The 57,671-nt window shown below is 40.8% G+C and carries 45 protein-coding genes (2 of these 45 running past the window's edge); 31 read left to right on the top strand and 14 right to left on the bottom strand.

Features of this window, described 5'->3' with window-relative positions:
* On the top strand, positions 1 to 109 hold the 3' portion of the coding sequence (locus tag K1Y79_RS04465) for a hypothetical protein (protein WP_220248794.1). The gene continues 1,493 nt to the left of window position 1, outside the view; 109 of the gene's 1,602 nt are visible here — the last part of the coding sequence; the start codon falls outside the window, past its left edge; the stop codon is at positions 107 to 109.
* A gap of 113 nt (positions 110 to 222) precedes the next feature.
* Here the strand turns inward: K1Y79_RS04465 and K1Y79_RS04460 are convergent, their stop codons facing one another.
* Both K1Y79_RS04460 and K1Y79_RS04455 read right to left on the bottom strand, forming a co-directional pair.
* Positions 223 to 5,109, bottom strand: a complete 4,887-nt coding sequence (locus tag K1Y79_RS04460; RefSeq protein ID WP_220248793.1) for a PKD domain-containing protein — start codon at positions 5,107 to 5,109, stop codon at positions 223 to 225.
* 358 nt (positions 5,110 to 5,467) lie between these two features.
* Positions 5,468 to 6,373: a hypothetical protein gene (locus tag K1Y79_RS04455; protein ID WP_220248792.1), complete on the bottom strand. Its 906-nt coding sequence runs from the start codon at positions 6,371 to 6,373 to the stop codon at positions 5,468 to 5,470.
* Between the two features lie 196 nt (positions 6,374 to 6,569).
* On the opposite strand from K1Y79_RS04455, the gene K1Y79_RS04450 reads away from it, so the two are divergent.
* The gene (locus K1Y79_RS04450) at positions 6,570 to 8,945 is read left to right on the top strand and encodes a fibronectin type III domain-containing protein (protein ID WP_220248791.1); all 2,376 of its coding nucleotides are present in this window, start codon (positions 6,570 to 6,572) and stop codon (positions 8,943 to 8,945) included.
* 131 nt (positions 8,946 to 9,076) lie between these two features.
* On the opposite strand, the gene K1Y79_RS04445 is transcribed toward K1Y79_RS04450, so the two are convergent.
* Positions 9,077 to 9,397 carry a DUF2200 domain-containing protein gene (locus K1Y79_RS04445; protein WP_236059488.1) on the bottom strand — a complete coding sequence of 107 codons (321 nt, stop codon included), beginning with the start codon at positions 9,395 to 9,397 and terminating at the stop codon, positions 9,077 to 9,079.
* A 214-nt stretch (positions 9,398 to 9,611) separates the two neighbouring features.
* On the opposite strand from K1Y79_RS04445, the gene K1Y79_RS04440 reads away from it, so the two are divergent.
* Together K1Y79_RS04440 and K1Y79_RS04435 are read left to right on the top strand one after the other, a co-directional pair.
* Positions 9,612 to 10,511 (top strand): hypothetical protein, encoded by a 900-nt coding sequence (locus K1Y79_RS04440; RefSeq protein WP_220248790.1) that lies wholly within the window; start codon positions 9,612 to 9,614, stop codon positions 10,509 to 10,511.
* 30 nt (positions 10,512 to 10,541) lie between these two features.
* Positions 10,542 to 10,751, top strand: a complete 210-nt coding sequence (locus K1Y79_RS04435; RefSeq protein WP_220248789.1) for a hypothetical protein — start codon at positions 10,542 to 10,544, stop codon at positions 10,749 to 10,751.
* Positions 10,752 to 10,916: 165 nt separating this feature from the next.
* Here the strand turns inward: K1Y79_RS04435 and K1Y79_RS04430 are convergent, their stop codons facing one another.
* Positions 10,917 to 11,162 (bottom strand): hypothetical protein, encoded by a 246-nt coding sequence (locus tag K1Y79_RS04430; RefSeq protein WP_220248788.1) that lies wholly within the window; start codon positions 11,160 to 11,162, stop codon positions 10,917 to 10,919.
* A 360-nt stretch (positions 11,163 to 11,522) separates the two neighbouring features.
* On the opposite strand from K1Y79_RS04430, the gene K1Y79_RS04425 reads away from it, so the two are divergent.
* Positions 11,523 to 12,416, top strand: coding sequence for a manganese catalase family protein (locus K1Y79_RS04425; RefSeq protein WP_220248787.1), 894 nt, complete (start codon positions 11,523 to 11,525; stop codon positions 12,414 to 12,416).
* An 85-nt stretch (positions 12,417 to 12,501) separates the two neighbouring features.
* Here the strand turns inward: K1Y79_RS04425 and K1Y79_RS04420 are convergent, their stop codons facing one another.
* The 3 genes from K1Y79_RS04420 to K1Y79_RS04410 form a co-directional block, all read right to left on the bottom strand.
* Positions 12,502 to 12,993, bottom strand: a complete 492-nt coding sequence (locus K1Y79_RS04420) for a hypothetical protein (protein ID WP_220248786.1) — start codon at positions 12,991 to 12,993, stop codon at positions 12,502 to 12,504.
* Between the two features lie 10 nt (positions 12,994 to 13,003).
* Positions 13,004 to 14,158 (bottom strand): zinc-dependent alcohol dehydrogenase, encoded by a 1,155-nt coding sequence (locus K1Y79_RS04415; RefSeq protein ID WP_220248785.1) that lies wholly within the window; start codon positions 14,156 to 14,158, stop codon positions 13,004 to 13,006.
* 344 nt (positions 14,159 to 14,502) lie between these two features.
* Positions 14,503 to 15,102: a 5'-methylthioadenosine/S-adenosylhomocysteine nucleosidase family protein gene (locus K1Y79_RS04410; RefSeq protein WP_220248784.1), complete on the bottom strand. Its 600-nt coding sequence runs from the start codon at positions 15,100 to 15,102 to the stop codon at positions 14,503 to 14,505.
* Positions 15,103 to 15,571: 469 nt separating this feature from the next.
* On the opposite strand from K1Y79_RS04410, the gene K1Y79_RS04405 reads away from it, so the two are divergent.
* The 4 genes from K1Y79_RS04405 (at position 15,572) to K1Y79_RS04390 (ending at position 19,042) form a co-directional block, all read left to right on the top strand.
* Positions 15,572 to 16,963 carry a right-handed parallel beta-helix repeat-containing protein gene (locus K1Y79_RS04405; RefSeq protein WP_220248783.1) on the top strand — a complete coding sequence of 464 codons (1,392 nt, stop codon included), beginning with the start codon at positions 15,572 to 15,574 and terminating at the stop codon, positions 16,961 to 16,963.
* 302 nt (positions 16,964 to 17,265) lie between these two features.
* The gene (locus tag K1Y79_RS04400; protein ID WP_220248782.1) at positions 17,266 to 17,463 is read left to right on the top strand and encodes a hypothetical protein; all 198 of its coding nucleotides are present in this window, start codon (positions 17,266 to 17,268) and stop codon (positions 17,461 to 17,463) included.
* Between the two features lie 59 nt (positions 17,464 to 17,522).
* Positions 17,523 to 18,566 (top strand): DUF1573 domain-containing protein, encoded by a 1,044-nt coding sequence (locus K1Y79_RS04395; RefSeq protein WP_220248781.1) that lies wholly within the window; start codon positions 17,523 to 17,525, stop codon positions 18,564 to 18,566.
* 155 nt (positions 18,567 to 18,721) lie between these two features.
* Positions 18,722 to 19,042, top strand: a complete 321-nt coding sequence (locus K1Y79_RS04390) for a LytR/AlgR family response regulator transcription factor (protein WP_220248780.1) — start codon at positions 18,722 to 18,724, stop codon at positions 19,040 to 19,042.
* 31 nt (positions 19,043 to 19,073) lie between these two features.
* Here K1Y79_RS04390 and K1Y79_RS04385 read toward each other — a convergent pair whose 3' ends face one another.
* Positions 19,074 to 19,217 (bottom strand): hypothetical protein, encoded by a 144-nt coding sequence (locus tag K1Y79_RS04385; RefSeq protein ID WP_220248779.1) that lies wholly within the window; start codon positions 19,215 to 19,217, stop codon positions 19,074 to 19,076.
* 263 nt (positions 19,218 to 19,480) lie between these two features.
* Here K1Y79_RS04385 and K1Y79_RS04380 point away from each other — a divergent pair, with 263 nt between their 5' ends.
* Both K1Y79_RS04380 and K1Y79_RS04375 read left to right on the top strand, forming a co-directional pair.
* Positions 19,481 to 21,901: an ABC transporter permease gene (locus K1Y79_RS04380; protein ID WP_220248778.1), complete on the top strand. Its 2,421-nt coding sequence runs from the start codon at positions 19,481 to 19,483 to the stop codon at positions 21,899 to 21,901.
* A gap of 380 nt (positions 21,902 to 22,281) precedes the next feature.
* Complete coding sequence (locus K1Y79_RS04375; RefSeq protein WP_220248777.1) at positions 22,282 to 22,644, top strand: hypothetical protein; 363 nt, start codon at positions 22,282 to 22,284, stop codon at positions 22,642 to 22,644.
* A 172-nt stretch (positions 22,645 to 22,816) separates the two neighbouring features.
* Here K1Y79_RS04375 and K1Y79_RS04370 read toward each other — a convergent pair whose 3' ends face one another.
* Positions 22,817 to 23,167 (bottom strand): EthD domain-containing protein, encoded by a 351-nt coding sequence (locus K1Y79_RS04370; protein ID WP_220248776.1) that lies wholly within the window; start codon positions 23,165 to 23,167, stop codon positions 22,817 to 22,819.
* 107 nt (positions 23,168 to 23,274) lie between these two features.
* Between K1Y79_RS04370 and K1Y79_RS04365 the strand changes: the two genes are divergently transcribed.
* The 4 genes from K1Y79_RS04365 (at position 23,275) to K1Y79_RS04350 (ending at position 30,570) form a co-directional block, all read left to right on the top strand.
* Entirely contained in the window at positions 23,275 to 23,646 is a 372-nt protein-coding gene (locus K1Y79_RS04365; protein ID WP_220248775.1) for a winged helix-turn-helix transcriptional regulator, read from the top strand.
* A 780-nt stretch (positions 23,647 to 24,426) separates the two neighbouring features.
* Entirely contained in the window at positions 24,427 to 25,149 is a 723-nt protein-coding gene (locus K1Y79_RS04360; protein WP_220248774.1) for a carboxylesterase family protein, read from the top strand.
* Positions 25,150 to 25,693: 544 nt separating this feature from the next.
* Complete coding sequence (locus K1Y79_RS04355) at positions 25,694 to 29,965, top strand: DUF6443 domain-containing protein (RefSeq protein ID WP_236059486.1); 4,272 nt, start codon at positions 25,694 to 25,696, stop codon at positions 29,963 to 29,965.
* Between the two features lie 11 nt (positions 29,966 to 29,976).
* On the top strand, positions 29,977 to 30,570 hold the full coding sequence (locus K1Y79_RS04350) for a hypothetical protein (RefSeq protein WP_220248773.1): 594 nt from the start codon (positions 29,977 to 29,979) through the stop codon (positions 30,568 to 30,570).
* A gap of 103 nt (positions 30,571 to 30,673) precedes the next feature.
* Here the strand turns inward: K1Y79_RS04350 and K1Y79_RS04345 are convergent, their stop codons facing one another.
* The 4 genes from K1Y79_RS04345 to K1Y79_RS04330 all read right to left on the bottom strand — a co-directional run bounded on the left by K1Y79_RS04345 (position 30,674) and on the right by K1Y79_RS04330 (position 34,399).
* Entirely contained in the window at positions 30,674 to 31,657 is a 984-nt protein-coding gene (locus tag K1Y79_RS04345) for an ISAon1 family transposase (RefSeq protein ID WP_236059484.1), read from the bottom strand.
* Positions 31,650 to 32,003 carry an ISAon1 family transposase N-terminal region protein gene (locus K1Y79_RS04340; protein WP_236059482.1) on the bottom strand — a complete coding sequence of 118 codons (354 nt, stop codon included), beginning with the start codon at positions 32,001 to 32,003 and terminating at the stop codon, positions 31,650 to 31,652. The genes K1Y79_RS04345 and K1Y79_RS04340 overlap by 8 nt, the downstream gene beginning before the upstream one ends.
* Positions 32,004 to 32,423: 420 nt before the next feature.
* A complete protein-coding gene (locus K1Y79_RS04335; protein WP_220248772.1) occupies positions 32,424 to 33,203 on the bottom strand; it encodes a RusA family crossover junction endodeoxyribonuclease in 780 nt (259 codons plus the stop codon).
* A gap of 200 nt (positions 33,204 to 33,403) precedes the next feature.
* The gene (locus tag K1Y79_RS04330; RefSeq protein ID WP_220248771.1) at positions 33,404 to 34,399 is read right to left on the bottom strand and encodes a YaaC family protein; all 996 of its coding nucleotides are present in this window, start codon (positions 34,397 to 34,399) and stop codon (positions 33,404 to 33,406) included.
* Between the two features lie 259 nt (positions 34,400 to 34,658).
* Here K1Y79_RS04330 and K1Y79_RS04325 point away from each other — a divergent pair, with 259 nt between their 5' ends.
* The 7 genes from K1Y79_RS04325 to K1Y79_RS04295 all read left to right on the top strand — a co-directional run bounded on the left by K1Y79_RS04325 (position 34,659) and on the right by K1Y79_RS04295 (position 45,766).
* On the top strand, positions 34,659 to 35,279 hold the full coding sequence (locus K1Y79_RS04325) for a hypothetical protein (protein ID WP_220248770.1): 621 nt from the start codon (positions 34,659 to 34,661) through the stop codon (positions 35,277 to 35,279).
* 1,123 nt (positions 35,280 to 36,402) lie between these two features.
* A complete protein-coding gene (locus K1Y79_RS04320) occupies positions 36,403 to 37,317 on the top strand; it encodes a HamA C-terminal domain-containing protein (RefSeq protein ID WP_220248769.1) in 915 nt (304 codons plus the stop codon).
* Between the two features lie 4 nt (positions 37,318 to 37,321).
* The gene (locus tag K1Y79_RS04315) at positions 37,322 to 39,847 is read left to right on the top strand and encodes a DEAD/DEAH box helicase (RefSeq protein ID WP_220248768.1); all 2,526 of its coding nucleotides are present in this window, start codon (positions 37,322 to 37,324) and stop codon (positions 39,845 to 39,847) included.
* 1,259 nt (positions 39,848 to 41,106) lie between these two features.
* A complete protein-coding gene (locus K1Y79_RS04310) occupies positions 41,107 to 41,574 on the top strand; it encodes a hypothetical protein (protein WP_220248767.1) in 468 nt (155 codons plus the stop codon).
* A gap of 81 nt (positions 41,575 to 41,655) precedes the next feature.
* Complete coding sequence (locus K1Y79_RS04305; RefSeq protein WP_220248766.1) at positions 41,656 to 42,687, top strand: hypothetical protein; 1,032 nt, start codon at positions 41,656 to 41,658, stop codon at positions 42,685 to 42,687.
* Positions 42,688 to 42,983: 296 nt separating this feature from the next.
* The gene (locus tag K1Y79_RS29490; RefSeq protein WP_394370763.1) at positions 42,984 to 43,103 is read left to right on the top strand and encodes an HNH endonuclease signature motif containing protein; all 120 of its coding nucleotides are present in this window, start codon (positions 42,984 to 42,986) and stop codon (positions 43,101 to 43,103) included.
* Positions 43,104 to 43,198: 95 nt separating this feature from the next.
* Positions 43,199 to 45,766 (top strand): SIR2 family NAD-dependent protein deacylase, encoded by a 2,568-nt coding sequence (locus K1Y79_RS04295; RefSeq protein WP_220248764.1) that lies wholly within the window; start codon positions 43,199 to 43,201, stop codon positions 45,764 to 45,766.
* 535 nt (positions 45,767 to 46,301) lie between these two features.
* On the opposite strand, the gene K1Y79_RS04290 is transcribed toward K1Y79_RS04295, so the two are convergent.
* The gene (locus tag K1Y79_RS04290; protein WP_220248763.1) at positions 46,302 to 46,532 is read right to left on the bottom strand and encodes a hypothetical protein; all 231 of its coding nucleotides are present in this window, start codon (positions 46,530 to 46,532) and stop codon (positions 46,302 to 46,304) included.
* A gap of 472 nt (positions 46,533 to 47,004) precedes the next feature.
* Here K1Y79_RS04290 and K1Y79_RS04285 point away from each other — a divergent pair, with 472 nt between their 5' ends.
* The 9 genes from K1Y79_RS04285 to K1Y79_RS04245 form a co-directional block, all read left to right on the top strand.
* Complete coding sequence (locus K1Y79_RS04285; RefSeq protein ID WP_236059480.1) at positions 47,005 to 47,946, top strand: ATP-binding protein; 942 nt, start codon at positions 47,005 to 47,007, stop codon at positions 47,944 to 47,946.
* 144 nt (positions 47,947 to 48,090) lie between these two features.
* Positions 48,091 to 48,510 carry a response regulator gene (locus K1Y79_RS04280; RefSeq protein WP_220248762.1) on the top strand — a complete coding sequence of 140 codons (420 nt, stop codon included), beginning with the start codon at positions 48,091 to 48,093 and terminating at the stop codon, positions 48,508 to 48,510.
* 1,314 nt (positions 48,511 to 49,824) lie between these two features.
* Positions 49,825 to 50,082 (top strand): hypothetical protein, encoded by a 258-nt coding sequence (locus tag K1Y79_RS04275; RefSeq protein WP_220248761.1) that lies wholly within the window; start codon positions 49,825 to 49,827, stop codon positions 50,080 to 50,082.
* Entirely contained in the window at positions 50,024 to 51,136 is a 1,113-nt protein-coding gene (locus K1Y79_RS04270; protein ID WP_236059478.1) for a recombinase family protein, read from the top strand. The genes K1Y79_RS04275 and K1Y79_RS04270 overlap by 59 nt, the downstream gene beginning before the upstream one ends.
* Before the next feature lie 882 nt (positions 51,137 to 52,018).
* Positions 52,019 to 52,840, top strand: coding sequence for a type IV toxin-antitoxin system AbiEi family antitoxin domain-containing protein (locus K1Y79_RS04265; RefSeq protein ID WP_220248760.1), 822 nt, complete (start codon positions 52,019 to 52,021; stop codon positions 52,838 to 52,840).
* Complete coding sequence (locus K1Y79_RS04260; protein ID WP_220248759.1) at positions 52,837 to 53,640, top strand: nucleotidyl transferase AbiEii/AbiGii toxin family protein; 804 nt, start codon at positions 52,837 to 52,839, stop codon at positions 53,638 to 53,640. The genes K1Y79_RS04265 and K1Y79_RS04260 overlap by 4 nt, the downstream gene beginning before the upstream one ends.
* A 7-nt stretch (positions 53,641 to 53,647) precedes the next feature.
* Complete coding sequence (gene hsdR / locus K1Y79_RS04255) at positions 53,648 to 56,041, top strand: EcoAI/FtnUII family type I restriction enzme subunit R (RefSeq protein WP_220248758.1); 2,394 nt, start codon at positions 53,648 to 53,650, stop codon at positions 56,039 to 56,041.
* A gap of 3 nt (positions 56,042 to 56,044) precedes the next feature.
* Positions 56,045 to 57,469 carry a class I SAM-dependent DNA methyltransferase gene (locus tag K1Y79_RS04250; RefSeq protein WP_220248757.1) on the top strand — a complete coding sequence of 475 codons (1,425 nt, stop codon included), beginning with the start codon at positions 56,045 to 56,047 and terminating at the stop codon, positions 57,467 to 57,469.
* On the top strand, positions 57,466 to 57,671 hold the 5' end (the start) of the coding sequence (locus K1Y79_RS04245; protein ID WP_220248756.1) for a restriction endonuclease subunit S. The gene runs 1,786 nt beyond the window's last position; only the first 206 of its 1,992 coding nucleotides appear in the window; it begins with the start codon at positions 57,466 to 57,468; the stop codon falls past the right edge of the window. Before K1Y79_RS04250 ends, K1Y79_RS04245 begins: the two co-directional genes overlap by 4 nt.

The raw sequence follows: 57,671 nt of genomic DNA, 5'->3' as shown, positions 1-57,671 counted from the left end.
TAACCCATCCGGTCCAAATCAGTTCAGATACTATACTTTCTACAACTTCTATACTTACAAGTCTAACAGAACATTATTGAGCATGTTCGAGAAGGCTGCTTGTAATTAAGCTGTAGATGATGCTGACAGGGCATTACAAATATCCCCTCTAAGTGCAACCGCTGTCGGCAACTAAAACTCATAATGTCCTGTATCCGGTATGGGGATACAGGACATTATTTTTTATCTTATAATAGTTACAGCGCCGGTGAACATAAACTTACCGCCATCCTCGCACATCGTCTCAACAGCATATACATAACTTCCTATTGGCGCTATCTCATTTTTCCATGTACCATCCCATCCGGCTGTAGCCGTATTGATCTGGAAATGTGCCCGCTCAAATACCAGACTTCCCCATCTGTCAAATATTCGCATACTCACGACTTCTTTTACACCACGGCCTTTGGGATAAAACCATTCATTCTTCCCATCTCTGTTCGGTGAAAAGGCTGTTGGCAGAAATATAGCACCTTGATCGCAGGTAATTTTGACAAATACTTCATCAGTTGCTTTACAGCCGTAAATATTCTCTGCTTCAACTGTGAATGTCGTAGACAGGTTAGGCAATGCCTCCGGCGACGGACAAGTAGCACAATTCAGATATTGTGATGGTGACCAGTTCCATTTTACAATATCCGTACTGCTGTTGCCTCCAAGTATAACTGGTTTGCCTGCCATCACCACCTGATCAGATCCCGCATCAACAACAGGTGGAGCATGGACTGTCACTGTAAGTGATGTGTCTACAGTAAAGCAACCATCTGCATCCTGTCCGGACACATTATAGATGTATTTACCTGCAGCAGTAATGGTCGCATAAGGCATAGCGCTACTGTAATTATCCAACCCCTGGCCATTCCAGACGTATTTATCTGCGCCAGATACCCACAACTGCAATTGTTCTCCCAGGCAGATGGCGGTGTCCTTTGACGCTGTCATATTAAAAGGTTGTACGACCCGGATGCTTACTTCATCTGTGTTCACACAACCATTGGCGTCTGTAACGATAACATTATATGTTGTATTCCTGGACGGTTTTACTTGTAGTGTGGCAGACGTTGTATCACTTAGTTTATCTGAAGAAGACCATCTGTAAGTAACACCACCGCTTGCATTTAATGTCGTACCAGCGCCAAGACATAACATATTGGATCCTGCACTTGCGTTTATTACTGGTATAGGCAGAATTTGAATGTTGTGATACGCCGTATCAATGCAGCCGTTTTCGCTTTTAACTATCAGACGAGTTTCAGAGGTCCCCGTCTGATTATAAACCTGCTCAGCTGGTTGCTGTAAGTTTGCCGTATTATTATTGCTAAAGCTCCAGTTCCATGTGACCACTTCTGACTGATTAATTTGACCTTCAAAGCTGACAGGTACATTCAGACATGCCTGTGACGGGCCAATGATTGTTGCTGCAGGTTTTGGACGAACAAATACGCTATCGCTTACGGTCTGTGTACAACCATAAGCAGTAGTTGTAGTAAATGTAAATTGGTATGTCTGGGTTTTGTCAACGTAAAAACGAGCATTAGGAGTACGTTCATTTTCCGCTTTCACGCCTTTATCATATGTCCATTCATATTTTGCTTCTTTTTTCAGTTCATCGACAGAAAAGCTGTTCAATTTCGGCTGAAAGGATACCCATCCTTCATCACATACCAATTGGGTAGATGGAGTCATAGACACATCCAGTTTGTCTATAACAATAGGATCGTCCAGGAAGGCGCTGCCTTTACACCCTGCTTCGTCTGAAAGTATTAACCTCGGTTTGTATATACCGGGGTTTCGGAAAGTATGTTTAATCGTAGAGTCGGTCGTTTCAGTAACAATGCCATCTGTAAAGTCCCAGGCAAAATTAACAGCAGCTACTGCGGACACTTTAAATTCAATCTCCTTCGTCATACATCCTCCATTGGATGAAGTAGTAATAGTACCGTAAGGGCCTTTGACTTCGACATTCTGTTCAAAGATATCCTCGTTACCGGCTTCGCCTGTCACTTTAAGTTTCACTTTGTAAATTCCTGCATAAGTGTAGGTATGTGAAGGATTACTTATCGTAGAGAAACTGCCGTCGCCAAAATCCCAATAGGCACTTGCGTAATTAATAGACTTATTAGTAAACCGCGCAATCACTGGTGGGCATCCACTGTTATTGACAAAAGCAGTAGTAACTGTGAAGTCAGCGCTGACTGTAGATACTTTAATCTGTTTCTTCGCACTGTCTGAGCATCCGTTATTGTCTTTTACAAGCAGCTTTATTGTATAAAGACCTTTATTCGGAAAATTCTGTTTGGGACTATATTCAGTTGATGTGGCCTGATTTCCAAAATCCCAATGATATGATGGCGTACCACCTGTTACTGTTGTATAGTTGAAGAATTGTATATCTCCTCCCGGAGGTATAAGAGACAGGTTAGGCACGAAGTCGGCATTCGGACCATTCACCTGCAAGTGTGGGCCAGAAGCTGTACTCATACAGCCATCCTGATCAGTTACTGTTAATTTAGGATAAAACACTCCTGACCTCTCGTAGGTATATCGAAAAGGAGGAGCGGTGTATTCTCTGGCTGGCGTACCATCTCCAAACTCCCATAACCATGTCTTGATAGGCTTACCTTTTGTAACATCCGTCTTATCTGTAAAGGTCAGTTCACTACCCCGGCATTCGGGAACAGTAGGAAGTGCAAATTTCGCCACCGGACCATGCACTTTAACAATGACCCTATTGCTGGTATCAGGACATCCCTGAAGGTTATATGCTATAAAGCGGATCGTATCAACGCCAGGTTGCAGGTTGGTAAAGGTAATGTTCCGGTAGTTATTGCCATACCAGTTTGCCGGTGTTCCGTCTGAAGATGTCCAGGAGTAATTCCAGACGTTTAATCCATAGATTTCTTTGCTAATAGCTGTAATTTCAGGTGTGAGTGTATCGCTGCCACATAGTGTTGTTTTATCTGCAGCTATGGTTATTGATGATGGCGCATACACTTTTACGTTCATAGAATCGGTACTGGTGCAGTTTCCATCTGAAACAGTCAGTTTCACTTTGTAAGTACCCGTTTTAGCGTAGATATGTTTTACTAATTTGGATTTAGTGGTGTAAGATTCTTCTTTTCCATCTCCCCAGCTCCATTTCCAGGACGTGATATTCCCCAAAGATTTTTCATCAAACCTTAGCTCCGTTCTGTTATTGCAATCAATGCTCTGCAAACTAAACCGTGCAAATGGAGTTATTGCAGTAATATAGGCAGTCTTCGTCACCTTCTCACTGCAACTGAAATTTGACACTGTTAAAGACACTGTAAAAGTGCCGGGCTTTCTATAGCTATGCTGTGTATTCTGTGAGTACCCAGCGCCTGTGTTATCCCCAAAATCCCATGTCCATGAGTCGCCTACATCGGTTGTGCCTTTAAAATGCACCATATTATTGCCACAAATCTCTGGAGCCTCTGGAGAGGAGAAGTCAGGTTTAGGTCTTTTATATACCCGGATGGCATTGTAAGAATGCAGACTCACTGTCCCTTTACAGCCATTTTTTGTTACATAGGTGAGTGATACCGGATAGGTACCTTCATTACTGTAAGTATGAGTTGGATTGGCTGCTGCAGATTTTGGGCTGCCATCACCCAGATCCCATTCATAACTGATAATACTGTCTCCATTACTAACATAGCTGCTAAATGTCGTAGTCAATCCGATACAACCTTCCGGTACGCTGGCAAAAGCGTATACCTCTGGTTTTGCAAGCGTAACAGTATTCTCTGTAGTGATAGCACAGCCAGATGAGCTGTTTGCAGTAAGTTTAATATTGAACGAACCTAAACTTTTGTAGGTAACAGTCGGATTTTGTTGTGTTGATGTTTGTCCGTCGCCAAAATCCCAGTTCCAGCTGTTAGCACCTTCTGATTTGTTGGTCAGTTTAACTGTTACCGGGGCATCACAGATAGGCTTTATTTCACTCACAAATGCCGCCTTCGGCGCTGCTATTATGTTGATGTCTTTGGTTATTTTTTCCTGACATTTTCCATAATCCGCTGTCATTGTTATTTTAGCTATTCCGATGCCGGCGGGAAAGAAGTAAGCGTTCACACCATCCCCTGTAATGGTTCCTTTGTCTACACTCCAGCTTACCTTATCGGCCTGTGGCGTATTCTTTACAGTGATAGTAGCAAAGTTGTTCTCGCATACTTTGGCAGGCAATTGGAAATCAGATGTGAAATTAGCTACATTGACCGCCTCCGATGTCTTGTCTGCAATGCATCCTTTATCACTTGTAACGGTCAGTTTAACCTGATAAGTACCTTTCTTGGTGTAATTATGTGCGGAAGGATTTTTTTCTGTGACTATAGTTCCATCGCCCAAGTCCCATTTATAGCTAAGATTGCCAGGACCAGTGGTCGTGTTTTTTATTGTCAATGTACCTGGCACCGTGCACAGAAACTGATCTGACAGGCTGAAATCGGGAAGAAGTGCAGCAGAGACATTAACCAGGTTACTGATCCTTTTGGATGCGGTACATCCGTTACTATTCGTAACCGTTAGCGTCACTGTAGGAGACAATACGTTATTATAGGTATGTACGGGACTCTTGCCTGTACCAACAGTACCATCGCCAAAGTCCCAGGTATAAGTAGTGATTTTGCCGTCTACCGGATCTGACTTATCGGTAAATGAGACATTAAGTGGCATACAGCCGGTAGCAGGACCAGCAGTAAAATCGGGCTTGGGTTTCTCCCAGACAGTGACTGTTTTAGTTGCAGCGCTGGTATTACCTGTAGCATTTTTTACTGTAAGCGTTACCTTGTACACTCCCGGCGAAGTGTAAGCCGCGCTGGGACTTTGGTCTGTAGAGGTAAAGCCATTACCGAAATCCCATTTCCATGAAACAGGATTGCCGGAGGAATTGTCAACGAATTTTGTGATCAGACTTTCGCAATCACTCGTCTTACCCGGAGTAAAATCTGCCTTTAGTTGTGCATAAGCAGAAACATTCAACATTAATATATTCCAGAGTATAGCGCAGGAGGTTGCAATGCCTAAAGTTGTCTTGGTTTTTAGGGACATAGCATATGGTTCGAATATGAAATTATGCAAATTCCCAATGCTGAATTATAGCACGCAAGTGTTACATTATGAATGAGTTGTATCTTAGTCGTAGCTAGTTGGGGAATTAGTGAGCAAGCTCTGGGGAGTATAATGTTGATATTGCGCTTCAAAAAGATGAGCGCAATTTTATATGCTATCTTATTGTCAGATATGTAGTAAGTAAATTATTTTTAGTTTTAAGTAACATCAACTAAATTTTTCTTGTTCAGCCAGGAAGATCTCTTTATATCTGATCAGGATCGGTTCGGTAGCGAGCTTTTTTAAAAAGAATCCCGGTCCTTACTATAGACCGGGATCATACCGTATTTAAATGCAATTACTGCATGTTAACCTTCACGCTTGTCTTGCCTTTACAGGTTGCACTCATCGTCATTCCAGATACAGCAAAATCAAAGGTAAACCGGATATCTGAGTCCGACTGCTGTAATGTATTTTTGCTCATGTCAAAAACCATTATGCCCATACCAGTTCCAACACCATTGCCTTTATTGTCATTCTGATCCATACTCAAATCCATGACGATGTCATGTTTCAGATCGAATATTGCCTTGTTATCCTTGATCTCCTTTAATATATACTTCGTATTGATTTTCATCTTCATGTCTGCCTGTGGAATCGGAAGATTCATAGGAACTTCCTGTTCAAACGAATCACCTACTTTCATTTCACTACCAGGAAACTTAACATTTCCCTGCACAGTGTTCACGAGTTGACGTAGAGATGTTTTCAATGCCTCGTCAATGCTTCCTTTAATTGTGTCAACGGAAATTTTTCCATCTGCAGTTGCAGAGCCTTCAATTACAGCATCAGCAAAAGGGTTTGTGTCCTGAATAGTTTCCTGTCCAGCTACTGACTGTTTGAGACTGACTTTGTCATAGGTCATTGTGATTGGCATCTTTTTGTCTGTTCCCTGTGCACCTGTTTTGGTTGACACCACCATGTCCTGGGTCATATGCATCACTATTGGCAGCTGCATGCCTGAACTGGTTATCTGGGCAATCATGGCCGAGTCTCCTTTTACTGTCATCTCCATATCCATAACATTAGTCATCAGGGTTTTATAGGTTTTGTTGGGGGCCATTATCATTTTAAGCAAAACCTTCTTTTGGGCAATTGTGAATTGAGTGATGCCAAGCATGAGCACCAGCAAAAGCAGTCGATAATACTTCATGTCTAATTTAGATTTTATCAAAGATGTTGTATTTCTTTCTATCTGAGGCATTACGCCCGCATTTTTAAGAAAAAATCATTTTGGCGCTAAGATTTTATACAGTTAGTGCTTTAATACCTGGAGCTCTTCCTGCATATCTTCACTATTAAGAGGTATGCAGCGCTCTATTTCAGCAAATCGGAGGACATCAAAGATTAAACTACGGATAGACCAACCCAGTAGTATTAACGACTAAAAAAACACAACCATGAATCTAAGAAGGTGGATATTACTTGGAGCAACCTTCCTATGCACCAGCGTTCCTTTATCAGCGCAAACAAGCATTATCACACAAAGTGGAAGTATCATTTATGGACAACATGCTAACAGCAATCCACAATTTGATTTCAATAAGTTATTTGATAAAGATCCCAGCACTTCCTTTTTTGGAGGCGAATGGACGGATAACTGGATCGTTTATGTAGCACCGGAAGCTGTTATAGTAAATAGCTATGTGCTTACTTCAGCTATAGACCGGCCCCAATTTGATCCGTCAAGCTGGGTACTGGAAGGAGGTAATGATGGCACCCATTGGGAAATGATCGATAGCAGGCAGACACAGACATTTGATGGCCGCTCTCAACCCAAAATCTACACAGTTGGAAAGCCTGGCATTTTCAGATTATACCGTATTCATTTTACTGCAGCCAATGGTGGGGATAGTATGCATCTTGCGGAATGGGACCTGCGATCTGAAGCGCCTGCTACTCCAGCACAAATGAAAGCTGTTGCTACATCCGCAGGTATTACATTACGCTGGAAGTCTGGTGAACCTGATATCACAGGATATCAGCTCGAACGTAGTAGCGACGGTGTGCAATATCAGCCGCTTGCGATGCTATCTGCAAAGGATATCCAATATACAGACAAATCTGCCTGTGCCAGCTCCTATTACGCTTACAGGCTTGCAGCTGTCAATAAATCCGGCGCTTCTGTCCCTACCAAGCCTCTGATAATCAGGTCTGCTAAGGCAGTCTTGCTGCCGGACATCACTGCTATGCTGGATGGACAGACTACCGGTTCTTTTAACGGCAGAGCCACCTCCGGAGAAGGGGTAGATAAACTAACTGATCATAATTTATACAGTAAGTATTTTATACCATCAACAACTGGCTGGATGCAGTATTATCTTCCTGGCGGAGCTGTAACAAAACAATATGCGATTACATCTGGAAATGACTATCCTGGTCGTGATCCCAAAGATTGGGAACTTCTGGGTTCAAATGATGGTCATATCTGGATAGTACTGGATAAACAGGAGAATCAGACGTTTACCGGGCGAAACCAACGCAGGCATTACATCATCTCGAATGATAAGAAGTTCGTCTATCACCGGCTGAAGATTAATGCCAACAGCGGTGAGCGTTATACCCAGCTTTCCGAATGGCAGTTATATGGTAATGGGAAGGGGCAGCAGCTAAGTACAAAGCCATTAACTCCCCGGCAGTTTGCTGTAACGGAAGGAGGCGCTTATCAGCAGATACTTGTTTGGAGCGACCTGCCATATAATGAATCGGGTTATCGACTTCAGCGCTCAACCGATGGGGTAAAATGGGAGGGTGATCAATTTATACAAGCCGGCGATACAATGTTCTACGCACGTAATCTGCAACCAAACACAACCTACCACTACCGCTTGCAAACAGAGAATAAATTTGGCCGCTCTGCCTATGTAACTGCGCAAGGCACTACTCCTGATGGAGAACCGCCGCTAGTCTGGCAGGAACATTGGTTTGGACACGAAGAAAAACTGACTCGCGCCTACTATGATGATGACATAGCGGTTTATTATGATGAGGCGGTGGATACAGCTATTAACTGGATGTTTGCTGACTTCTCACAAGCATGGCGGTACACCAAACAGAACTATGGCACATTCAGCGATCCAAGATTATATATCGTATTTCATAGTGTAAAAAAACCAGAACTTTCCGGAGGCCATCCTGCGGCTGTCTTCAATGCACATCATGATTTTCGTAACGTGATAGATCTTAGCGGTGACTGGAAAGAACGCAGTAGCTGGAATGTAGGAGCAACAATTCATGAGATAGGTCATATCGTAGAAGGCGCTTCTAAAGACGTTGATCGTTCACCAGCGTTCCCATTGTGGGGTGACAGTAAATGGTGTGAAATATCCGGTTATGATATGGTAAAACGCCTCGGGTGGATATCCGATGTCAATCGTTTTTATGATGATCTAATTAATAATTCAGATGACTATCCGCGCGCAGGAACACGGTGGTTTAAAAACTGGTTCTACCCGCTATATAACAATTCAGATTCGAGTGCGACGCTAAACCGCTTCTATGATCTATTGGCAGACTATTACCCTAAGCGTAATGGCGGTTATGCGCGCGACCTGAATATGGGTGAGTTTATACACTTCTGGAGCGGAGCTGCCCGTACTGATCTGAAAGAGCTCGCAATTAAAGCTTTTGGTTGGAATGACTTCTATGAAATGCAACTATTGCAAGCAAGAGAGGAGTTTCCATTTAAATATGAGGGAAAATATACGCCCGGTGCTTTTACCAGGTCAACTACATTATCATCCCGCAAGGATGCCAAACCTCGAGGTGGAAAATAGTCAATATGAGAATCTGACTAAAAAATGTAATCAATCAGCAAAGCCGGAACTATCATTTCCGGCTTTGCTGATTAAGAACTGAGGTCTACGCCTCCCGTAGTATCTTATCCATCTTCCTGCCTTTGGCTAGTTCATCTAACCAGCTTATCCAGGTATCTGACTTTTTTTGTCAAGGGGTTTTCAATTTCTTCAATACGATATCCGCAGATCATACCTGTAATCAAATGAGCGTTAGGATGTAATGTGGCCTGTTGGAAAAATACATCAAAATTCACCTTTTCTTTTATCAACTCTGCTAACTTATGCTTATCAAAGCCAGTTAGCCATTCAATCACCTGCTGCAGCTCTTCCTTTGTTCTGCCCTTTTTTTCCACTTTGGCTACGTACATCGGATAAACTGATGCGAAAGTCAGTTGCGCCATACGCTGGTTGTGTATGTCGGTCTTGTCCATAAATGGTGTTTTAAGATCAATAGTGAGTATTCCGTCTTGCCTTTCTCCTTCCTACTAAGATACGCTTCAAAGTTAATTTTTACAGCGCAAAATCCTCGGATGTTATCTTGTTGATAATGACTAGTTCGGACAATGAATCCTAATAAAGCCTTATAACAATCAATGCTATTTTAGTATCGAAGAATTTATTATCTTATCTTAAATTAAAGACACCATGACATTTACCCCTGTATTGCCACTTCTTCTTTTCTGCAGCTACCTGTTTGCCCAAAGTCCAATTACGCAGTCCCAGAAGTATTTAGGTGAGAATCCCCCTGGTAGTAAACCGGTTAAATTCGCGCCTGGAATCATTTCACTTGATAATCAGCATGAGTTTGGTTCTGTCTTTTCTAACAACGGAGATGAATTTTTTTATGCAGTGGACAAGGACGGTAAAACACAGACCAAATGTGTGAAATTCGTGAACGGTAAATGGTCTGAACCTTTTACTATACTGTCTGATGCTGTCTTTAGCTACAACGATCCAATGTTGTCTCCTGACGGCAATAGACTATATTTTATCAGTAACCGGCCGCTTACAAACACCGGTAAAGAAAAAGACTATGACATCTGGTATGTAGAGAGAACCCGATCTGGTTGGTCATTGCCTGTAAATGCAGGTGCGAAAGTCAATTCCGTAAAACACGAATATTACATCTCTTTCACGAAGAAGGGGAGCATGTATTTCTCTTCAAATCGCATGGCCACAAAAGAACGAACCAATAACTTCGACATATATAGCCTCCCTGTAACAGGTAAAGGATCTAAACAACCAGTCAGTTTACCAGGCATGATCAATACTGAGGAGTACGAAGCTGACGTGTATGTAGCGGGAGACGAGTCCTATGTGATATTCTGTGCAGTACGCGCTGAAGGATATGGAGCAGGTGACCTGTATATCAGTTTTAAGAAGAAAGACGGGACATGGACAAAAGCAAAAAATATGGGATCTGTTATTAATACCTCAGGCCATGAACTATGTCCTTTTGTAACTGCTGACGGTAAGTACTTATTCTATACCAGCAATAAAGACATTTATTGGGTGAACGCCAGTATAATTGATATTTTAAGGTAACTATTGGATATTTTGAGTTATATTCATAGCATGTCAAAATCCAAAGACGTTGTTGTAACGTTCTCCAAAAAGCACCCCCAAACCGGCGAGCCTGCGCAGGCAGGACATACCTTCGTTATCGGAACATTAGGAACAAAGAAAGGTTGGTATGAGGTAGATACAGAACAACTGAATAAGCATAAGAACGAAGATTTCCAACAGGAGCTTTTTAAACTGTTACATCCCCAGACGCATCATTGATTGATCAATTTAGCTATTCAGGTTGCCTTCACAGTTAATAATTGTGAATAATAGCTGCTTATGCCAGTAGACATGATAAGCCAGTAGTCTTATCCAATATGTGAATAAAGCTACTGGCAGTAGTGACATGCTTTAGGTGTTATCACAATGATGGTGCGCGTTGCCCTATGCTCCACCTTGTATATATTCATCGGGTAAGTCCGTATTAGTTTTGGTATCCGGATTTGTATCCTGCTCCTGATGATTTGGTCCGGAGTTTTCATTATTATTATTCTGCTCATCGTTAGTTTCCGGAGCAGTATGTTCCCCTCCATCATCTCCGGGATAGGCGGCTGTCACATCAATAAATTCAGGTTGCGGAAATTGTTCCGTTTTGTGCTCTGCAAGCACATCTTTTTTTGGAGTATCCATATCTTGGGTTTATTAGTGTAGCGGCTATTATTATGCCACTCCTTTATAAACCCACTCAACTACAGATATATTCCAGGGCCTGCTTCTATAACGCAATTCATGTGTATATCATTCTACTTAAGTGTTTACAGACTTACTCATTTCTTCGCATGATCTACGTTATTAAATTACTTAAGTATGTTGATGTGATCGGTGCATAATTATTTTCTATCCTATATATAGCGTTAGTTATCTTATTCTATCAGCATGCCTGGCATTACGATGCAGGCACGATTTTGCCATTGCAATAGCATGAATCAGTCGGCCTATGCATCTATGTTGGGAATCGACACAACTTTTCTTTAATAAAAACCTTTCTTTATGTTTTATCATGATGGAAAACTTCAGTATCCAGTGCGCGTGGATAAACCCAACCCACAATTCGCAAAGCTTTTGCAGCAAGCAATAGGAGGCGTTGAAGGAGAGATTAGAGTATGCCTGCAATACCTCTTCCAGGCATGGAACTCCCGAGGGCCAAAGAAATATCGTGATATGCTGCTGGAAACCGGCACAGAGGAAATTGCACATATTGAAATGCTGGCAACTGCCGTCGCGTTAAATCTTGAAGGATCATCTATGGCGCTGAAAGAGGAAATGGCTGCTGCCAATCCTATGGTAGAGGCTGTAATGGGAGGTCGTGATCCTCGTCATATCCTGTCAGCAGGACTAGGCGCTTTAGCGTCTGATAGCAATGGCGTACCTTTTAACGGCTCATGGATAATCGGTACTGGCAACATTGCTTCCGATATGTATGCGAATGTACATGCGGAAGCCTCAGGACGAGTATTGGCTACAAGACTGTATGAATTAACCGACGATCCTGGTATGAAAGATATGCTGGCATTCCTGATCGCAAGAGATGCTATGCACCAGAATCAATGGCTGGCTGTTCTGGAAGAACTGGGTGGCCCGGCTGTTAATCTGCCAATCCCCAATAGCTTCCCTGGTGCCAGTCAGGTTGAGGATTTCGCTTACTCTTTTGTTACTACAAGTATCAATAAGCAAGATTCGCTGTCTACAACCGGCAGATGGGCCAGCGGACCATCTATTGACGGTAAAGGTCAGTTCAATATAAGAGAAGGTGCTCCGATGGGGCAGGAGCCTGCCTTAAAAGCGACTGATCCTACTACGCATGCGCAGCAGCAACAGATGACAGATGCTGCGGATGACAAGTCCTTCCTGGAACAGGCAAAAGACTTCATCACTGGGCAATAATACTTCTAATACCGTTCAACAATAAAATGCCGGAGATAATTTGTCTCCGGCATTTATCGGCTTATAGCTGACCACATCTGCTTCTTTATCGTTTTTTTGCTTTCCCGCTTTTCCATAACAGGATAAGTGCAGTAGTTGCCAATGCGGTAATTGCGACTTTCTTTATCACTCCCGCACGGTTATGTGTCCATGCTGCTTTGTAACCCTTCTCTGCGAATATGTTTGGTACATGTCCTTTTCTGAGATCATCAATGATGCCTTCCACCACATTCACCCTGTCTGCCAAAAGTAGCGGTAACCAGTGGCCATAGCTTGATTCGCTATATTTAAATGCAAACCTCCTGATGTTACCACTTAAACCTGATGGGGGAGTAGATGTGCCAAATACTGCTGGCAAACCAGGTCGCTCATTGGAATGAAGTATTTCTACTGTTACCGGTTGCTCTTCCGGCCTTTCCCAGTTCAGGCGCTGATGATCATCGCCGGTATATTTCTTCATGGGGTAAGTTGGTTCATTCTTCGGATCTGCATCAACGCCCCAGCCTTTGATGTGTGCGAATTTCTTTTCTAAGTCCATAATCATAAGTTTATTGTCTTGCTGACGGTGGAATAAGAATGGGTTTTATACAATTGTCAAGTTTGGCGGAAAAGATATGATAAGCATCTGCTACTTCCTCCAAAGGAACACGATGTGAAATGATAGCCTTCGGATCAATATACCCTGACCGGATATGTTCTATCAGCCGAGGTAATAATCTCTTGACTGAAGCCTGATTTGCGCGGATTGTGATCCCTTTATTTACCACATTCCCAATAGGAATCAGGTTATCTGTAGGACCATATACCCCCACAATAGATACAATGCCACCTTTCTTTACTGAATTGATAGCCCAGTGCAGTGCTGTGGCAGAGCCGGCCTGTAACATTAATTTTCGTCCTGTGATTGTCTGCATAGCATTACCAGCAGCATCTCCACCAACTGCATCTATACATACATCTGCTCCAAACCAATCTGTCGTTTTCTTAAGGAACACAACAGGGTCTTCCATTGATCTGAAATTATAAGCTTCACATTGTGCATATTTCCGTACGAAGTCCAATCTGTATTCAATATGATCAATCACTATTACTCTGCCAGCTCCAAAAAGCCATGCGCACTTAGCTGCCATAATACCTACCGGACCTGCTCCGAAAACAACAACTGTGTCTCCCTTTTTAATACCTCCCATTTCCGCAGCCTGGTAGCCTGTTGGAACCACATCAGTCAATAATACAGCATCGTCCGGATCCATGTCTTCCGGAATGATCACAGGACCAACATCCGCATATGGTACGCGCACGTATTCTGCTTGTCCGCCATCAAAGCCACCAGCAGTATGAGAGTATCCGTAGATACCGCCCACGGCAGTAGCTTCCGGATTTGACTCATGGCAGTTTCCAAACAATTCCTGCTTGCAAAACGCACACTTCCCACATGCAATATTAAAAGGCACCAGTACTTTATCGCCGACTTTCAGATTCTTTACTCCCGGGCCAATGTCTTCAACTATTCCAATAAATTCATGTCCGAACGTTGTTCCAACTCGTGTATCCGGAACTAGTCCATGATAGAGGTGGAGGTCGGAACCACATATGCAAGAGCGCAATACACGCACTATTGCATCTTCCGGATGTAATATCTCCGGAGCAGGTTTCTGTTCTGCGCGGACCCTGAACGGTCCTCTGTAATTCATTGCAAGCATAAGCGTCTTTTAATAGTCAGGATTCTAAACACGTCCGCCCACATATACGGACAACCATCAGATAAGGCCGAAAACTATGCCGGATTAAGGATAGTAGTATTTCAGCGACTAGAGGTGTGCTTAATACCATATCACCATGAGTGATGTGTTAGAAAATCAGCAGTATGAGTGTAGTAAAACACAGTGCTGCTATAAATCTGCGCAGATACTTAAATGTTCAGGGAGGTCGGGGGGTGACAAGGATACATCCACCAATTAAAATACAGCGTTTCTGCCTATTTACAACTGGTGGATGTATGATAAAGGTTATTAAACCTACAAAGTTTATTGCCCGGTTAGGGGGACTAAGCCAGCATATTTTTATTCAGTTTCAACAAATTGCCATATGCTACGGCAGCTTTATGTACCTGGACGGTCCAGTCTTCAGCTGCATTATCATCTGCGCCATCTGAGATGTACTTTAGACACAGGAATGGTATGTTTTCTTTCATGGCTATCATGGCAAGGGCATAAGCTTCCATGTCTACTACATTGTAAATACTGGACGCATATCCCATCTCAAAGCTGTCTCCTGTTCCACAGATGCCTGTTTGCAGGCCATCCATCTCCAGGCCATACTCCAGTATAGTAGGCAGACCTGATAGTGGCGTTTCATATTGCGCATATCCCAGGCCTCTTACATCCATATCACGTTGTACAAACTTCGTACAACAAATCACATCCCCCTTTTTGAAGAAGCTGCTTCCGGCAGAACCCAGATTCACAATCAATGAGGGCCTTTTGTCCTGGATAGCTTTTGTCAGTTCATAGGCTGCATTTACCTTACCTATACCAGTAATAACTGTATTGTTTCCTTCAAATACATCGGCTGCTTCAGAATCTAATGCAAAGGTGAACAGAACGTCTGCCAATGCATATGAGTGTGCTGTATTAATATTTATCATTAATGATGGGTGTTTATGGACGTACAAAGATACCCTGCTTTATAGACAATAATAGCCTCTGCCATTCCATTTTTCCAAAAAATGTCGCGTTCGGAATGTCATATATGCCAGAATAGTGCCTGCAAAGCAGCATAACCTGCTTTTTCCGCTCAGCAATTCCGATTCATGGTCCAGATTTCCATATTTTGGACAAATACTTACTTTGGCATATTTCATAAACAATTGATTTACAACTTATTTGTAGGGTTTTCGCTTTTTGGTACTTCGTTCGCTTATATCATACCAAACCATATAGACGAATACACGAATCACCTACGAAGAATGCCAGTAATGTAGATATACAGAATCTGAGATGATGCCGGGATCAGCTGTACCGGCTAGTAATGACACCATAAGCGAATCGAACCACAACAGAAACCTACCCGGACTAATTAAAGCCGGAATTTTAAACGCATATCCTAATTTAAAGATGAAGAACTTAACTTTCTACGCGCAATCACTGATTGCAGCCACAACTTTATTGTTTGCTATAAGCTGTAAAAAAGAAGCAATTTTTGACGAGAAACTTAACGCAGACAAAACAGTCGCAGTCACCGCAACTACTGGAAGAGAATTTACCCTAACGCCTGACGTAAATGGCAGATTAGTGATCGATAATGCCAATAAAGTGTATCAGCCTGGCGATATTATCAATCTGAAAGGTACTTTCAAATCTATTCAGGTAACCAATACCAGCGGCAGTGCATCAGCTCCTATTATTATCCGTAATTCAGCCGGAACTACCGTGAACATTGGTAATCCTGCCTGGAATGGTGGTGCTTATTCTGTTGGATTCGTACTGTGGAACTGCCACTACATCAAATTCGGTGGACAATCAGGTACATCCTCTATCGTAATTAACGGTTCCAAACAAGCTGCAAAAGCTGCCTATTATGACCTGCAGATCGGAAATAAATCTGACAACATAGAAATTTCCAATCTTACCATCCAGGACGGCGGTAATGGAATCGTAGCTAAAACAGATCCTGTTAAGAACGATGCAACTACTGCATATCCTAATACTACTATGCAGAATCTGTCTATACATGACCTGGTAATTAAAAATACAACCAATGAGGCAATGTATATCGGACATACTGCAACATACTGGGATCTGACATCCAATGTACCATACTACGGTGCCCCTTCAGGATTCGTTGCAGGACGCCAGTACGTACAGCCTATCATCTGGCAGAATGTGAAGATCTACAATAACTTCATCGAGAATATAGGCCTTGATGGTATTCAGACCTCTGCCATAGATCAGCTGGAAGTATATAATAACGAAGTTACTAACTGGGCGATGCAGAAGAACTATGCACATAATGGTGGTATCCTTATCGGTGGCAGAACCACAAACACTAATACGCATGACAACTATGTTCATGATGGATGGGGTGAATTGTGCCAGTTCTACGGCTCCGGTGCTAATGGTTCTAAGCATATCTTTACAAACAACCTGTTTCGTAATGGTCAGCTGGATGGTGTTAGCATGAGAGGTAGTGATAATGCAATTGTTACCTTCACTAACAACACAATTGCCTATACCACTGGTAACTGTCTTCGTATTAACGGTCATACCGGTCAGACAGGTCTTAACCTTATAAATGGAAATGCGCTCATCGCACCATTAAACGGTAAAGGTACTATATATCCTAAGCACTATATCTACCTTGAGAATAATGCCAAGGTAACTGAGGGTACTGGTGCATACGAGAATAAGAAGTTTGCTACCAGCACTGCTGCCGGCGCTGATATTGCTAACTACTACTATCCTTTAACCGGTTCGCTGATGGGTGTTGCCGGATATCGCAAAGTGTAGTATGAAGAATGGTATCATGGATGATACAGTATTTGAGAATGATATCCGTATATTTTATAAATACAGAAGCCTGCATATATACATGCAGGCTTCTGTATTTATAAAATAGCTGTATTGAGTACCGGACGGGAATTAAATGTAACTGCTTGAACAAACATATACATCCCAATTCAACGGAAAAGTAGCAATATTCAGGAGCTTTTCCGCCATATTCTTAATACTCAGTACCAGCTACTACCAGCTTTGATTTCTTTGTGTAGATTTAAATGATAGTTCGTTAATCTTAATCCTAACAAAACACTATGAAAGCATTACTCATTTCCGCAACGTGTTCCTTTTTCTTTTTACTCAGCGTTACTGCACAGAACCCCGTTGCACCCTGGCAGCAATGTGGTGGTATCAACTGGACTGGTGGTACTATTTGTACATCCGGCTACAGATGTGTAAAAATACATGATGTTTACTGGCAGTGTCAGCCGGTTGCACGATTGAAAAAGTAACCGTATAAGGCAGTCATCTATCATGGCTGCCTTTCTTTCATTCTAAAAGATTTCCAATAATGAGATACATATTGATCTGCCTGATCTTCACGATTATTTTTTCTTGCCGGCAACAACCTATACAGTATGCATCCGGCCGGATCGAGGATGTTTTTGAACAGGCACGTAAAGAAAATAAAAAGGTGTTTGTGCTGATTACAGATACATCATGCGGTATCTGTAACGCCTTTGCAAAAAAGTTAGATTCCATAAATGAGACTAAGAAAATACTGAATCAGGATTACATCTGCTATAAGGCTAATATTACAGATACTGCTATGACTGACATTGCGCAGATTGTTAAATGCCCATCCTTTCCCTTTCCTTACTTCTTTGATAAGGATGCGAATCTGCTGGCATTCGGGTTTCCCAATAATAAAAATTTTCTTATAGATGACTTAAGCAAAATAGGCATCAGTGAATATACTTTCCGTGAGATGTTCCGCCTGCCTATTACTACCCTGGATTATAAAAAGCTTGTATCATTAAATATGAAAGCATATCTGATGATGAAAGAAGGGCATCATGACTCAGCGTACCAACTGGTAAAGGCATCTTCAGAAATAGCTGTTTACCCCTACAATATCTATCTAGCCAATCAACTATCAGCTGTAGGGACTAAAGAAAGTAATGCCTGGATCAGGCAGCTCCAGAAACCGCAATTCACGCCCTCTGATGAAGTTATTTATGATAACCTTATTGATAATATCGCATTCTCCGAAAATCAGAACGAGCTACCAGAAACCGGGAGTGATAGTGTTAGTTACACATTTGTTGAGACTAAACATGAATGCGGCATCATTAATCAAGGTGCTAATTATACTTTCGCTTTTAAGTTTCTGAATACAGGTAAGAAGGATGTTGTCATCACCAAAGCGGAACATTCCTGTCCCTGTATAGAACTTAAATGGCCGGATCAGCCGGTAAAGCCAGGAGAAACCGGATATATCAGAGGGATTCTTCATGCGGAACAGCTGGGACGGTTTTCACGGGAGATATATGTACACACCATTTCTTCCAAAGTGCCAATGAGGATTGTAGTACTAAATGGTCAGGTTATATAAATAAGCAGCCAGCTGGAAGTTAAAAGCTAAAATGGCTAAGAAATAATACAGATGTTTATTGCTAAATACTATATTTTAGTAATACACGATCCTGATGAAGAGATATCAGGAATAGCATACCTGTAATCAGAAACCCTTAGCCCGACAACCTTATTATGCCAGTAAATAAGTTCTTGATCCCGCACCGCGACGTTATTCACGTTGTTGATTATTCTTCTATTCTGTTCTTCAAATCAGACAATTGCTACAGTCATATCCATCTGATGAATGGTAATACGTTTGTGCTTATTAAGTCTCTGTCTAAAGTAGAAAGAGAAGTGGAAGATAATGGCTTTATCCGAATCAGTCAGTCATTCCTTGTAAATGTCAGCTGCATTACCGGTATCCATAAAAAGCAGCGTACAGTGACTATCGGCTCTCATATCTTGCCCTTTACAATGCCCGTCCGGGAATTAGTACAATTGCTTGCGAGGTGATAGTGTAAAATGCAGGAGACCATGTTTCCCATTACCATAGTCTCCTGCATTCAGACACCAGGTAATAACTAATACGGTTCATAGCTACTATCGTACATGCGCCATTGTGATACTTTTCAATAAGTTTTCCTGTTACCTTTATCAGCATATTCTCAATAGGTGAATGTCTTCTCATTGGTCATCACCGGTAAAATGCCATAAAAAAACTCGTCGGTTACACTCATTGAATGAATTATTCCGTATTTCGTAAGTAATTTCCCGGTCTGATCGGCAGGCAGGAATAGTAGGAAATATGTCCGGAAGCGGACATTTGTCATCCATATCCGGACAAAATTATCTGGTGTATATCTGCTCAATGCTTGCTGGTACTGGATTTGACGGTTTGGCTGCTTTATTGTAAATGAAAGATCAACCGCTTTCCATCTCAAACATTGCCACATGCTTAAAAACTATTTCAGGATCGCTTTCCGTAATATCTGGAGAAGCAAGGGTTATACCTTTATTAATGTTACCGGTCTTTCCATAGGATTTTGTATATGCATTTTTATATTCCTGATCGTATATCGTCAGCTAACTTATGACGGCTTTCATAAGGATGGCGATCGTATTTTCCAAACTTACCTGTTTGCTAACGAACCGGAAAAGGCAGAGCGTAACACAGGTATGCCATTGCCCCTTGTTCCGGCAGTGAAAGCTGAGTATCCGGAGGTGGAGGCTGCTGCCAGAGTAGTAAGTGGAAAAAATCTGGTAGAATATAAAGGGAAATATTTCGATAAGCTGATCACACTTACAGATCCTGACTTCCTGCAGGTATTTTCATTTCCCTTGCTGAAAGGCAACCGGGCTACAGTGTTGAATGAAATGAGCAGTATGGTTATCAGCCGGGATATGGCCGAGACAGTGTTTGGAGAAGAAGATCCAATTGGGAAACAAATACAGGTAGGCAGTGAAGAAAATAAGAAAACATACCAGGTGACGGGTGTGCTGGAAGATTGTCTGGATAATTCTTCCGTTCAATATGACGCGCTTGCCCGGATAGAGAACCTGGCCGCTTATCCTACAGCGAAAGATAAGTGGGATGCTTACATGCTGACATCTTTCGTAAAGCTGGGCGCTGGCGTAGATGCGTCTGCTTTGGAAACACGTCTGAAACCATTTGCAGTAAAGTATTTTCCAGGAGAACAGGAACGTCTGAAAAAGAAAGGTGCCAGGCGGGATGAACGGGGCGACTTGTTTGCTTTAAGGCTGATTCAGCTGGAGAAAGTGCATTTTGATACCAGCTTATCCGGAGGGAAAGGAGCACCTATAGCACTGGTTTTTGCCTTGTTGGGGATTGCTTTATTTATCCTGTTGATTGCCTGTATCAACTTCATCAACCTAAGTATCGCCAGGTCTTTTACCAGGGCCAAGGAAGTTGGAATCCGCAAATCACTAGGAGCGCTGCGTTCACAGCTTTTTCTACAAATATGGGGCGAGGCAACTGTTATATGCCTGACTGGAGTAATTGCCGGAGCAATACTGGCATACCTGCTGATGCCTTCTTTTAACGGAATGTTCCAGGCCAGGCTGCATCCGGGCGCTCTTCTGCAACCAGGCGTACTGGGTATGATCGGTGCTGTGTTTGTACTGGTTACCTTAATAGCGGGCGGTTATCCTGCTTTGAGAATGGCCAGGTTTAATACAGTAGAGGTATTGAAAGGAAAGGTATCTATGAAACGTCCTGGCGTGCTACGTAATTCCATGATTGTAGGTCAGTTTGCCATGTCAGCATTGCTGATCTGCTGTACCGTGATTGCTGTGCAGCAGGTAAGTTACCTGCGCCAGAGACCAGTCGGATTTAACAAAGAAGAAGTAATCAGTATACCGGTGGGGCGTCATGTGAATGGACGAATGGCACTGGAGCGTATGCGTAATGTATTGTTACGCGATCCGGATGTGTTATCCGTTACCGGCACAGGTGTTAATCTTGGCCAGGGTAAAGATAGGATAAGCAGCAGATCCATCCTTGGGTTTACTTATAAGGACAGGGAAGTGTCCAGCGACTGGCTGTTGATTGATTATGATTATCTGAAAACATTAGATATAAAATTGCTTGCCGGTCGTGAATTTGATCCTGCATATCCCGGCGATTCAGTGCGTCGGGTTATCATCACGGAGAGCATGGCAAGGATGCTGGGGGAGAAGGATCCAGTAGGGAAAGTTTTCCAACCTGAACAGCATGAGCCCGGCTTTGAAATTATCGGACTCATACCGGACTTCAACCTGTATTCTGCGGCTGGTTCGGCAAAGCCTATTACGATGCATATCAGTCATAGCGAACCTATCGCTTACATTTTTGTAAGAGTTGCCCCTGATCATTTAACAGGCGCGATGGATAAATTAGAACGTGTCTGGACAGCAGTAGCCCCTCAGTCACCTTTCCTGGGTTCATTCCTGGATGAGAATGTAGACGCCTGGTACCGGGATGAACAGTCGTTTTCGCAGATCTTCAGTATTGCGTCCGGTATTGCCATCCTGTTATCCTGTATGGGGCTGTTTGCAATTGCGATCATGATCATCGAACAACGGACCAAAGAAATTGGTATCCGTAAGCTATTAGGAGCCAGCGTAATGAATATATTACTGATTATCACGCGGGAGTTTGTGAAGATGGTACTGATTGCCCTGTTCATAGCCATACCTATTGCCTGGTTTGCCATGCAGCAATGGCTGGATAAGTATCCTTACCGTATAGAGATCAACTGGATGGTATTCCTGATAGTGGGTGCGATCACACTGCTGATTGCCTTGCTTACAGTCAGCTTCCAGAGCGTCAGGGCTGCACTGATGAATCCTGTAAAGTCATTGAAGGCAGAGTAAGCCGGATCCCGGTATAAGCATTGTTTATAGATCGGTCTGTTTTTGACTAAGTCTTCATATTATAACCTCACCTGAAGGTCACTAAAAGGGCACTTCAATATCCCCCCGATATTGAGGTGCCCTTTTAGTGACGTATTAACAATACGTTGAAATGACGTTTAAGCCCTTCTCAGGCTAATTTCCCCGAAAGGCATCAATTTGGCCAGCCAGCATTCAGATACTATTAATGCTGTGTCTGCTATGAGTGTACTCGCCCGCTGCTGTTGGCCGGCATCTGGTAAGGGCTATACTAACAAAGTGAGGGGCAGGAGACATTTTCCATAGAGGATCGGTGAATGATTTTGTACCTTTTATCAAGGGCACTCTTCGATAGGGTTATTATGGAATATGGTTCTATAGAAGAAGATGTAAGGGAATATGCAGCACCAGGGGAGATATCTATCCACCTTGTCTATAAAGAAGTCAACTTAGGGCATTTCAAGGAGAATCAGCAGGCGATTATGGAGATGATGAGTGGGGATGAATTATGTGTGGAGGGAATGGAATGTCTGAATAAGCAGGGGGTATTGATGTTAGAGCCGTCGGGTAGATTTATCAAAAACATAAGGAATAATTTCGGCGATTACAGGTTAAAGACAGCCAGTGTGAATTTGATATTATTCTGGAAGGGGCAACATGAGAAGGAAGAAATCTCGATTATCTTACCTGAGTTTTGTTTTGAGCGGAGGGAGGATACTTGCTGATCCCGTTGAAACATTTCATGTGTATTATGAAAGCGGATGTTAGCCGCGGGTGAAAGGGGGAAGGTATAAGATAATGATATTATAGCGAAGGTGTTATTTGCCAGGTATTCAACTAAACAGGAACTGTATCGCGTTTAGGATACAGTTCGCTGTGTTTCATCAATTTCTCAAATTATGACATGCGCGTATCAGTTACGACTTTTTCATCGCTGACTATACTTATCACTTCATCAAGCTTAAAGAAATTGCTTTCGTCAGGATGAACTTTTAGTTGATAGTTTTCACTTTTAAAAAAGGCGGTATAGTCCTCCATAGAGGCGAAGTAAATATCTGTTATTGCATCGTATGGGGGTGCTGGGAAGTTGGGTATGGAGACAGGGTGAGAGACCACATATTTTTTGACATACCTTTGATGTTCAGGGATAGAGGTAAATAGTGGTGCATGATGCTGACGGTGATAGTCTACAAATTGTTCATGACTCATTCCATCGATCCGGCGAATTAAAAATGTGAATTTCAACATATGCTTTGTTTTGTATGCAAAGCTATTTTACACGTGTTCACCAGTCAACACCGGATAAATTTGTGCGGGTATTTTCAGTGATGCCTGTTTTAATTATTTTTTGCGCCATGTACAGAAAAAAGATATCGATACAAACGAATTGCGGCTTACATTTTTTTAAAGAGTTATTGAATGGTAAGTGGAAGCTGATGCTGATATATTACATTTCTCAGGGCTTTCAACGGCCGGGAGAGTTGCAGAAGAAGATTCATAATGGCGACCGCCGGGTTTTAGATAAGCAGCTGGCGGAATTGGTGCAGCATGGCTTTTTGGAGAAGCGGGTATATAATACGAAAGTACCGAAGGTGGAGTATATGTTGACGCCGTTAGGAAATGATCTGGTACCGCTTATTATTGTCATGGAGAAGTGGGGAGAAGCGCACAGGGAGGAGCTGGAACAGGGGTTGAAGAATGATCCGAAGTTTGTGAATGTGTTTTAATGTTAGTGTCAACGCCATTGGGTTGAGCAGCAGCGGTAACAGCTCCATTACAGGCTGGTTGTTCTGGATTGAAGAGTGTTTGTCATAGCGGTTGTGTGACCGTTGTTACAAATGTTCGAGTTTGTCAGTTGTCTTATTAGGTAGGTATATGGTTGATTCACGTTCTGCTTTCATTATTTCTACTAGTAGAAAACGGGCTGTTTATTTTTCGTGAACATATCCGGTTATAGGTAAAGAGATGGTTTGAGGTTTAAATATGTTGTACGTAGTTGTGGGTTGGCTATTGCTAATTCGGATAAGGGCTTGTTTGGCGGATGGAGTGTTACTTGATAGAACTTGTTAGCTGGTTTTATTTAAAAACTTATTTCTACTTGCGAGAAAATTGTCCGCTGATTAGTCATTTTTTCCTGACCCATATCCGTTTGTAAATTGCTGGTATTGGGTAGGTATGGGACGACGGAATAGTTCACAAGCAGTAACTGAATTGGTATATAAAAATTTGCTTAGTAGTATATTTATAAGATAGAAATTTTATAAATATGATTTGACGCGGTGGTAGATTTCTGCCGGAATATTTTTGGATGTCACCTTAAAAATCGCTAACTTTAGATTCGCAAAAGATATCCTTAGACCTATAGCTTTTTGTTGTTAGCTCAGTTAGTTTAGCCCTTATTTCATTAGTTAGTTTATATCTTTTTACGCTTGTCAATGATTGTAATCTTGCGTTTCATTTAACGTCAGATTTGTAGTCAATTTTATAACCCCAAAACAGAATATTACATGTCAAATTTTACCCGCTTGGTTGGGTTATGCCTGGCCACATTCTTTATCATTATAAGCTTATCAGGTGATCTCAATGGTCAGATAGTGGCCAAGAGGGTTGCTGCCATTACGGGGCATCTGGTACCTTTTCTTCAGTACAAGCCTTCCCGCCATGACGTATCAAGTCCTTCGAGGAAATATCCGCTGATTATCTTCCTTCACGGGGGAGGAGAGCGCAGTAACAAGATCTCGTTAACACCTGTTTTCCCTGATTCGGGATATGCACCTGTGTGGCAGTTAAGGGCTTACGGTCCGCTGCGTGAACTTGGTTGGCATCAATTGAATTTTCCATGGAATAACAGAACTGATGCGTTTATTGTTTTATGTCCGTTGTCAAGGGCAGGAACTGATACATGGCCTACTGAGTATATTGACGCGATGATTAATTATGGCAGAGACTCACTGAAAGCGGATACCAACAGGATCTATCTTACGGGTCATAGTTACGGTGGAGCAGGGGTGTTTAATTATTTGAACAGTTCCAGTGCCAATGTCAGGAAGTTGGCAGCTGTGGTACCTATGGCTGCCTGGAATACAGCATTACGCAATACAGGGGCTAACTATGTGTCTGCCGCTAAGCTTCCCCTATGGGCATTTCATGCGATGAATGATGCCGTTACCAAACGTGATACTACTATTTATTCTATCAACAGGCTTAATGCCGTCAATCCACAAGCATAGCCGCTGTTGACCTGTTGGGATACCGGCGTGGTTCAGACACATCCGCATCATGATGCCGCTGATTATGTCTTTAGCCTTCACGAGCATCCATTCCTTGAAAATGGTGTGCTGAATATCTAGGAGTGGTTACTGGGAGGAGATCCGCTCGGCGACCGGAGGAGCCCTGGACGGCCTTAAAAAGCAATAGGTCGGAGATATCTCCGACCTATTCGCTGTAGTGCCCAGTAGCGGAGCTCTTTCGAACCAAATGATTTTGATAATTAGTAAGTTAATGTACATTCTGCTGTGTGAGGGCTAGTACTAAGAGTCCAATTGCGAATTTTATATTACGCTTTGGAGAGGTAAATCGGTTTTGTATATTTGTGGAGCTTTTATTAACAGTGCCATAGTGTTTGTTTCAATATACCTGTTATAGTAGAATAGCTAAGTAAAACTGTCTGCAAGTATTAGCCGCCAATTATAAAGTAAGTAAGTCCCTCTATGAAATTTAGTGTACTGCGTGGAATTATCTTAGTTGCAATCCTATTGTTATCCTCTGTCCTTTTTGCACAAAAGCCAGGAGGAGTACGTAGCACCGCTACTCCAGTTCCGCTACCATCATCTTATACCAATACATATTAACTATGTCAGGACCTGGGAACCGGATATGCCGTTGAGTGATACTGGAGCGGTGACATCGACTACCAGAAAGGTTAGAGAGGTAAAGCAAACGACCCAGTACCTGGATGCTTTAGGCAGACCTATACAAACAGTGGCTAAAGGAATTACCGCCAATGGTAAGGACCTGGTACAAACCGAGGTATATGATGAATTTGGGCGACGGCAGTATCAATACTTGCCCTATGCAGATCAGTCGTCTGCCGATGGAAGGTTTAAAACTGATCCATTCACGACACAAAGTAATTTCTATAAGAACGGTGTGCTGAACCCGGGAGTCATCGGAGAAAGTATCTTTTACAGTAAAACTGACTTCGAGACCTCGCCTTTAAACCGGGTTTTAAAAACATACGCGCCAGGGAATAGCTGGTCAGGCAAGCCGGTTGAGACCCGTTACCTGGTGAATGTGGCAACTGATTCTGTAAGATTATGGAATGTAGGGTCCGGATTACCTACTAGTACCGGGTATTATAGTGCAGGTCAGTTATACAAGACCGTAAGTATTGATGAACAACAGAACCAGGTAGTCGAGTATAAAGACAAGGATGGGCATGTTGTCTTAAAAAAGGTTCAGATAGCAGATGCTCCAGCTGCCGGAGCGTATGGCTGGTTATGTACCTATTATGTCTATGATGACCTGGGCAATCTGCGATACGTTATTCCTCCCCAAGGTGTTGAGTCGATCAAAAGTAACTGGGCCATTACCACAGCAGTAGATACTGGTTTATGTTATCAGTATCAATATGATGGACGCCAACGAATGATTATGAAGCGGATATCGGGTTCTGGTCGTGTTTTTATGGTTTATGATAACCGTGACCGGTTAGTATTTATCCAGGATTCAGTTCAACGTTCAAAGTCACCCATGGAGTGGCTGGTGAACTTTTATGATGAATTGAATCGCCCCACTATGACGGGCATATATAAGCAAACTATTTCGGCAGACTCTTTACAGAAACGAATGAATGCAGTCGCTGGTTCAAAGTCGGTGGCCTATACAGCTCCCGGGAAGGAGGATTTATATGTTTATGCGCATGAGGGCAATGACTTATATACAGCTACGAAGAGCATATCACTGCTGGATGGCTTTGATAGTGGCACAGGCACAGAGCTAGTGGCGGAGATTAATCCGTCAGCCGGGGAGACTATTTCGATTACAGCCAGTAATCCGTTGCCAGATATCCCAGCATCATCGCTAATGCCGTTGACCTACACGTTTTATGATAACTATGATTATGCAGGTAAGCTTGCATTTGTAGGCGGTGATACTACTAAACTACAGGCAGCAGATACGCTTTATCCAGATAGAAGGCCAGTTACAGGTATGACAACCGGCCTGGTAACAGGCACAAAGGTAAGGGTGTTAGGAACGGATAAATGGCTTACAACTACTACTTATTACAATGATAAAGGACGTGCTGTGCAAGTAGTAGCTGAGAACAATCTCGGAGGAAAAGATGTCATGTCAAAGTTGTACAGTTACAAGGGCCTTGTTTTAGCAACTTACCTGCGTCATCAGAATCCCAAAAGTACAATACCTCAGACTACGCTAAGGACAAGTATGACATATGATCATGGTGGGCGGTTATTAACGGTTAAGAAGCGTTTAAATGATGATGTCACCCAGGAACGGACAGTAGCAGCTAACAGCTATAATGAGCTAGGTCAGCTGCGTCTTAAACGCTTGGGAGTAACCACCTCTGGGGCAATGTTGGATACATTAAACTATACTTATAATATCCGTGGTTGGTTGCAGGGCATCAATAAGAACTTTGTCAATAGTGGTAACGTGACCACTAACTGGTTTGGTCAGGAACTGAGTTATGATTATGGCTTTACGGCTGCTCAGCTCAATGGTAATATAGCAGGTGTAAAGTGGAAGACACGTGCAGACAGCGCTTTTGCATACGGTTATAATTACGACAGGGCGAATCGGTTGACGGGCGCTTATTTTACCCAACGGAACGGAGCCAGCTGGGCACAGGGAGTAAAGGACTTTTCTGTAAGTAACCTTAGTTATGATGCCAATGGCAACATCAAAACAATGTTACAGAAAGGGATGATCGGTACAGCGAGTAAGACAATCGATAGTTTGATTTATACTTATCCGTCAAACAGCAACAGATTATTGGGTGTTCGGGATATCGACTCATCTATTACGAAGTCAGCGCAGCTTGGCGATTTTATAGATGGTAACACTTCCGTGAAAGATTATGCTTATGATGCCAATGGTAATATGATTACAGATTTGAATAAGCGTATATCATCAATTACTTATAATGATCTGAATTTACCTTCAGTAATTACGATAGTGGGAAAAGGTACGATTACCTATTTATATGATGCTATGGGTAATAAGTTGTGTAAGACTGTCGTGGATAATAGCGGAAGTATGGCAAAGACAACAGTGACAGATTACGATGGGGTATTCGTTTATAAGCAGGACAGCCTCGAATTAATTGGTCATGAAGAGGGGCGTATAAGGCCAGTATACAAAACAGGTGATCCTGTAGTATACGTATACGATTATTTTGAGAAGGACCATTTGGGTAATGTGCGAACTGTGTTGACAGATCAGACTGACTTTACCATGTATGCAGCGACAATGGAAACCGGTGCTGCGGCAACGGAGTCCGCCTTGTTCAGCAATATCGAGGAGACGCGGGTGGAAAAGCCATCAGGTTATCCCTTGGATGAAGCTACTCCGGAGAATAAATCAGTAGCCAGGTTAAACGGTAAAACTGAGGGAAAGAAGATAGGTCCTTCACTTGTGTTAAGGGTAATGGCAGGTGATACTGTGCAGATCAGTGCACGTGCTTTTTATAAGTCTAACGGACCAAAGGATAATGGTCGGGGGGCACCAGTAGAAGATATGGTAGCGGGTTTAATACAGGCTTTTGGAGGCGGTGCTAAAGAGAAAGGAGTACATGATGGAGCGCTTTCTAACAATACACTATTTAATGCCGATTTTTATGGGAATACTTATCAGCGTTTAAAGGAAAACGAAGGGAATAATGGACAGTCAGATCGTCCGAAAGCATACTTGAATTTTGTAATGTTCGATGATGATTTTAAATTAGTAGAGGAGAATAGTGGGGTAAGGCAGGTGAAATCTAGTCCGGATGAGTTACAACAACTGGGAGTGGAAAGAATGCCGGTAGCGAAGAGTGGTTATTTGTATGTGTATACGAGTAACGAGAGTCAACAAGATGTGTATTTTGATAATGTGGTGATGGGTTTGAGTAGTGGACCGTTGCTGGAGGAAACGCATTATTATCCGTATGGGTTGACGATGGTGGGGATATCAACGAATGCTTTGAAAGGTATGAATTATGCGGGGAACCGGATTAAGTATAATGGGAAGGAGTTGCAGGGTGGAGAATTCGGTAATGGAGATGGATTGGAGTGGTATGATTATGGTGCCAGGATGTATGACTCGCAGATAGGTAGGTGGAATGTCTTGGATCCACTTGCCGAGAAAATGAGAAGACATTCGCCTTATAATTATGCGTTTGATAATCCGGTGAGATTTACTGATTCTGATGGGATGGCACCGTCTGATATAATTTTAAAAGGAGATCCTAAGTTTGTAGATTTGACATTTCGGGATTTGCAGCAACTAACAAGTGATAAATTGATATTGTTGCCTTCAGGGAAGGTAGAGATCTATAATATGTCGAATTCCTTGACCGCCTTAGCGATGGGCACGCCTGAAAGAGGCAATTCAGTCGTTGCCAGTGGAAATAAGACTGAAGGAACAAATCTCCTAAAAGAAGCAATTAACTCGGAAAAAATAGTATCTATTACCGAAGCCATATATGGAAACAAAACAACCCCAGACAATGAAGGTGATGCTTATCTCAAATCAGATGGTACAAAAAGTAATGGCAGTAACACAACTGTATACTATAGTCCATGGGAGAAAGAAGGTGGAGTTGATGTAAACGGTAGTACAACGAGACCGCCATTCATCGGCTTAGGCCATGAGCTGAAACATGCATTAAATATGATAAAGGGAAGAGCAGACGATAGATCGTCTGGAAAAAAGGACAAAGAAATCACCAATACGTCCAAAATACTTTCCGTTGAAGAAGTTAATGTACGAATATTCGAAAACAAGCTTCGCAATGAACAAAAAGTACCAGCGAGAATTTTATAAAACATTTTATTGTGAATAAACTTAATCGAATTTATTTTATACCATACATTTTATTTGCTGTATTTATTGTATCCTGTATTGATAGTCAGCCACCACTATGCAATTTGAATAAACAATTAATAAATTGGAGTGCTGTTACTAAAAGTGCACTGGATTTTAGTGAGTATGGAGTTGACTCGCTTGATAGAACATCTTTTGTAGGTTTTGTAGCACCTTATTTTAAAGATATCTGTTTTGATCCTCGTCATCCAATCATTATCATCGAAGCATATTTTGAGGGCGAGGTCTCGACTCATCAATCATTTGTTTTATGGAACAATGGTGATGATAGTTGTCTTGCTTTTGGAGCGCGACGTGGGGTATGGGAAGTAGGTAATCGGTTTAGAGTAGAAAATGACTTAATAGAGAAATGCCTCTATTGGGTTGATGAAGCAGCGACTTCAGAGAAATATGGAATAACAACCTCTAGATATTTACTCATCACCGTTATTGAACAGAATGGCATTAAATTACGTGGTCTTGAAGGTGGATTTTCAGGACATAAATATCTAATATTAAGAGAACTTGAACAGCGAGGATGGAAGAATGCAATTAAGAAATATTAGCATTATTGTTATCTATTGTGGCCCTTTATAACTGGATGATGGATCTACAGCAGAAGAATTTAAAAAGATAAAGGGATCAAGTTGAAAACTTGGGGGATGGTTATTAAGCATATAGTTTAACGAGCGTAAAAAGGAAGAAGTTTACGTCCCTGACTCCTCTCATAGCGTTTCTAAATGATTTTACCTTCGCATTAAATGATTCTGCTGCTGCATTGGTGGCCCGGTTGTTAAAGAAGTTCAGGATACCCAGGTAATGATTTTGCACAGTCCTGGACAGGGTTTTGAACGATTGTATTCCGGAAGTGTCTACATCATTGTACCATAGTGCGAGTCTTTTAAAGGCTTGTTCTTTGCTAGTGCATATTCTGAACACATCTCCTAAGCCCAACGATAGTTGATAGGCTTTTTGGATAACAGGATATCTGGTAAATAATAGTTCCGCCCGTTGCTGCTGCTCTCTAGTCCATAATCGTGGCTGTTTGAACAATAAGTATCTGCTACGAGCCAGGAGCTGCTTGATAGTATCCCCATTATGCAATACTTCTGGCTGATAGGCAATCTTCTGCTTTCTAGCCTGTTCATAGGCATTAGTTTCTTCCTCAAGGGCTTCCCATCTATATTTTATACGGGTTTCCTGTACTGCATCAAAGGCTAGTTGTTGAACATGAAAACGGTCAATTACACGGTCAGCATTAGGAAAGCACCGCTTAATAGCCAGGTTGAGGCTTGCAGACATATCGATTGTTACTTCCAATACCTTCCTGCGAAGCCGTTTGGGTATCTTGTTCAAAATATTGATCAGATAGTCTGCCTGTGTTCCTTTGATCATTGCTACAATAGAGCCCCTGCGCCCTTTCGCAGCCTTATTTGTAACTATCGTATACAGTTCTCCACTGGAAAATGCTGTTTCATCAATGCTTAGATAGGGGCCAATATTTTGCTCAAAAACCATCCAGTGTTCAGCATGATCCTTCTGCTCCCATTGGTGATAGTCGCTTAAATGATTCTTGTATTGTTGTTGTAATTGTTTACCATCTACCTGAAAAAAGTGGCCTAATTGTACTGGACTGATGGGATAATTATCCAAATATCCCTTTTAAAAAAAGCCCGAACTCTGTTGTCATTCGTGCTCCTGCTCTTACAAGCGTCCAGTCTCTGGTTACTATTTCTCCGGTCGATTGCACCTCCCAGCGTCTGCGTTTGATGCATAGGGCAACCTTATGTCCCCTAATAGGAAAGTCCTGTACTTGTACTTCTGGTAGAAAACCTTTGGAGTGAAGTAATTGATCTTTGTATTCCTCTGGAACAATATTTTTCTCTTCCAGGAAGATATTAATTCCTTTAGAATCCTTTGTGGTATTGGTTAACTCGAAGTATTCCAAAATGCCTGCAGGAAGCATTAATTCTATTAACTGGCGGTAATTCTGATCCAAAATGTCGATTTATACAGCAAAACAACAGCTTTTGATCTAATCCCCCAAGTTTTCAACTTGATCCGTAGAAAGGGTTAAAACCTATGAAAAATTGACAAGCATAAAATAAAAATGGCCCTGTAAATCAATTGATTACAGAGCCATTAAGTGCCCAGTAGCGGAGCGTATTCGAACCAAATGTGGTTGATTGTTGGTAAGTTGAATGATTTGAATTGTAAGTAAAGGTTAAATAGCCCTTGTAAGACCGAAGGTCTATCACAGCTATCGATTAGCGAAACCGTAAACATAGGAACCGTGTGCCGGAAAGCGGCTCGCATGGATCTGTGGGGGAGCGGGGAGGTAACGAACCGCTCTGCCCGGAACCAATTTCTATTGATTATTATATCGTTAGCAAAGAAAAATATCTTATAAACTTATCTTTCAACTTAAATTTAGCTTGCCTTTCTTGATCTTTTTAATAAAACTTGATAACGTCAAACCAGTATTAAAGCAAAGTTTATTCAATTCATCTGTTTTAAGAATTTGATTGGTATCAAATCCATTTAACCTCGTTTTATGAAAAACATATGAGTTGACAACTAAATATTGATCTGCATTTACATTCATATTTTTAAACCTAGAAGCAATCCTTCGTAGCCGTTTGAATCCTGATAAGTATAGCTTTGCATTTATTAACTCATCAATCTTTGTAGGATCAAAATTGATTGGTAAGCACATGGGGCCGTCAAATTGAATAAAATGTAAGTTTGATTTTAATTGTGTTTCACTATTTGTAAATCTAATTTCGATTCCAAGAATATGTTTTTGTACTGACTGATTTTTAGTCAGCCAAAGCGTTTCAAGATTTTTAATCTGGCAATCATCTATGATAATGCCATTCGCTCCTGTAAGCGCATCCTGTATAGGCTTCGATATATTGTCCATATCTCCGATTTTGGAAGTTTCCTGCCTTGCGACTCCATCCAAGTACCACGCAAATTGAACTAAAATAGCTCCTGTAATTATCCATTTAAATTTCAATAGCTCCTTTTGTATTTCATTTTTAGTTTCATCTATTGTCGATTTTCTGGATTGTATGCTTGCTACGGTTTCTATTTCTAATCTCAATTGAATTTTACTTTCTTCAATGTCAGACAGAAATGCAACCTCATAACTACAATTTTCCATTGTTGTTTGTATATACATAGAGATTTCTTTCATTGAAAATATACGATAAATCTGGTTTGTTATGTATATTGAGGTTGTTGTTCAATTTATTGTTGGTTACCCTTGAAAGAACAGCAAGGGGAGTTAGGTGATTTCTAGTTGTCAAGCTGAGTCCCAATAATAGTGGTAGCTAGTATTAATTTGATAATGTACTGAAATAACAAGATCGGTCTTATTCTTACTAAGTTAAAGTACTACGGAGTTACCCAGAAGTCATCCACATTCAAATGGTCCAATACTAACTGAGGATATAGCTCTTGGATTAGCCGTAAAGTTTTCAGTACCAGAGGATAAATTGCATCGCCTTTTTCGGAACGACTAAGCGAAATCCATGTTGATGGAAAATATCTTGCCATCATTCCAAATGCATAAGCAACCATGTAAAACGATGAGATCGTATTGAAGTGAATGTCTTTGTTTGCTGGTTGAACAATTACCATCTCTCTAATATTGTTATATTCCTCCCATTTTTGTACAACGCTTGGAAATGAATCATTGGCTGTTAGTATTGTGAAGCCGTGTCCCTTGTTTGGTCTAATTTCGACAGATGCGCTTTGTGGCACTAATAGTTCTAATTCTTCTTGGGAGATTGGTGAGTTAGAGACAATTTTTTGTTGGTCTCCAATAGTCTCAAAATGATCAATTTGATAATAGATTAGTTTCTTTTCTGTCCACCCTTCAAATTCTTTCCCTATATCTGGAAATGTACGTAATAGATCTCCTAATTTTAGTTTTACACCTGAACTTGGCAGTTTATACTGTATTGCCATGTTTTTCCGCAAACTTCGAGATTTTAAATAACTAGTATTATCAGTTGAGTCGAGTAATTCTTTTAAAGTACCTTCAGTAGTAGTAATCTCAAGATCGTAAAAATTCATATCCTTAAAAGCATATGACCAGTTCTTTATCTCTAGGCCATGAGATGGTTTGAGACTCGCTTCAGATAGAAGTACATTGTTAGCGAGGATAAGGCCGCGGCTATATGCTAATACGCCATAATAAAGCAGAAGAGGTTTTACAGTTAAATCAGCCTTTTCAGCACTGTTGAAATATTCGCGTCCTTGAATAAAAGAAGAAGTTATTTCTCGGACAGATCTAGCGGAAGCGTTTCGGTTATGCCTTTTTTTAATGAATTTAGTGACTAAGTCTCTAGTCTGAAAATCTATTAGTCTGTCAGAAGCGGAACTCATAATTAGTATTATTTGATATTTCTTATAACGGAATGGATTTGCTACAGGAATATACGCAGACGAAAAATACAAACTAGTTGGTATTGTTATTTAATAATATTTTCAGCACCTTCATCTTAAAGGAGTGTTTTTATCTGCAGATTTGCACAGAATCATTTCCTATAAAATTAAAGAATAACCAAAATCGCTATTTCCAATTTTTGCTGCGACCTGAAGTAGATTAACAGTAATGTTTATTTAAATAAATTTAAATATTTCCATGCAGACTATCAGTAATATATGGGCTTTTGTCAAAAGACGTCCCAAAGACTTCGCTTTCTTGATAATACTATTATTTTTCCTGTGTACTACAATAATTTTTGGTTTACGTCTAAATGGCCAAAAAGTAACACTACCTTTTATTGATCAATACGTAAGAGTTGTACCTGAAGGTACGCCTAATACGGTTACAGCTACGCAATTAAATAAATATTCACAAATAGTAGGGAGCTACAAATATAGATGTAAATCAATTCCGAAAAATCACGGTGGCCTATGTCGTATAGAAATTATATCGACAGATAATGGGTTGCAATGGAAACTAACTGGTGAGAGACGATGGGAGGAGATTAAAGATTCCTCAGGAAAAGTTATTCTTTTAGACAAGCTTGATATCCCTTTTCAATGGGAAACTACCTGGGGAGATTTTATTTCAGATAATAAAATTGCCTACAGATATGAAATAACTAAAACTGATCGTCATATTAAGGGTTACGCTGAGGGCTCAGTAGTGAATGCCAATTATATTACCGGCAATTATTGGCAGTTACCACCGGATGATCCGTTGTATGGTTTTTTTGAATTTAAGAGACAGATCGATAATACAGATGTTGAATGGTAAACGTACATATTTACTATAATTTTAAAAACTTCATATGTCACCAGTATCTATAACTTATCAGAAATGTGAAATTTATATAAATAGGAAATCCTCTACTAGAGCGGATTGTCCATTTATTATGCCCAGCAGTGGAATAAACTCGAACTCAACAACAAGGATAATAAGTAAGCTGCGATTAACAGAAGCTTTTAGTTTAATTTCGCAGCATAATTAGCCCCAACATTTCTACCGATATAGCTATTTAAACCTTTTCCGGAATTTCATTTGTTCGACATGTGAAAGTCTTGGCTTGCTACAATCGTAAAGATATACAGCACCGGTTTTGAATTTAACTTTTATCGAGGTGCTTGCTATTTCATGCGCAGATACCCCTGAATCTCCTCCAAAATTTTGATACGGTGTCATAATGGATTTGATGCTTGTTAGATGGAGAGAGTTGAAACATCCAACTCATTATTACCAACATATTAAGTTGCAGTTACTGTCGAAAAGTAATCTTTGATAATGATGTTTTCTGATACTGGGTATAGAATTATATAAAAACCCCAAACGCCAGAGATTATATCGCTGGCGTTAGCCAAATGCCCGGTAGTGGAACGTCTACGAATTATATTATTCAGATTGTCAATAAGTTATATTGTTAGGAGGCTGCTATTGAATAATGAAGTTTGTTTTTAGAATATCTAAAGTTATTTATTGGTCAACCGAAGGGGATTTTTCCTGTTTTCGTGTAGTAGACTACTTAAATTTGCTATGATGCTTTAGCTTTGGAATGCAGAATAGATAGACCACAACTACAATCTATAACCTAATATAAGTTTATATTACAAATTACATAGAGGCTGAGATAGCTAAATTGTTTGTGTGAGCAAGTCGGTAAGTAATAAAGGTCGCTGATGGATAACACTGCAGGGAAATTGTAAATTTTCTGCAATACGTAGCTCATATTATATTGTAAATATTATTAATTCACGGCACTTGATTATAAATTTTTTATAATATTTATACTTGAATTAGTATTTTTATAAAAAATCATATCTTTTATCTGCCGATGCTGTTTGTAGTGTTCATTTAGAATGCCTGTCGCGTGTGAATTCTTTAATTGTACCCAATAGCTGCATAGATGTCAAATATCAACCAGATGCCTGTGGATGTTGCCGCTTTGCGGTCTCATACCCAATCGTTTATGAATTTCGTGCACTTCGTAAAGCACGACTTTGCCTTTCAACCAACAAAGGGGCATCACCTAACTTGTGTTAATTTTTCGGACATTCGGGAGCGGACGGATGATTTTATTAGTTCCTTAATAGTAACGACCTGTAATTGGGTATTTAGCCGTGCGAACCAGGACCGCATATTGGCGGAACGTAATATACAATACCAGAACCCTGCGATGGCCGGTGCATCTCTGATGCAAGATGTAGCAAAAAAATTTCGTAGGGGTGAACCTCAGGGGCAGTTTGGGGAATTGTTACTGTTCAACTTCTTGCAACATTTTTTTGGTGCGGTGCCTTTGCTGAGAAAAATGTCTTTGACCACCAATCCTGCGTTGGAACGCAATGGTGCCGACGCTATTCACTATATGCATGAAAATGGTGCTAATAAACTGTACCTGGGTGAATCCAAATGTTATGAGTCGAAATATAAATTTCGAGATGCGTTTAAAGCCTCTTTAGATAGCATCAAGACGACATTCGACTCTATTGATCGTGAACTAGATTTGTACCTGCCAGATGAATTTGTAGATCCACAATTATTAGGGATTGCCAAGGCATATAAGGCAAATACCTTACAGAATATTCATTTCGAGCTGGTTTGCATCATTGTTTATCAAGAACATAAAAATTTCACATTCCAGTCTGAAAACCAAATAAAAAGTGATATATTAAAAATCGTAACCTCACGTTGCGGTGGTATTCAGTCTGCAGACTTTGCTTCTGTAACGCATTTATTGCCCCGGCTTAACTACATTGTTTTCCCCTCTTGGGCTTTATCTGAGCTGCTAGATAAGTTTTCAAAAATGTTAGGCACAACCTAAATCTATGGAACAAAACGAAATTATAAAAGAACTGCTTTCTATTGAACATCGAAATGTCGCTATCCAATTAAAGCTTGTTGACCAGGCACCATTAATGATTTCGGATACACTATTATACAAAACTGTGTCCCTTTTAAACGAGCTGTCTCTCAGCAAGGATAGGCAATGGAACACAACTATAGTAACGTTGTCGGCAATACTTTGGTCGTACAGGCAGCCGCACTGGTCAGGAGTTAGGGAGTTTCTCATGGTACTTTTTTCCAGAATAGGATTCGCTCCTACAACAGCCATGTTTGATGGAGACTTTGATCTGTCAAGTAGCCGCTATTCTGGATTGAGTAGCTTTTTTAACCAACTGTCGGTAGTAGCCAACCAAGCCAAGAACACAGTGGTGGTGGACAACGATAGTTATATTTTGACCGATTTTCAATTTAGCGTGTGGGAAAAGATGGAGAGCAGCCGCGTGGTGGGTATTTCAGCTCCAACATCGGCCGGAAAGTCATTTGTGATTGCGTTGAAAGCAGTTGAACTGTTAAAGCGAAAAAATGGTGATCTGGTCTATGTGGTTCCGACCCTGAGCCTGGTCAGTCAGGTTTCCCTAGATTTTCGCAAATTATTAAGGCGACATCAAATGTCTGGTTACGATATCTTAAATACATATTCCGGACGTGTCAATAATAAAAATGCCATCTATATCCTTACTCAAGAAAAGGCCATCGCAGCTTTTTCTCATGCCGAAAGTCCCTTCGAGAATCTAAGAATTATTGTTGTGGATGAGATTCAGAATGTGGAGCGGGTAGCCAGCGAGGATGATCAACGATCCAAAACATTATACGATATGATCATTGAGTTTAAGCAGAATGCAACTGCGGATCACATTGTTTTTGCTGGGCCACGCATCAACAACATCGGAAAATTAGGCTCGGATCTGATTGGTTTTAAATGTAATCAGGAGGAGGTTAACAATTCTCCGGTAGGCAACATTACATATTCACTACTTAAGAAGCAAAAAAAGATATTTTTTAAGCAATATACCGTTATCCAAAAGGAGCCAGCCAGTATTGAGATCAGTGCGTCAGTAACTGTTCCCAAAACAGGTGCCATATATGACGAGGATTTCCATCGGGCGTTATTATTGTTCGTTCAGAGCCTTGGCGATGGTGCTAAGAATATTATATTCTCACCTACTCCTGACCAAGCCGAGAAAACGGCAGAGTATCTGTACGAAAACAATGAAGGAGTGGGAACTGAGATTGAGTTGGGCACTTTATCCAAATATTTACAAGATACCGTTCATAAGGCATATGACCTGACAAGGCTGGTGCAGAACCGAGTGGTATATCATCATGGAAGACTGCCGCATCATGTCAGAAGAGTTATCGAACGAGCAATCAATGATAAACTCATTGATAATGTGGTATGCACCACTACGTTGATGCAGGGGGTTAATCTGCCGGCTCAAAACGTTATTGTCCGTAATCCTAATCTATTTATTAAGAAAAAGCCTGATTATTCTCCGATGCTTTCGCATTATGAGATGGCTAACCTAAGAGGACGGGCTGGACGCTTGATGAAGGACTTTATAGGACGTACCTTCGTTTTGAATGAAGAAAGCTTTGCTGAGGAAAATACTGGGGGGGCTCTTTTTGCTGATGCCTCGAAAGAGATACAGTCTGGATATGGAGCTGTCTATCAAACGTACCAGAACGATATCATGTCTGACCTAGCGCAAGTTCGACCGGTTGAGTATGGTAACAAAGAATATGGTTTTCTGCTTACTTATCTCCGGCAAATGGCAATACGCTATCCGGAATCCTTTGTAGCTCGTCTGAAGGATGTGAATATTGAAATTTCACCAGAGGAGGTTGATATTTTGAAAGGTGGCCTAGCTGCGCTTTCTGTTCCTGCAGCTGTGTGTATCAAAAATAGATATTGGGATCCAATAGTCTTGGATCAGCTTTACAAACAGCGTACAAGGTTCTCGCTACCTACTGCAGCCAATGAAGGAGGAATAGCCTATTCACTTGTACGTGCGGTAGACAGAATGAGAGAATTGGCGCCGGAGTATGCCTCACGATATTTCGATGTTCAGAATGCTCGCGGAAGGGGGCCGCAACTCTTGACCCAGGCTAGTATTTTAGCGGAAAGTTGGTTGAAAGAGAAATCATTGGCTCGAATACTTAATACAGACTACTATAATCAAGATCCTTCGCGGATATCGGACGCTATTGAGCGTCTGCAGGGAAAAATTTCTTACGGATTACCGATGTTGCTACAGCCGATTTATGATATCAAGCATCCAGATAGCTCTTTTTTACGTTTTCTGGAGACAGGTGCTTTTCGCCCGGTGACAAGAAAACTGATAGAACGCAGCATACCGCGTGAGACAGCGATTTTTCTGGCTACCAATTATTTTTCCTCGGTGTCATCTTCTGAACTTGACATTGAATCGGATATACTCCCTGTGCTTAGGAATGTGGCTCCTAAATTGGATTACTGGATACGCGTGCAATTGGAAGTAGTCTTGTAATCAAGCCTGCTATTACACGATTGATTGGCGTCTTGCTTCAGCACTTAAACTATGTATCAAGTTGTTCATTCTATTCTATCCCAAGGCTGGATGATGATTGCGGTGAGCTGCGCAGTCTTAATAACGAGCGTGGTATCTGAGGTGGGATAATATGTGTAACTATGGTAATGGTATTGTCTGGTTAGTGTATCGAGGGAAGATGATTAGAATTATGGTTGGCTATAGCTCTGCGTTTGTTAGTTACGCCAGAAATGATGGCGCACTGGAAACTGAAAAAATGGTTTCGATGGTAATACATGTCATAGCCTCAAAAATTATTGCAGAAATAGGCACTAATGACAGCACTTTAACAAATCTAACATTGGCAACTTGGGACAATTAGTCGACCTTATAATAGTATCAGTATTGCCATAGACTTGAAGTAATACTTAAGATGTCGTAATGGAGCATAGCATTCCTCTAATCACGCCCTACGCAATGCCGAATTGGTCAGATAACATATAACTAGAAGTTAGTTCAGGATGTGATGGCGGCACAAAGTATTCCTTTTTCTGCCTGAAAAATCTCTCCATTATGTATCAATGGTATATAATAATAAAATTGTTTGTGTTAAAATGACGCAAATAGTTATATTTGCATTTTATTGATGATCGATAGTTATGAAAACTTATGGAAAACAGGAGAAGAAGGCAGGTGATACCACCTTATGATAATTTTGAGTTACTTCTGAATGGATTGCCGGTTACATCTGCCCAGCGGGTACATTTTAAGCGTTGTATTGAGCTGATATCAGAAAAAGGAGCATCTTTTGTTTTCCGGGGGGAAAATCGAAGGCGCATTTACAACCAGTACGGGGTTAGCTTTCATAGACGTGACAATGCTGAATTTGGCCGGCGGATATTTATTATTGGTCAGAAAAGTAGGTACTTTCAGGAGCGATCGGAGTATGACCAGCCTGCTATTAAACTAGCCAGTCATTGTTATAGCCAGTTTGAAATGTTGTTTCGTATGCTACACCATTTAATGGAGAACAGCTTTACGGGACTAAAGCATCTTCTCTGAAAAAGTTTAAGGATCGTGAGCTGGAAGTCTACAGTTTTTTTCTAAACTTAGATAACCTTAATCTCTTCTTGGAAGAGGTAGATAAGTTGACGCCAGAAGAAAAGATGTATGTGCGCGATTATTATTTAGGACTGTTACATAACATAGACCGTAGTAGGTTTTACTCTCGGTCCTTCCTTCTCAGTACCTCTACCAGGTTGAAGGTAGCAGAAGGTTTTGCAGGGATAAGGAACGGAAGAGGATATGAAAACGCAATTATTCTGTCTGGTTGGGTACCTATGGCTTTCGAGGGGATTCTTAGGGCACCAGATTATGCAAGTCTACTGCTGATTAACGCTATTGCGAATAGTAAACTTCCATTATACAAAGAGCTGATTTTCAATAATCAGGCTGAGGTGGCTTTAAAAGGAGGGTTATTACCTCATTATCTACTTGGTTATCATTATTGGGAAGGCAGTCAAGTAGTGATGGAGTTAAATCCTGCACTATTTGCTACAAATGTTCACTGGAGTGGAGATGCATTGCCTGTCGATCAGGGTGATTTTGGTAGTGTGCTGCAGAGTACGTTCTTTGAACGCTGCTTTAGTCTAGATGAGCTATCGAGAACATACGTAGAGGGGCGGTTGCGGTATCATCTGGACTGGGAATCATGTACCCTATGCTAACATGTGGGTAACAACGTAAGAGTAGCGAATGGATGGCCATGTGAAAACAGTACTTAGGTGGAACTGGATTATTGTCAAATAATGAAAAATTACAAGATGGTAGAGAGAAATAAGGAGCAGGTTTGTCTGCTTTGTATGAGCAGGAAGGCAGACGCTAGAGGATCACACTTTGCTCCGGCAGGATTGATCAAGCATACAATAGGTAAGCGAAACTATGAAGAGGCGTACGCTATAGACTTAGCAAACCCCAATATTGATAGCCACTTTGGTCGGAGTAATCTAAAAAACACTGATCCTACACCCACTGCTGATCTACATGTGGCAGATCATATATTTTGCCAACAATGTGAGAACGACTTGGCGAGGATTGAAAGTAAAGTTATCCCGTTTTTAGATAAAAAGATCCTGGTAGCGAGTCCCAAACAGGAATTTAGGCAACACGTTATCAGCCCAGAAGGTATTTTGATGGAAACAGATAGTTTTGACAGGAAGACGTTTCTATTGTTTTTCTATTCAGTAATCTGGCGAATTTCTCTGCAGCAACGCTTGGAAAGCGGCAGTGTACTTGTCTCCATTGGCTTTGACGAAACGATACGGCGGTTCCTGAGCATATGGATTAACAACAGTCCTGAAGAGTTCGCGAAGGCGAATGTTTTCTTCCCTTTTGAGGTTGTTCTATTGACCAGCACCGCGCGGGATATTGAAGGAGCCACATTTATTAATCCAAGCATATACAATTCGAATCCATACGTGTTTTATATGGGGCCGTTTATTGGGCTGATCTACTATGAAGCAGGACCTGGCACCAATAAAATTACGGGAATACCAGCTGTTCTCGTAAGCCGGACGTATGCTAATGATGGTGGACAGAAATCAGTTCGCGTGATTGATATGGCAAAGGAGGCATGGGACGCTGCCAACTATGTGATGGTTGACTATGGGCATAAAGAATACCTGATGAATATGGTGAAGCTGGTAGCTGAAAAGAAAAGAATTTCATTGAGAGACGCCGGGATATTAATGCAGCATAAAACGGAAGAGATGCTCCAATCCGGGCAGGGCTTTGACTGGCCTGCGGCTGCGCAGGCAGCATTTGAGTCCGTCGTAAAATGACGGATCAATTTGAAAAGTAATACTATCACATCGATATCGTTTTCTAGTATCATTTTATTAAGATTATGAGTGCTTTATTCTGCTAATTAGAATAGAATCTGTAGTATTTAATATCGATGAATATGAATTAGTAAGGACGTGTTTTTATAAAGAGGAACTGTATACTGTCCGGTATAGCGATTTTATGATACGGACAGGTCGACAAGCGTTTTCGAAGATATGATGATCATTTAGACTTTAGGCACGCCCAATGATAAAATTGGTTATAAGGACATGGTGCCGAGTGGGTACATTGTATCGTGTCAATGGCTTTCCATGCAGATACATATGGTGATAACTTGGTGGTGGATCATATCGATATGAAAAAAGGGAACAATCTCCCTGAAAATCTACAATTGCTAATTTTTCTGCGATAAATGACATCAATATTGGAATCCATCGGGTTTGTAAGATGATGGCATATTTCAGATGCTACATTTTATACAATAAACTTATAAATCTTATTTATTTCGTGGATCATATAGTACAAATTAGGAAACTTCTGGCTGCGGGAATGATTGTTCCAGTGGCCGGAGCAGGTGTGTCGGCAGCTACAGCTGGTGTACCGGGATGGAAAGAGCTTGTAGATAAGGGGATTCAATACGCAAGGACTGTTTCTGACGATGCGCAGGCATTGGATAAAGCACAGGAACTGTCTGACGCTAATAAATTGACAGACGCAGCTACAATACTTAAGAAAGCACTTAAGGCTCCTAAGCACCCTTACTCAAATTGGCTGAACGATGTGTTTGGACGACCGACTGTAAAAAATCCAGCACTGATACAGAGCATACATAATTTGTGTCAGCCAATTATTGCTACTACAAATTATGATACTTTGTTGAGTTCTGTTGGTATGGGCTACACCGATCGGACCTTGGATTGGAAGCAACATGAGGAAATTCAATCATGTATCAACAAGGGTGAGCCCTTTATTTTGCATATGCATGGCATTTACTCAAGACCGAAAACCCCCATCTTTGGTAGTGACGATTATAAAATGTTGAGGCGGCAGACAGGATATAAAACGGTGCTAACTAATTTGTGGATGAGCAGACATTTTTTGTTCATTGGGTGCAGCCGTGATGGCGTGATGGACGAGGATTTTATAACTGTCTTGAAGTTAATGCAAGCATGGTTTCCCGGCGATCAACGGGAACATTATATTTTGATGCCTAAGAAGAAGATAGGCACTACAGAGCATCGCGAGTTGTTACATAGCTGTAATGTACATCTTGTTTCTTTTGGCGATAGTTATGATGAGCTTCCTAATTTTCTCAATTCTATAAATCCGAACATTGAGGAGATGATGAGGCGTTTTGCTGATCAACGTTCCGCTGTTCATGATAGCGTTGTTTCAATACTTAGTGCTCAGCCTTCCTACATGCTGTCTGCTACAGTAAGTGAATTCATTCGCGAGAGTCTAGGTATAGTATATCCTTGGGTAGCTACTAACCGGGTTAAAGTCTTTGAACAGGCTTTACGAAAGTATAATACCGGACAAGTCAGTAAGCAAAAGCAGTTTGCCAATTATCAAGTCCTAGTGAGGACTGAAATCGGCTTGGAAGAGCTACAGGAGAAGATTGATTTGTGGAATAATAGTGGAGGTGACATGACACGTCTTAATAACGTTGAGTACATTAACACTGCAGTCGTTGCCTATGAGATGTTAAAAAGTTTTCCAAAGGAGATGCTTGAAGATATTAATAAACGACACTATTATTTAATCAATTATAGATACTTTAAGGGGAGTCTTGAAAGCTATTATTGGGAGGCCAAAAGGTGGACGGAGGGAAACCGCGATCCAAGAATCTATGGAGAGGACCGTTATTTCTTTGAAAATCTCAAACGTATTATGCAATCCTTAGTGGATGTGCTTACTATCAGTTGCGAGGAAATTTACGGAGAGAAAACAACGGCTAAACTTGTGCATGAGTTGCCATTACGGCAGTTGCTAGTGGTATATCCTAAATTGTTAACTATCTGTAATGATGCACCTCCCTACAAGGTTCTCGCAGAACTTCCCTGGGATAAAAATCTGGAATTTGTAGATGCTCAACTGGTCCATTTCAGAAGGCAGAAGATCGCGGTGGGATATAATTCCGATCATTGTTTCAAATGGAATCCACTGGAAGACCTTATTTCCACAGATTTTTTTACTGTCGATCCTAACGAATCGATTCTCGGTGTCAACATTCTGGAAGAGGGTACAAATGTGGTTGTAGAGGTTTTTACAAATGAACAAAGAGTTGTCATAGTAAACTTTGATTCTGTGAAGAAGTATAGCCTTGCTAAAGGGCGTTTTCGCAATTATGTTCGCCTGCAACAGCCCTCAAAAATCTATTGTGAAGTTCCGGTATATACTGGGCAAAAGGGGTACTGCATATTTGAAATGAACAATTTAGGAGAATATCAACCAAGGATTAGCCTTGAAGGATTGTGGCAAGTGATTTTCAATATCCCTGAAGCGAAGGCCGATTACGAGGCGTATTTTAGCGGAAATAAGGATAATGAGCTACGACCTGATGTCTTATTCCCGTTTATCCAAGATGTTAACTTGCGTCACCTGAAATGGCTTGGAATAGATATTCTAGGAGTAAGAGTTCGCTATCACTTCGGCCGCAATGCTGATTCGACCGCGCTACTGTTTATAAATCCATTTGACGGAATTGCGGCCCCACTGTCAATCGTTTTATTCCGTGAAAAGAACTGTTTTTGTTACGATATCAGAGACGTCAATGGACATATGAATCTAGTTGTGGGCTTTCTTGATACTGGAGATATTGGAAATCTGATCCAGTATTTTGAAAGAATTGATGTACACAAGGTAATAGTTGCAGGTAATGAACCTGGTTTAATGCAGCAGGATAGGATGAATAGATCTAAGATCAGAGATATGTATGATGTGGTTTTTGTTTCAGATGAACGAGCGATCATTAATGAGGAGGCGCATGTCCTTCATGATGTGAATCTTATTACGCTACATGACACGAAAACCGAATTTGAATACAGGATTCAATCAGTCCGTTATTGCGAATAGTATTTTTTAAAAACCGATAATAGAAATTGTCAGTAAATTCTCTCCGGAATACCAACGCTTAGTTTATGAACAATCTTTGAGACGGGGAACTGCTGTGAAATATGGCAGAGGATGCAGGCGTAACCTACTATATTGGTAAGTATTACTTTTCCATCAATACCGGAGGACTAGGGTTTCTTACTGGCTAAAGCCTTAGCAAGATATTCCAATTGATACCGAATGTGAAATGCAGCTTGAACATGCCGTATCGTTATTCATGAGATTTCTAAGGTGGCGGGCAAATCCTGGCTGGCTTTCGATTTTTTTCTAAAAAATACTTTTGTTGGCTATATCTGTATAAACTGTTTTCTCTTTCATTCAATTGATAAGATTAATAAGTTATAACAGTTACATTTTTGATGGGTAATTTACTTAAGGGATTGTTTATCAGAGAGAAAATGGTTTGATTAAACGCCATAGTATGCACTAAGATATCGATCATCCAAAATTGCACCAGAAACTGCCTGTTACCAATAACTGATCGACCCTAACTTAATTACATCGGTTCATCAGGAAAAAATTCCTTAATAGAACATTTCAAGATCTTCGCAAAACTGTTTAGATGATATATATTGTATTTCTCCGGTCTCTCAAGCCTTTCGGCATTCGCTACTAATGTTTTATAATATCCAGCCCCCACAGATAATTTTTCCTGGCTAACATCTTGTTTTTCTCTTATCTCCTTGACTTTGTCAATTATAAACTGGTCGATGGGAGTCTTACTCATACACTGTCTATTCAAAAGGGTTTAAAAAAATTAGATTTACTAGGATGTATCCTAGTAAATCCCTATCTTCGATTTAGAAAATATCAAAATGAACATATGAAGCACAATCTGCACTTATCCAATTCGGATACGGGATAGTTTTGTACTTTTGCGATCTCAAACTTATTAATTGAAGCTCGCTCTAACATTATCCGGCACAGGGAAAGTCGAAAATTCAACAGTATGCCAGATGATAAGGAGAGTGCTCACGTTATTGGCGTGGGCCTTCTTGTCTGCATACTAGCCCTTCGACTGGCTCCCCGTGCGACAAGTTGTGCCTGCGCCTTTTTTATTTGAAAAAGGCAACACTTCTCTATTCCCATATCTTCCAAAAATAACTAAAATTTTTAGGGGTTAATCATTCTATATGAACGGTAGCTAAGATTTTCATCTTGGCCCTAGATTTTATTACCTAAAGCTGTAAATCTTACAAATGAAGAAACAAATGACTTACTCTGAGGAGAGTGGGACTAGCCAGTCATTGCTTACTAAAAGCGAAGCAGAATATCCTTTACAGGTATTCAGTAAACTTTTCATGAAGTATAGCTTGGAGTCTATTCTTCAGAGTATCAAGGGCGTTTTTACGACATCTTTCAACGTCGATCTTCAAAGGATAATTGAAGCTGGCCATATTCTGGTAAGTTCTTCAACGGCGCCTCGAATAGATAAAGAATGTATCAACTGCACATACGCCAAGCTGTTATTAGTGATAATAGATATGATTGATGCTCAATTAGGTATTGCTGAAGTAGCAATGAACAGGCTGATGGAAGAACACGAATTCCGTTTTTTTGCACTTAGGCCAGAAGTAGCCTGTCAAATAAGCACATTTCGCCTGATTGTAGCCAGGACTAGGCATCTATTACAGAATATTAATCACAAGGTAAAGTTTAGTGGCGGTGATTTCGTCCTAAGTCCCAATATGACCAAGTTCAATCTGGCAATCTTTGTTGACGAGATTACAGCTCCATTTAAATTATACGAAGATGCGACAGGCAGGGTGATTGAAATAAGGAACACAGTTAAATCAAGTCAGAACCTACTAATGGATAAGGTCATGCTGGACATAATTATGTCAAGTCTTATACACGTTGCATATGCCCACAGTAGAAAATCGGCAAGGATATTCATATTAGTCGAAGCGGCAGAGGAACGGCTTTCATTTAGCGTCAAAAGTGAAGGCAAGCAAATGTCTAATTCCGAAGTTGAAAACCTGTTTAAACCTCTTAATGGTTCGATAACATTAGCCAATAACTGGGGAGCGAATTTATATATGGCTAAGAAATGTATTGACGTCTTAGGCGGCGTGATACGAGTACTTAGTGAGAAATACGAAACAGTCGTTCAGGCCAGTTTGCCATGCCTTTTGAGATAATTGCAGCTGTAATGTACGATCTGTGCACCGGATAGATTAAATGTGCCGCTGAAATAGAACTTAATACTTGCTAACATACAAACCATTGTTTAATAATTCCTAGGCGTTATTCCTCAGTAGAGCCAAGGAATAAAAAATCCCTCTATGATTCCTGTACGAGCTAAAAAGAAGCTATCAATTTGTTTGGTTGACAAAGATCGGCTAACTAGGTCTGGCTTGGCACATGTGCTTGACAATATGGACATCTATATACCAATCGTATGTTCCAATTTTCATGAGCTGATAGCTGAATATTTGTGTTATACGTTAAAAGGGCCACCCAATTTCATTATCTCGGAATGGTACAAAGACTTTTCTGATCCTGATTTCCTGATCATTTTTAGTGATAGTCCACTAGCTACAATTCCGATAATTATACTGACGGATACAAGTAGGGCAAAATCTGTTAAACCGCCGCCTGAGATGGTAATCATTGGTACACTCGGGAAACCTGTTAATAGAAAAAATCTCAAAGAAATGTTAACCGATTATATAAAACATAAAAAAGTAGAAGAATATGACTGAAATAAAGCACTATTCCAACAATTTTTTAAATGACCTAATGACTTGCCTAGAGAATGCGCCTGATGAATTCACAAGCGCCATCTGTAAGGGTCTTAGATGGAGTAAAACAAAGTTCAAATCGAATTTAAACACTGAGATACTAGGCAAGGCTGATACAATGTCCTCTAGAGAGGTTGAGCATGTTTTAAGATTATATCAGCATTCTATCGCCTTTCAGTTACTCTTGAAACGATCGCTCCATTGGAAGAAAAGACTGAACACTTCACAAAGGCCTATTCAGAACATACTAAAGTTCTCAGATACATGTGCCAATACCATGATAAAAGACTTGCTCACCACGTTGGAGAATGCACCGGCATTGTTCCGTGAATGTGTTTGTTCAAATTTGAAGTGGCAGCCTGCTAAATTCGACTCATATCGTCTGGCTCCTATAGCTAAGGATTATGATACATATACTGTTTTTAATAAAAAGCGGATTAGCATAATCATTCCAATCTATGAATCCCTTGTTATGTGCCAGATACATGATAGAGCGTTCAAATGGGATAAACATAATCTGACTCAGTAACGCTTCCAAGCAGGTATTACAGTCAGATCTATGTTATGAAAAAATACCGATGCGAATGTTTGTGAATAATCCATCACTGAAAAATCGTAGGGTTTTATTTTGAAGGGAACACCGGTAATGGATTCTTCCTCCGCCGGTTCTTATTACCAACCATAAAAAATATCTATATCCATATGAGAAATTTACCTGAATGGCACGAGAAGCCATTGGAACTAACAGTTGAGGAGATTTCTGAGCCGATGTCGGTTGTTTCAGATTTCCTTCATTCCTATCCGTTGCCGGAATTTAGGGAGTACCTGAGGTCACTTCTATTAATGGCATGTAGCGATCAGGATTGTAACGCGTCATTTAATATCATTCTGTGTGAGGACTTTATTCGATTAGTAGAGGCATGTAGCATAATCCTAAAACGGCGCTATGGGGAAGCGAAAACGTAGAGATAACCGATTTGCGTGTCTAGGTTCTACTATTTTCCGACTCTTTTTAACTTTTTCCGATCTTTTTCAACTAAAAGTCAAATGGATTTCAAATCGCGGTCAAATGGAAGTCGACTATTAGCTGACAAAATGTATCTCGTCCTGAAAGAGATTTACGCTAGTTTAAATGATCCTGAATTTGGTTTACGACTGAATGATGGAAAATAATTTGAGGAAAATCGAACAAGTTTTTTACAATGAATAGCATTCCGGCTAAAAGTCGGAAAGTAGATTTTTGCGTGGCTGTATATTGGCTTCTTATTTAATCATATGAAGTATGAATTCCAACGCCAGTTACCCGCAAAGCCCTCAATTGAGGAAGCCAAACAAATCTTCCAGGCAGATCAATATGCTTATACAGACGAGGAAGTTACAACAATAATAGACTTCATACATCGTCTGGCTGCTACTGATCTAAATATCTATGAACAATCAAATCCACAAATACATCACCTTAAAGACTACAACAATGATCACTCAAAGAAAAGCATTTCTGTATCCAAGGGTAAGTACAGACGAACAGGTTGATGGCTATAGTTTAGCCCATCAGGAAGACGTATTAATACGTTATTGTGAGAAGGAGAACATCCAGGTGGTCGGCATTTATAGGGAAGATCATTCCGCAAAGACTTTTGACCGACCAGAGTTCCAAAAGATGCTATATGCCATCAGTAAGAACAAGGGTATCGTTGATTTAATACTATTCTCTAAATGGGATCGTTTCTCCCGAAATGTTGCTGCTGCCTACGAAATGATTGGTAAGCTGAAAAAGCTATCTGTCGAACCCCAGTCCATTGAACAGCCTTTGGACATGGATATACCAGAAAGCAAGATCATGCTGGCTATCTACCTTACTACGCCAGAAGTGGAAAATGACCGGAGAGCCTTAAATACGCTTCATGGTATGCGGCGGGCCAAGAAAGAGGGAAGATACCTCGGCATTGCCCCGATTGGCTATAAGAACGGGCGGGATGCTCATAACAAGCCTTTCCTTATTCCTAATGAAAAAGCAGAAATAGTCCGCTGGGCATTCGAAGAGCTATCCAGAGGGGTATGGGATATTGATACTCTCCGGCGTATGGCTAATAGGAAAGGTCTAAAAATTGGCCGTAGCCAGTTTTGGAGCCTTGTCCGTAACCCGGTCTATTGTGGGAAGGTTTTCATCGCCGCTTATAAGAACGAACCAGCCCATTCCGTAAAAGGTATCCATGAGCCTATCATCCCCGAAAGTCTATTTGACGATGTTCAGGACATCTTGAAAGGGAAGAAGCGAAACGTCAGGGTTAATACTTTCACAGAAATAGACCAGCAACTCCCTCTAAGAGGTTTCCTAATATGCCCTCGCTGCGGAAGGCTATTAAGCGGAAGTGGATCAAAAGGCAACGGTGGCATTTATTATTACTACCATTGCCAATCCGTAAAGCTATGTAAGGAACGTTTCCGGGCAGATACAGCCAATGAGGCATTTGTAAGGCAATTAGGTCAGATAGCAGTCAACGCGCCTATTATTGACTACTACTGCCAGCTAATCAGTAATTCATTAAAGAAAGATAACCAGGGCAAGGAGCAGGAGCTGAAATAAATACAGGCGGAGATCGATAAGCTATATATAAGAATACAAAACGCCCGTTCTTTACGCCTGGATGATGAATTTACCGCAGAAGAGTTTAAAGAGATTAAGTCAGACCTGACCAAGAAGATAGAGGAACTAGAAAAGAAGAAAACGAAGCTATTATCCACCAGCGACAACTACCAAGAATACCTTTCCCAAGGCGGCGAAATCATGAAGAACATTGCCAATCGCTACATCTCCGCTTCCCCAATCGGCAAAAAACAAATCATTGGTTCGATCTTCGCAGAAAAGCTGATTTTTTCAGATAATAAATTTCGAACCACGGAACCCAACGTCATCCTCGAGTTGATAAGCAGGCCCAGAGCAGGCTCAGACGACTATAAAAAGCAAAAGGTCGGAGATATCTCCGACCTTTCCGCCTTTGTGCCCAGAACTGGAATACTATCTGTCTGGTTATTAATATCTTACAGTCGCGGAATGTCAAATTGGTGACACTGTTTTTTAGGCAGTTGAAAAGTGTGCCTGTTGTTCACACTTTTTTGCCCTTTTTCACCTGTCAAAGTGAAGATAAAATATTTAGGGTGAATTTGCCAAATAAAAGCTTTGTATAAGGGGGCGAATATTACACTTTAAAGTGCATCCTTAACCTTCCAATGTTTACTCTGACAATATAAATAAGAGCCTGTGTTAATGTTAGTGGCATTCCCGACCATTTCACTAGGGTTGATTCGTTTCCTTAAATCATTAAATATCAAGATTACGTTTCGTAGTTGATTAGTCAGGCTTGACCTGACTAATCAACTACGAAAGCACAATGTCTTACACCTATACTCTATAAAATTGTATTATTTTTCATATCATTGCAGTCAGGTTTAACCTGACCAGTTGACTATGAAGCATAAGTACATCTCTACTCAATCAAACGAGCTCTTGTCCTATTTTAATGAAAAGGACCGGTTTTGCTTTGGTTACGGAGAGGCGTTTAAGGCTTTGCCAGAATCCAGTGAAAGTGCGGTAAAGGAATTACTAAGCGATATGACCAAGAGGGGGCTTTTAATGCGCCTAAAAGAGGGAGTTTATTATATAATACCTTATGAACAGGATGCCGAATCATTTATGCCCGACTGGCACCTAATACCGGAATTCATAGTAAAAGATGCCCAACATTATATCGGTTACTATTCAGCGCTGCAAATTCATAATCTTATTACACAACCATCGTTGAAAGAACAAATTGTTGTTTCTAAGCAACTCAGACCTTCTGTAATCACAATTAAAAACATTCCCTTCCAGTTTATATATCACAATCCGGATCACTTTTTCGGCATGAAAAAGATTTGGATCGACAATTTCCATAAAGTACAATGCTCTGATCTTGAAAAGACAATTATTGATTGTCTTTTCAAGCCGGACTATGCAGGGGGAATTGTTGAGATTGCAAGGGCAATCAGCATCTCTGCCAATCGAATTAAATTTGAGAAGTTATTAGAATATGTAACGAAGTTTAAGTCACAGGCAGTGATTAAGCGGCTTGGATTTCTTTTAGAACTATTAAACATTGACAACCCCATCATTGAGAAATTATTAAAAGAAAAAACGGCCTCTTATATATTATTGGATACAGAATTACCTAAATCTGGGAAAATGATAAGCAGATGGAGCATTCATCAAAATCTGGAAACAGAAACAATTAAATCAGCTATCTACACATGATTAAGCCCGGAGAAATTCAGCAAAAAGCAAGAGAAGTCGGAGTCCGAGATCAGCAAATAGAGAAAGATTATGTCCTTTCCTGGATACTAAAGGGTGTATCACAACATGATTTACTTTCAAAAAGCATCGTGTTCAAGGGAGGCACCGTATTAAAGAAAACTTATTTTGCAGATTACCGGTTTTCGGAAGATCTTGATTTTACATTGCTGGACAACAACATTTCCAATGCACAGATATTTGAATGGTTTAAAGAAGCTTTTGAATACATTAGAGATGAAACAAATATTCCCCTTGATATAGTCGACAATAATGAACACGAGGATGGCGGAATAAACTTTTACATCAGCTATATAGGGCCATTGGGCGGGCAAGGCAATAATAAAAGGGTGAAAGTGGACATATCGAGAACTGAGAAACTAGAATTTGAACCCATCTTAAAGCCTGTTTTCATTGATTATAGTGATTTAGAAGATTACGAACTTCTATGCTATCCCTTAGAAGAAGTTTTGATTGAAAAGTTACGTTCTGTAATGCAGCGTATGGCTGCTAGGGATTTTTATGACATCTGGTATTTATTAGTGGAACATGGAATGGATGCGGCATTTTACCTGGAAGAATTTAGTAGAAAATGCGCTAGCAAAGGATTAAACCCCAACGACTTTCACAAGAAACTGGCTGAAAGACTACCCCAGTACAAAGGCAGGTGGAAAAGCTCAATGAGTGAACAGATAAAGGATCTACCCAGTTTTGACAAAGTAGAACGTGAGACCTTTAGACAACTAAAACAAATAAAGCTGTGACAATATCATGAACAGAAAGACTTTATCAGAAAGAGACATCTGCACTAAGTTTATCACCCCTGCCTTGGAAAATGCTGGATGGGATACACATTTACAGGTATTGGAAGAAGTCTCATTTACTGATGGAAGGATTTATGTTAGAGGTAAAATCACAGCAAGGGGAGCTAGAAAGCGAGCCGACTATATTCTATATTATAAGCCTAATATTCCGATTGCCATTATTGAAGCCAAGGATAACAATCATTCAGTAAGAGCAGGCATACAACAAGCCTTAGATTATGCAAAAATACTGGACATTCCTTGTGTTTTCAGCAGCAATGGGGACGGTTTTTTGTTTCATGACCGCACGGCGATAGATGGAAATGTTGAAACAGAAATCGGTTTAGACAACTTCCCCACTCCGGAGCAACTTTGGCAGAAATATAAAAAGTATAAAGGGATTAAAACACCCGAAGCGGAGAAAATCGTTTCGCAAGATTATTATTTTGACGGAACAAGCCGTAAACCAAGATATTACCAACAAATTGCTGTAAACAGGACTATTGAGGCAATTGCTAATGGGCAAAATAGAATTTTGCTCGTCATGGCTACTGGCACTGGCAAGACCTATACCGCTTTTCAAATCATTCACAGGCTTTGGAAAAGTGGAGCCAAAAAGCGTATCCTGTTTTTGGCCGACCGAAACGCCTTAATTGACCAAACACGCAGAGGCGATTTTAAGCATTTCAAGGATAAGATGACAGTGGTCAAACACAGGCAGATTGACAAGAGTTTTGAAATTTACTTAGCCCTTTATCAGGGACTTTCAGGAACGAACGAAGCTGCCAATGCTTACAAACAGTTTTCAAGGGATTTTTTTGACTTGATTGTAGTCGATGAGTGCCATAGAGGAAGTGCCAAAGACGACAGCAATTGGAGGGAAATTTTGACTTACTTTCAAAATGCAACGCACATAGGTTTAACTGCTACGCCTAAAGAAACAACAGAAACAAGCAATACTGAATACTTTGGTGACCCTGTTTACACTTATTCTTTGCGTCAGGGGATTAATGATGGTTTTTTAGCTCCCTATCGCGTTATTAGGGTTGCCTTGAATATTGATACTGAGGGGTGGCGACCGGAACAAGGAAAAACAGACAAGGACGGAAACGAGATTGAAGATCGCATTTACAATAGAAAGGACTTTGATAAAAATTTAGTGATAGAAGAAAGAACGGATTTAGTTGCTAGAAAGCTAACCGAGTTTTTAAATGGATATGACCGTTTTGCCAAGACCATCGTGTTTTGTGTAGATATTGACCATGCAGAAAGAATGAGAACTGCGTTAGCCAGGCACAACTCTGATCTGGTTGCCGGGAATTATAAGTACATCATGCAAATTACTGGCGATAATGATGCAGGGAAAAGGGAACTGGATAATTTCATCAATCCAGAAGAAAGGTATCCTGTTATTGCAACCACTTCCGAGCTAATGACGACGGGAGTGGATGCCCAGACTTGTAAGGTCATCGTATTGGATTCCAACATCACCTCAATGACGAAGTTCAAGCAAATCATTGGGAGAGGCACACGCATCAATGAAGAATACGGCAAATTGTATTTCACGATTTTAGATTTCAGAAACGCCACTGATCTTTTTGCCGACCCTCAATTTGATGGAGATCCAATCCGGATAAAACCTGTTGCTCCAGATACTGACTTAGATAGCATTATTGACGAAGAGGAGGACAACAAAGATCCCATCATAGACATAGAAACAGGTGAAGAGATTGAAATGGTGCTTCCTGAGTTTCGCTATCCAGAAGTTGATTTTCCACCAATGACAGTAAATGAACCTAGGCAAAAATTTTATGTGAATGGTGTGGATGTTTCTGTACTGATTAGTCGTGAATTGTATTTTGATCAGCATGGTAAACCCATTACAACAAGTCTAAAAGACCACACTAAAGAAATCATTAAAGGGCAGTTTGCTTCGATAGATGATTTTCTCAATAAATGGCAACGTTCAGACCGCAAAGAAGCCATCATTGCAGAGTTAGTGGAACAGGGCGTAATGGTGGAAGCACTTTACGAAGCTGTTGACAAGCAAGTGGATTTGTTTGATTTAATCTGCCACGTTGCTTATGACCACCCGCCTTTGACTAGAAAAGAACGGGCCAACAGCGTAAAAAAGAGGAACTACTTTACTAAGTATGGCGATCAGGTAAGAAAAGTACTGGAAGCATTACTCGATAAGTATGCAGACCAGGGTATTGAAAACATTGAGGATATTCAGATTCTGACCGTTCCGCCCATCAGTGAATATGGTTCTGTTACCGAGATAATAAAAGCATTTGGAAGCCGCGAGGAATATGAAAATGCCATTAAAGAATTAGAAAACGAATTGTATAAAATAGCATAATAAATGAGCAATATTGGAGGTATAATAAAATCAATCAGGGATGTTTTCCGTAAAGACCCGGGCTTGAGTGGAGATGCACAACGCATTGAACAATTGGGCTGGATGATATTTTTGAAACTTTTTGACGATAAAGACAAGGAAAAAGAAATCCTAGATAGAAAATATAAATCGCCGATCCCAGCTGCTTTCCAATACCGTAACTGGGCAGAGAACGATGAAGGTATGACAGGAGATGAGCTCATCAATTTTGTCAACAATCATTTATTTCCTGCGCTCAAGAATCTCAAGGTAGGCACGGATGATAAGTTGGGCATCATTATCAGGCAAATATTTGAAGGGACCAACAACTATATGAAAAGCGGAACTACGTTCCGCCAGGCGATTAATAAACTAAACGAAATAGACTTCAATAGCAGTAAGGAGCATCACGTCTTTAATCTAATTTATGAGGAAATACTTCAGGGATTGGCCGCCAAGAAAGACACTGGCGAATTTTATACCCCGAGAGCTGTAACACAATTTATTGTGGACATGGTGAACCCTAAACTAGGTGAAAAAATTGCAGATCCGGCATGTGGTACTGCTGGCTTTTTAGTTTGTGCCATTGAACACTTGAAGAAACAGGTAAGGAATGTGGAGGATAAACAAACTTTACAAAACACCGTTACGGGAACGGAATTGAAGCCTTTGGCTTTTATGCTAAGTGTGATAAATCTGATTACTCACGACATTGAAGTACCTCAGATCGAAAACGGAGATTCGCTGAGCCGGGAATATAACTCCATTAGGCAAAAGGATCGGATGGATATTATTTTGGCCAATCCCCCTTTCGGTGGTGTGGTAGGTGATGGAATGGAAACCAATTTTCCACTGAGTTTTCGCACTAAAGAAAGTGCTGACCTGTTTTTGATGTTATTTATCCAGTTGCTAAAAGAGGGTGGACGCGCAGGTATTGTATTGCCTGATGGCAGTTTAACCGGTGATGGAGTAAAACAACGGGTAAGGCAAAAGCTATTGGAAGATTGCAATGTGCATACTATTGTGCGGTTGCCCCAATCGGTTTTTGCGCCCTATGCAACTGTAAATACCAACCTAATTTTCTTTGAAAAGGGTAAGCCAACCAAAGAAGTTTGGTATTACGAACACACTTTGCCCGAAGGGGCAAAAGCTTATAGCAAAACCAAGCCGATACGCATAGAAGAATTTGAACCATTAAAAGCTTGGTGGAAGATGAGGATTGAAAACGATGTGGCTTGGAAAGTACCGATTCAAGCTATCATTGATCGCAATTACGATCTAGATATTAAAAATCCCAATACAAAGATTAAAGAAGTAAAACTTGACAGAAATGAAATATTGAACGAGCTTAAAAGCTCATTTCAAAAGTCTATTTCAATTGTTGAAGAACTCAAAACAGCATCAATATGAAATGGAAGAAAATAAGAGTTGGTGATTTTTTGATCCGCGTTAAAGATTTAATTCCAATTGAAAAGAATAAGGAGTATAATCTTATTACTATAAAATTGTATCATAAAGGTGTTCAATTAAGGAGAAAGGAAAGTGGTTCAAGAATTTTAGCTAATAAAATGTCGAGAGTGAAAGCTGGGCAATTTATCCTTTCAGGAATCGA

The organism is Chitinophaga rhizophila (assembly GCF_019492185.1).
In the GTDB taxonomy this organism is placed as follows: Bacteria; Bacteroidota; Bacteroidia; order Chitinophagales; family Chitinophagaceae; genus Chitinophaga; species Chitinophaga rhizophila.
Note: the sequence above shows the minus strand (reverse complement) of the source record. Positions and strands in the feature narration are given on the sequence as shown.

Excerpts from the sequence above, each read along its gene's own strand:
- K1Y79_RS04460 (WP_220248793.1), bottom strand. The coding sequence starts at position 5,109 with ATGTCCCTAAAAACCAAGACAACTTTAGGCATTGCAACCTCCTGCGCT.
- K1Y79_RS04455 (WP_220248792.1), bottom strand. The coding sequence starts at position 6,373 with ATGCCTCAGATAGAAAGAAATACAACATCTTTGATAAAATCTAAATTA.
- K1Y79_RS04450 (WP_220248791.1), top strand. The coding sequence starts at position 6,570 with ATGAATCTAAGAAGGTGGATATTACTTGGAGCAACCTTCCTATGCACC.
- K1Y79_RS04445 (WP_236059488.1), bottom strand. The coding sequence starts at position 9,397 with ATGGACAAGACCGACATACACAACCAGCGTATGGCGCAACTGACTTTC.
- K1Y79_RS04440 (WP_220248790.1), top strand. The coding sequence starts at position 9,612 with ATGACATTTACCCCTGTATTGCCACTTCTTCTTTTCTGCAGCTACCTG.
- K1Y79_RS04435 (WP_220248789.1), top strand. The coding sequence starts at position 10,542 with ATGTCAAAATCCAAAGACGTTGTTGTAACGTTCTCCAAAAAGCACCCC.
- K1Y79_RS04430 (WP_220248788.1), bottom strand. The coding sequence starts at position 11,162 with ATGGATACTCCAAAAAAAGATGTGCTTGCAGAGCACAAAACGGAACAA.
- K1Y79_RS04425 (WP_220248787.1), top strand. The coding sequence starts at position 11,523 with ATGTTTTATCATGATGGAAAACTTCAGTATCCAGTGCGCGTGGATAAA.
- K1Y79_RS04420 (WP_220248786.1), bottom strand. The coding sequence starts at position 12,993 with ATGGACTTAGAAAAGAAATTCGCACACATCAAAGGCTGGGGCGTTGAT.
- K1Y79_RS04415 (WP_220248785.1), bottom strand. The coding sequence starts at position 14,158 with ATGCTTGCAATGAATTACAGAGGACCGTTCAGGGTCCGCGCAGAACAG.
- K1Y79_RS04410 (WP_220248784.1), bottom strand. The coding sequence starts at position 15,102 with ATGATAAATATTAATACAGCACACTCATATGCATTGGCAGACGTTCTG.
- K1Y79_RS04405 (WP_220248783.1), top strand. The coding sequence starts at position 15,572 with ATGAAGAACTTAACTTTCTACGCGCAATCACTGATTGCAGCCACAACT.
- K1Y79_RS04400 (WP_220248782.1), top strand. The coding sequence starts at position 17,266 with ATGAAAGCATTACTCATTTCCGCAACGTGTTCCTTTTTCTTTTTACTC.
- K1Y79_RS04395 (WP_220248781.1), top strand. The coding sequence starts at position 17,523 with ATGAGATACATATTGATCTGCCTGATCTTCACGATTATTTTTTCTTGC.
- K1Y79_RS04390 (WP_220248780.1), top strand. The coding sequence starts at position 18,722 with ATGCCAGTAAATAAGTTCTTGATCCCGCACCGCGACGTTATTCACGTT.
- K1Y79_RS04385 (WP_220248779.1), bottom strand. The coding sequence starts at position 19,217 with ATGAGAAGACATTCACCTATTGAGAATATGCTGATAAAGGTAACAGGA.
- K1Y79_RS04380 (WP_220248778.1), top strand. The coding sequence starts at position 19,481 with ATGCTTAAAAACTATTTCAGGATCGCTTTCCGTAATATCTGGAGAAGC.
- K1Y79_RS04375 (WP_220248777.1), top strand. The coding sequence starts at position 22,282 with ATGGAATATGGTTCTATAGAAGAAGATGTAAGGGAATATGCAGCACCA.
- K1Y79_RS04370 (WP_220248776.1), bottom strand. The coding sequence starts at position 23,167 with ATGTTGAAATTCACATTTTTAATTCGCCGGATCGATGGAATGAGTCAT.
- K1Y79_RS04365 (WP_220248775.1), top strand. The coding sequence starts at position 23,275 with ATGTACAGAAAAAAGATATCGATACAAACGAATTGCGGCTTACATTTT.
- K1Y79_RS04360 (WP_220248774.1), top strand. The coding sequence starts at position 24,427 with ATGTCAAATTTTACCCGCTTGGTTGGGTTATGCCTGGCCACATTCTTT.
- K1Y79_RS04335 (WP_220248772.1), bottom strand. The coding sequence starts at position 33,203 with ATGAAAGAAATCTCTATGTATATACAAACAACAATGGAAAATTGTAGT.
- K1Y79_RS04330 (WP_220248771.1), bottom strand. The coding sequence starts at position 34,399 with ATGAGTTCCGCTTCTGACAGACTAATAGATTTTCAGACTAGAGACTTA.
- K1Y79_RS04325 (WP_220248770.1), top strand. The coding sequence starts at position 34,659 with ATGCAGACTATCAGTAATATATGGGCTTTTGTCAAAAGACGTCCCAAA.
- K1Y79_RS04320 (WP_220248769.1), top strand. The coding sequence starts at position 36,403 with ATGTCAAATATCAACCAGATGCCTGTGGATGTTGCCGCTTTGCGGTCT.
- K1Y79_RS04315 (WP_220248768.1), top strand. The coding sequence starts at position 37,322 with ATGGAACAAAACGAAATTATAAAAGAACTGCTTTCTATTGAACATCGA.
- K1Y79_RS04305 (WP_220248766.1), top strand. The coding sequence starts at position 41,656 with ATGAAAAATTACAAGATGGTAGAGAGAAATAAGGAGCAGGTTTGTCTG.
- K1Y79_RS04290 (WP_220248763.1), bottom strand. The coding sequence starts at position 46,532 with ATGAGTAAGACTCCCATCGACCAGTTTATAATTGACAAAGTCAAGGAG.
- K1Y79_RS04285 (WP_236059480.1), top strand. The coding sequence starts at position 47,005 with ATGAAGAAACAAATGACTTACTCTGAGGAGAGTGGGACTAGCCAGTCA.
- K1Y79_RS04280 (WP_220248762.1), top strand. The coding sequence starts at position 48,091 with ATGATTCCTGTACGAGCTAAAAAGAAGCTATCAATTTGTTTGGTTGAC.
- K1Y79_RS04275 (WP_220248761.1), top strand. The coding sequence starts at position 49,825 with ATGAAGTATGAATTCCAACGCCAGTTACCCGCAAAGCCCTCAATTGAG.
- K1Y79_RS04270 (WP_236059478.1), top strand. The coding sequence starts at position 50,024 with ATGATCACTCAAAGAAAAGCATTTCTGTATCCAAGGGTAAGTACAGAC.
- K1Y79_RS04265 (WP_220248760.1), top strand. The coding sequence starts at position 52,019 with ATGAAGCATAAGTACATCTCTACTCAATCAAACGAGCTCTTGTCCTAT.
- K1Y79_RS04260 (WP_220248759.1), top strand. The coding sequence starts at position 52,837 with ATGATTAAGCCCGGAGAAATTCAGCAAAAAGCAAGAGAAGTCGGAGTC.
- hsdR (WP_220248758.1), top strand. The coding sequence starts at position 53,648 with ATGAACAGAAAGACTTTATCAGAAAGAGACATCTGCACTAAGTTTATC.
- K1Y79_RS04250 (WP_220248757.1), top strand. The coding sequence starts at position 56,045 with ATGAGCAATATTGGAGGTATAATAAAATCAATCAGGGATGTTTTCCGT.